The organism is Homoserinimonas flava, from assembly GCF_054969005.1.
This window is the reverse complement of the sequence record NZ_JBUEQS010000004.1, coordinates 56,148-113,006: the sequence shown is the minus strand read 5'-3', so window position 1 is coordinate 113,006 and position 56,859 is coordinate 56,148. Positions and strand designations below refer to the sequence as shown.

The 56,859-nt window shown below is 65.1% G+C and carries 56 protein-coding genes, 1 tRNA gene and 1 riboswitch (2 of these 58 running past the window's edge); of the genes, 28 read left to right on the top strand and 29 right to left on the bottom strand.

Features of this window, described 5'->3' with window-relative positions; translation table 11 throughout:
- From ygfZ to ACY48M_RS12660, 10 genes are all read right to left on the bottom strand, one after another.
- On the bottom strand, nt 1–239 hold the start of the coding sequence (ygfZ, locus tag ACY48M_RS12705; protein WP_462820662.1) for a CAF17-like 4Fe-4S cluster assembly/insertion protein YgfZ. It extends 889 nt beyond the left edge of the window; 239 of the gene's 1,128 nt are visible here — the first part of the coding sequence; the start codon lies at nt 237–239; its stop codon lies beyond the left edge, outside the window.
- The gene (locus ACY48M_RS12700; protein ID WP_462820661.1) at nt 229–837 is read right to left on the bottom strand and encodes a nitrobindin family protein; all 609 of its coding nucleotides are present in this window, start codon (nt 835–837) and stop codon (nt 229–231) included. Before ACY48M_RS12700 ends, ygfZ begins: the two co-directional genes overlap by 11 nt.
- Before the next feature lie 159 nt (nt 838–996).
- Nucleotides 997–1,299, bottom strand: coding sequence for a hypothetical protein (locus tag ACY48M_RS12695; protein WP_462820660.1), 303 nt, complete (start codon nt 1,297–1,299; stop codon nt 997–999).
- Between the two features lie 128 nt (nt 1,300–1,427).
- Nucleotides 1,428–2,045 (bottom strand): NADPH-dependent FMN reductase, encoded by a 618-nt coding sequence (locus tag ACY48M_RS12690; protein ID WP_462820659.1) that lies wholly within the window; start codon nt 2,043–2,045, stop codon nt 1,428–1,430.
- A complete protein-coding gene (locus ACY48M_RS12685) occupies nt 2,038–2,568 on the bottom strand; it encodes a nuclear transport factor 2 family protein (RefSeq protein WP_462820658.1) in 531 nt (176 codons plus the stop codon). The genes ACY48M_RS12690 and ACY48M_RS12685 overlap by 8 nt, the downstream gene beginning before the upstream one ends.
- Nucleotides 2,565–3,887 (bottom strand): acyl-CoA dehydrogenase family protein, encoded by a 1,323-nt coding sequence (locus ACY48M_RS12680; RefSeq protein WP_462820657.1) that lies wholly within the window; start codon nt 3,885–3,887, stop codon nt 2,565–2,567. The genes ACY48M_RS12685 and ACY48M_RS12680 overlap by 4 nt, the downstream gene beginning before the upstream one ends.
- A gap of 105 nt (nt 3,888–3,992) precedes the next feature.
- The gene (locus ACY48M_RS12675; protein WP_462820656.1) at nt 3,993–5,204 is read right to left on the bottom strand and encodes a flavin reductase; all 1,212 of its coding nucleotides are present in this window, start codon (nt 5,202–5,204) and stop codon (nt 3,993–3,995) included.
- A gap of 184 nt (nt 5,205–5,388) precedes the next feature.
- Nucleotides 5,389–6,870 carry an MFS transporter gene (locus ACY48M_RS12670; protein ID WP_462820655.1) on the bottom strand — a complete coding sequence of 494 codons (1,482 nt, stop codon included), beginning with the start codon at nt 6,868–6,870 and terminating at the stop codon, nt 5,389–5,391.
- A gap of 105 nt (nt 6,871–6,975) precedes the next feature.
- On the bottom strand, nt 6,976–8,361 hold the full coding sequence (locus ACY48M_RS12665; RefSeq protein ID WP_462820654.1) for an acyl-CoA dehydrogenase family protein: 1,386 nt from the start codon (nt 8,359–8,361) through the stop codon (nt 6,976–6,978).
- Nucleotides 8,362–8,597: 236 nt separating this feature from the next.
- Nucleotides 8,598–9,233, bottom strand: a complete 636-nt coding sequence (locus ACY48M_RS12660) for a TetR/AcrR family transcriptional regulator (protein ID WP_462820653.1) — start codon at nt 9,231–9,233, stop codon at nt 8,598–8,600.
- 148 nt (nt 9,234–9,381) lie between these two features.
- Here ACY48M_RS12660 and ACY48M_RS12655 point away from each other — a divergent pair, with 148 nt between their 5' ends.
- From ACY48M_RS12655 to ACY48M_RS12610, 10 genes are all read left to right on the top strand, one after another.
- On the top strand, nt 9,382–10,056 hold the full coding sequence (locus ACY48M_RS12655) for a winged helix-turn-helix transcriptional regulator (RefSeq protein ID WP_462820652.1): 675 nt from the start codon (nt 9,382–9,384) through the stop codon (nt 10,054–10,056).
- On the top strand, nt 10,010–10,882 hold the full coding sequence (gene mshD / locus ACY48M_RS12650) for a mycothiol synthase (RefSeq protein WP_462820651.1): 873 nt from the start codon (nt 10,010–10,012) through the stop codon (nt 10,880–10,882). The genes ACY48M_RS12655 and mshD overlap by 47 nt, the downstream gene beginning before the upstream one ends.
- A gap of 80 nt (nt 10,883–10,962) precedes the next feature.
- On the top strand, nt 10,963–12,486 hold the full coding sequence (locus ACY48M_RS12645; protein WP_462820650.1) for an ABC transporter substrate-binding protein: 1,524 nt from the start codon (nt 10,963–10,965) through the stop codon (nt 12,484–12,486).
- A gap of 55 nt (nt 12,487–12,541) precedes the next feature.
- Nucleotides 12,542–14,722: an RNA degradosome polyphosphate kinase gene (locus ACY48M_RS12640; RefSeq protein ID WP_462820649.1), complete on the top strand. Its 2,181-nt coding sequence runs from the start codon at nt 12,542–12,544 to the stop codon at nt 14,720–14,722.
- Nucleotides 14,719–15,666 (top strand): NUDIX hydrolase, encoded by a 948-nt coding sequence (locus ACY48M_RS12635; RefSeq protein ID WP_462820648.1) that lies wholly within the window; start codon nt 14,719–14,721, stop codon nt 15,664–15,666. Before ACY48M_RS12640 ends, ACY48M_RS12635 begins: the two co-directional genes overlap by 4 nt.
- Before the next feature lie 96 nt (nt 15,667–15,762).
- The gene (locus ACY48M_RS12630; RefSeq protein WP_462820647.1) at nt 15,763–16,845 is read left to right on the top strand and encodes a phosphate ABC transporter substrate-binding protein PstS; all 1,083 of its coding nucleotides are present in this window, start codon (nt 15,763–15,765) and stop codon (nt 16,843–16,845) included.
- 14 nt (nt 16,846–16,859) lie between these two features.
- On the top strand, nt 16,860–17,807 hold the full coding sequence (gene pstC / locus ACY48M_RS12625) for a phosphate ABC transporter permease subunit PstC (protein ID WP_462820646.1): 948 nt from the start codon (nt 16,860–16,862) through the stop codon (nt 17,805–17,807).
- Nucleotides 17,807–18,877, top strand: a complete 1,071-nt coding sequence (gene pstA, locus ACY48M_RS12620; RefSeq protein ID WP_462820645.1) for a phosphate ABC transporter permease PstA — start codon at nt 17,807–17,809, stop codon at nt 18,875–18,877. Before pstC ends, pstA begins: the two co-directional genes overlap by 1 nt.
- A gap of 10 nt (nt 18,878–18,887) precedes the next feature.
- Nucleotides 18,888–19,667: a phosphate ABC transporter ATP-binding protein PstB gene (gene pstB, locus ACY48M_RS12615; protein WP_462820644.1), complete on the top strand. Its 780-nt coding sequence runs from the start codon at nt 18,888–18,890 to the stop codon at nt 19,665–19,667.
- A gap of 13 nt (nt 19,668–19,680) precedes the next feature.
- Complete coding sequence (locus tag ACY48M_RS12610; RefSeq protein WP_462820643.1) at nt 19,681–20,298, top strand: GyrI-like domain-containing protein; 618 nt, start codon at nt 19,681–19,683, stop codon at nt 20,296–20,298.
- Nucleotides 20,299–20,375: 77 nt separating this feature from the next.
- Here the strand turns inward: ACY48M_RS12610 and ACY48M_RS12605 are convergent, their stop codons facing one another.
- From ACY48M_RS12605 to ACY48M_RS12590, 4 genes are all read right to left on the bottom strand, one after another.
- On the bottom strand, nt 20,376–21,176 hold the full coding sequence (locus tag ACY48M_RS12605; protein WP_462820642.1) for an anti-sigma factor: 801 nt from the start codon (nt 21,174–21,176) through the stop codon (nt 20,376–20,378).
- Complete coding sequence (gene sigK / locus ACY48M_RS12600) at nt 21,173–21,766, bottom strand: ECF RNA polymerase sigma factor SigK (RefSeq protein ID WP_462820641.1); 594 nt, start codon at nt 21,764–21,766, stop codon at nt 21,173–21,175. Before sigK ends, ACY48M_RS12605 begins: the two co-directional genes overlap by 4 nt.
- Before the next feature lie 389 nt (nt 21,767–22,155).
- Nucleotides 22,156–22,785, bottom strand: coding sequence for a DNA-directed RNA polymerase subunit beta (locus ACY48M_RS12595; protein WP_462820640.1), 630 nt, complete (start codon nt 22,783–22,785; stop codon nt 22,156–22,158).
- A 45-nt stretch (nt 22,786–22,830) separates the two neighbouring features.
- Nucleotides 22,831–24,531, bottom strand: coding sequence for a cytochrome c biogenesis protein DipZ (locus ACY48M_RS12590; protein WP_462820639.1), 1,701 nt, complete (start codon nt 24,529–24,531; stop codon nt 22,831–22,833).
- Nucleotides 24,532–24,721: 190 nt separating this feature from the next.
- Between ACY48M_RS12590 and ACY48M_RS12585 the strand changes: the two genes are divergently transcribed.
- The 4 genes from ACY48M_RS12585 (at nt 24,722) to ACY48M_RS12570 (ending at nt 28,139) form a co-directional block, all read left to right on the top strand.
- Nucleotides 24,722–25,375 (top strand): fasciclin domain-containing protein, encoded by a 654-nt coding sequence (locus ACY48M_RS12585; RefSeq protein ID WP_462820638.1) that lies wholly within the window; start codon nt 24,722–24,724, stop codon nt 25,373–25,375.
- Nucleotides 25,376–25,553: 178 nt separating this feature from the next.
- Nucleotides 25,554–25,626: transfer RNA gene (locus ACY48M_RS12580), tRNA-Lys, on the top strand.
- 163 nt (nt 25,627–25,789) lie between these two features.
- Nucleotides 25,790–27,670, top strand: coding sequence for an HsdM family class I SAM-dependent methyltransferase (locus ACY48M_RS12575; protein ID WP_462820637.1), 1,881 nt, complete (start codon nt 25,790–25,792; stop codon nt 27,668–27,670).
- On the top strand, nt 27,663–28,139 hold the full coding sequence (locus tag ACY48M_RS12570) for a hypothetical protein (protein ID WP_462820636.1): 477 nt from the start codon (nt 27,663–27,665) through the stop codon (nt 28,137–28,139). Before ACY48M_RS12575 ends, ACY48M_RS12570 begins: the two co-directional genes overlap by 8 nt.
- Before the next feature lie 48 nt (nt 28,140–28,187).
- Here ACY48M_RS12570 and ACY48M_RS12565 read toward each other — a convergent pair whose 3' ends face one another.
- Nucleotides 28,188–28,577, bottom strand: a complete 390-nt coding sequence (locus ACY48M_RS12565) for a hypothetical protein (RefSeq protein WP_462820635.1) — start codon at nt 28,575–28,577, stop codon at nt 28,188–28,190.
- 82 nt (nt 28,578–28,659) lie between these two features.
- The gene (locus ACY48M_RS12560) at nt 28,660–29,196 is read right to left on the bottom strand and encodes a MarR family winged helix-turn-helix transcriptional regulator (RefSeq protein ID WP_462820634.1); all 537 of its coding nucleotides are present in this window, start codon (nt 29,194–29,196) and stop codon (nt 28,660–28,662) included.
- Between ACY48M_RS12560 and ACY48M_RS12555 the strand changes: the two genes are divergently transcribed.
- Nucleotides 29,195–30,106 carry an EamA family transporter gene (locus tag ACY48M_RS12555; RefSeq protein ID WP_462820633.1) on the top strand — a complete coding sequence of 304 codons (912 nt, stop codon included), beginning with the start codon at nt 29,195–29,197 and terminating at the stop codon, nt 30,104–30,106. The two genes, ACY48M_RS12560 and ACY48M_RS12555, sit on opposite strands and share 2 nt — an antisense overlap.
- Here ACY48M_RS12555 and ACY48M_RS12550 read toward each other — a convergent pair.
- Entirely contained in the window at nt 30,063–31,175 is a 1,113-nt protein-coding gene (locus ACY48M_RS12550) for a VIT1/CCC1 transporter family protein (RefSeq protein WP_462820632.1), read from the bottom strand. The genes ACY48M_RS12555 and ACY48M_RS12550 overlap by 44 nt on opposite strands.
- Complete coding sequence (locus ACY48M_RS12545; RefSeq protein ID WP_462820631.1) at nt 31,165–32,088, bottom strand: aldose 1-epimerase family protein; 924 nt, start codon at nt 32,086–32,088, stop codon at nt 31,165–31,167. The genes ACY48M_RS12550 and ACY48M_RS12545 overlap by 11 nt, the downstream gene beginning before the upstream one ends.
- A gap of 28 nt (nt 32,089–32,116) precedes the next feature.
- Here ACY48M_RS12545 and galT point away from each other — a divergent pair, with 28 nt between their 5' ends.
- The 3 genes from galT to ACY48M_RS12530 are packed head-to-tail and all read left to right on the top strand — an operon-like array spanning nt 32,117 to nt 35,012.
- Nucleotides 32,117–33,220 (top strand): galactose-1-phosphate uridylyltransferase, encoded by a 1,104-nt coding sequence (gene galT, locus ACY48M_RS12540; protein WP_462820630.1) that lies wholly within the window; start codon nt 32,117–32,119, stop codon nt 33,218–33,220.
- A gap of 30 nt (nt 33,221–33,250) precedes the next feature.
- On the top strand, nt 33,251–34,408 hold the full coding sequence (galK, locus tag ACY48M_RS12535; protein ID WP_462820629.1) for a galactokinase: 1,158 nt from the start codon (nt 33,251–33,253) through the stop codon (nt 34,406–34,408).
- Between the two features lie 4 nt (nt 34,409–34,412).
- Nucleotides 34,413–35,012, top strand: a complete 600-nt coding sequence (locus ACY48M_RS12530) for a phosphoribosylanthranilate isomerase (protein ID WP_462820628.1) — start codon at nt 34,413–34,415, stop codon at nt 35,010–35,012.
- 78 nt (nt 35,013–35,090) lie between these two features.
- Here ACY48M_RS12530 and ACY48M_RS12525 read toward each other — a convergent pair whose 3' ends face one another.
- The gene (locus tag ACY48M_RS12525) at nt 35,091–36,047 is read right to left on the bottom strand and encodes an ABC transporter substrate-binding protein (RefSeq protein ID WP_462820627.1); all 957 of its coding nucleotides are present in this window, start codon (nt 36,045–36,047) and stop codon (nt 35,091–35,093) included.
- Nucleotides 36,048–36,167: 120 nt separating this feature from the next.
- Nucleotides 36,168–37,121 carry an ABC transporter substrate-binding protein gene (locus ACY48M_RS12520; protein WP_462820626.1) on the bottom strand — a complete coding sequence of 318 codons (954 nt, stop codon included), beginning with the start codon at nt 37,119–37,121 and terminating at the stop codon, nt 36,168–36,170.
- Between the two features lie 201 nt (nt 37,122–37,322).
- On the opposite strand from ACY48M_RS12520, the gene ACY48M_RS12515 reads away from it, so the two are divergent.
- Complete coding sequence (locus ACY48M_RS12515; protein ID WP_462820625.1) at nt 37,323–38,540, top strand: NADP-dependent isocitrate dehydrogenase; 1,218 nt, start codon at nt 37,323–37,325, stop codon at nt 38,538–38,540.
- Nucleotides 38,541–38,740: 200 nt separating this feature from the next.
- Here ACY48M_RS12515 and ACY48M_RS12510 read toward each other — a convergent pair whose 3' ends face one another.
- From ACY48M_RS12510 to ACY48M_RS12500, 3 genes are all read right to left on the bottom strand, one after another.
- Nucleotides 38,741–39,802: a hypothetical protein gene (locus ACY48M_RS12510; protein WP_462820624.1), complete on the bottom strand. Its 1,062-nt coding sequence runs from the start codon at nt 39,800–39,802 to the stop codon at nt 38,741–38,743.
- On the bottom strand, nt 39,799–40,191 hold the full coding sequence (locus ACY48M_RS12505; protein ID WP_462820623.1) for a PadR family transcriptional regulator: 393 nt from the start codon (nt 40,189–40,191) through the stop codon (nt 39,799–39,801). The genes ACY48M_RS12510 and ACY48M_RS12505 overlap by 4 nt, the downstream gene beginning before the upstream one ends.
- Before the next feature lie 154 nt (nt 40,192–40,345).
- Nucleotides 40,346–40,774, bottom strand: coding sequence for an Hsp20/alpha crystallin family protein (locus ACY48M_RS12500; protein ID WP_462820622.1), 429 nt, complete (start codon nt 40,772–40,774; stop codon nt 40,346–40,348).
- 135 nt (nt 40,775–40,909) lie between these two features.
- Here ACY48M_RS12500 and ACY48M_RS12495 point away from each other — a divergent pair, with 135 nt between their 5' ends.
- Complete coding sequence (locus ACY48M_RS12495) at nt 40,910–41,545, top strand: LysE family translocator (RefSeq protein WP_462820621.1); 636 nt, start codon at nt 40,910–40,912, stop codon at nt 41,543–41,545.
- Between the two features lie 189 nt (nt 41,546–41,734).
- Here the strand turns inward: ACY48M_RS12495 and nagA are convergent, their stop codons facing one another.
- On the bottom strand, nt 41,735–42,874 hold the full coding sequence (gene nagA, locus ACY48M_RS12490; RefSeq protein ID WP_462820620.1) for an N-acetylglucosamine-6-phosphate deacetylase: 1,140 nt from the start codon (nt 42,872–42,874) through the stop codon (nt 41,735–41,737).
- 49 nt (nt 42,875–42,923) lie between these two features.
- Complete coding sequence (purU, locus tag ACY48M_RS12485) at nt 42,924–43,799, bottom strand: formyltetrahydrofolate deformylase (RefSeq protein WP_462820619.1); 876 nt, start codon at nt 43,797–43,799, stop codon at nt 42,924–42,926.
- 110 nt (nt 43,800–43,909) lie between these two features.
- Here purU and ACY48M_RS12480 point away from each other — a divergent pair, with 110 nt between their 5' ends.
- From ACY48M_RS12480 to ACY48M_RS12445, 8 genes are all read left to right on the top strand, one after another.
- On the top strand, nt 43,910–45,175 hold the full coding sequence (locus tag ACY48M_RS12480) for an MFS transporter (RefSeq protein WP_462820618.1): 1,266 nt from the start codon (nt 43,910–43,912) through the stop codon (nt 45,173–45,175).
- A gap of 60 nt (nt 45,176–45,235) precedes the next feature.
- Nucleotides 45,236–45,318, top strand: a riboswitch (ZMP/ZTP riboswitch).
- 53 nt (nt 45,319–45,371) lie between these two features.
- Entirely contained in the window at nt 45,372–46,670 is a 1,299-nt protein-coding gene (glyA, locus tag ACY48M_RS12475; RefSeq protein ID WP_462820617.1) for a serine hydroxymethyltransferase, read from the top strand.
- Between the two features lie 4 nt (nt 46,671–46,674).
- Complete coding sequence (locus ACY48M_RS12470) at nt 46,675–47,556, top strand: bifunctional methylenetetrahydrofolate dehydrogenase/methenyltetrahydrofolate cyclohydrolase (protein ID WP_462820616.1); 882 nt, start codon at nt 46,675–46,677, stop codon at nt 47,554–47,556.
- Between the two features lie 63 nt (nt 47,557–47,619).
- Complete coding sequence (locus tag ACY48M_RS12465; RefSeq protein WP_462820615.1) at nt 47,620–47,820, top strand: hypothetical protein; 201 nt, start codon at nt 47,620–47,622, stop codon at nt 47,818–47,820.
- A 63-nt stretch (nt 47,821–47,883) separates the two neighbouring features.
- Entirely contained in the window at nt 47,884–48,852 is a 969-nt protein-coding gene (locus ACY48M_RS12460) for a DUF368 domain-containing protein (protein WP_462820614.1), read from the top strand.
- Between the two features lie 88 nt (nt 48,853–48,940).
- Nucleotides 48,941–49,396, top strand: a complete 456-nt coding sequence (locus ACY48M_RS12455; RefSeq protein WP_462820613.1) for a GNAT family N-acetyltransferase — start codon at nt 48,941–48,943, stop codon at nt 49,394–49,396.
- The gene (locus tag ACY48M_RS12450; RefSeq protein ID WP_462820612.1) at nt 49,396–49,737 is read left to right on the top strand and encodes an MGMT family protein; all 342 of its coding nucleotides are present in this window, start codon (nt 49,396–49,398) and stop codon (nt 49,735–49,737) included. Before ACY48M_RS12455 ends, ACY48M_RS12450 begins: the two co-directional genes overlap by 1 nt.
- Nucleotides 49,738–49,879: 142 nt before the next feature.
- Complete coding sequence (locus ACY48M_RS12445) at nt 49,880–50,839, top strand: ABC transporter substrate-binding protein (RefSeq protein WP_462820611.1); 960 nt, start codon at nt 49,880–49,882, stop codon at nt 50,837–50,839.
- A gap of 7 nt (nt 50,840–50,846) precedes the next feature.
- Here ACY48M_RS12445 and ddaH read toward each other — a convergent pair whose 3' ends face one another.
- The 4 genes from ddaH to purH form a co-directional block, all read right to left on the bottom strand.
- A complete protein-coding gene (gene ddaH / locus ACY48M_RS12440; RefSeq protein WP_462820610.1) occupies nt 50,847–52,067 on the bottom strand; it encodes a dimethylargininase in 1,221 nt (406 codons plus the stop codon).
- Nucleotides 52,068–52,098: 31 nt separating this feature from the next.
- Complete coding sequence (locus ACY48M_RS12435; RefSeq protein WP_462820609.1) at nt 52,099–53,901, bottom strand: ABC transporter ATP-binding protein; 1,803 nt, start codon at nt 53,899–53,901, stop codon at nt 52,099–52,101.
- On the bottom strand, nt 53,898–55,760 hold the full coding sequence (locus ACY48M_RS12430; protein WP_462820608.1) for an ABC transporter ATP-binding protein: 1,863 nt from the start codon (nt 55,758–55,760) through the stop codon (nt 53,898–53,900). Before ACY48M_RS12430 ends, ACY48M_RS12435 begins: the two co-directional genes overlap by 4 nt.
- A gap of 416 nt (nt 55,761–56,176) precedes the next feature.
- A protein-coding gene (purH, locus tag ACY48M_RS12425) for a bifunctional phosphoribosylaminoimidazolecarboxamide formyltransferase/IMP cyclohydrolase (protein WP_462820607.1) crosses the window boundary here: on the bottom strand, nt 56,177–56,859 show its 3' end. The gene runs 967 nt beyond the window's last position; the window shows 683 of its 1,650 coding nt (coding positions 968–1,650); its start codon lies beyond the right edge, outside the window; it ends in the stop codon at nt 56,177–56,179.

Below are 56,859 nucleotides of genomic sequence, written 5' to 3'. Positions count from 1 at the left end.
CCCGGCTGCATGCCCGAAATCGCCTGGCTGCTGATCGAATCAAGCCACGAGAGGCGGTCGGGACCGGTAAGGGCGAGGACTCCGCGGTTCGAAAGATCGACGATCGCGCGACCAGCCTCGAGTTGCCGCTGCTCTCGATTCGGGTCGCCGTAGTGCGAGGCGACACCGGCATCCGGCCCGTCGGCGGCGACAGCGCCGTGGCGACCAAGCCACGGGGATTGCACGGTGTCACTCAGCACGAGCGAGCCTGCCCGACGCGTGCGAGGTGAGCTGCTGGCCGAGCGCGGCAATATCCCACGCCCACAGCAAATGATTGTCGACGAGCCCATACAACCGCGTCGACGCCGCATGGTCGCGAGCATTCGCCGAGCGCATCACAGCGTCAGTGCCGAGATCGATGCGAGGGCCCTTCACCTGCCCCAGATAAAGCTCACTGACGCCCCCAGGATGAATGATCGACACTTCGAGGTCGAACCCACCATCAGCGTTGCGGAGCGTCTCGACCGCGTCCGCAGTCGTGAACGGGGCCGATCCGCTCCCCCGCAGCATGCCTGGGCCAGGGTCGCCGGGCGTGAGACGACGCGAAAGCCGCCAATAGCCGGTCTCTGCGGTGAGCGGCTCGGGGGCGGCATCCGGCTCATCGCTCAGCAGCCAACTGGAGGCGCTGTAGTTGAGGTGATTGGTGCCGTCGTGACTGAAGCTGACACGCTGTCCGAACTCGAACTCGTGAAGCTCACCGTCGATCGGGTACGAGACCACACCCGTGCCCTCCCACACACCTATGAGCCACGACAGCGGCACAAGCTCAGAGGGAACGGAAGCGTCGATCTCGATCATGCGGACGACCCCCAGCAGCGGTCTGGGCCAGCGGTGCGGCTAGCGCTGGCCGCGAAAAAGGTTATAGACCACGACGGCCGAAACGCCACCGATGGCCAGGATGGCGAGAACCAGAAGTCCGACGAAGAAGAGTTCAAGTGCGAGCAGCATGCTGCAATTCTACCCTCCCGCTGGGGCGATCAGCGCGACGACGCCACTCGCCGCCGCAAGGATCACCACCGACCCTGTGACGGTGGCCGCAAGCCGGTTCACGAAGCCTGTCTTGCTGTCAAGTGCGAGCTGCAGGCAGAACGCGAGGATGGTCGCCCCGGCGAGCAACATCGGGAACCACTGCAATGCCTCACTGCGATCAACGATCAGCGGCGCAGCAGCCGCACCGGCGAGCACGAGCGCCCAGACGACGCCGACGCTCATCCAGGCGCTCCGCCGCGAAGGTGCGGGGCTCTCTTCGATGACGACCATGGTTCAATCCTGCCTCATCGTGCCTGGGTGAGGCAGAGTCCGGCCCTCCCCAGGGATTTCAGCCCAATGAAAAACGCCGGCCAGTGGGTTCTTCACCCACTGGCCGGCGTAATCCGACTATTTCGCTCTTACGGGCGAGGTCCTCCCGGCGGCGGTCCCGGCGGAAGCATCGCGGCGGGCGGGCCAGCAGCGCGCAGCGGCTGGAGTGCACCAGCCCAGCGCTCCAGCTCTGTCAGCATCGGCCCGAACGCGGGCTCCGCGGAGGCGGGCGGCACGAACTCACCGGTCTGGAGGTGCTGGAACACCAGCGGCAGCACGACTCCGTCAGGAATCGGCGCCATGCGAAGGGTCGTGACGATCTGCTTCATCACCTGAACGCCTCGCAGGCCTCCCGCGATGCCGCCGTAGCTGACGAACGCGACAGGCGCGTATGCCCACTCGCGGCCGAGGTAGTCGACCGCATTGAGCAGCGCGATCGACGGGCCGTAGTTGTATTCGGGTGCGACGAAAATGAACGCATCCGCTTCGCGGATCTTCGCAGCCCAGCGCTGAGTGTGCTCGTTCTCGTACTTGCCCATGACCGGGTGGTTGCGCTCATCCAGCACCGGCAAGTTGTAGTCAGCAATGTCGACAAGCTCGACCTCGAAGCGCCCATCGGCGACGGCGCGCTCATACACCCAGTCGGAAATCGGCTTTGCGATACGGCCCGGGCGAGTGCTGCCGACGATAATCTGAAGTTTAGTCAAGGTCTGGTCCCATCGGGTTTTTTCCTGGCATTGTCTTGCGGAAGGTGCTCCAGTGCTCGGCAAGCTTGCCGTCGCGCACACGGAACACCGTAAGAATGTTCCATTCGTACGTGCCACCGGGCACGACTGGATCTGGTGCGAGCTCGCGCATCATCAGGCAGGCGACGTCACCGTCGAGGAGCACGCCAACCACGGGCGGCGGGGTTTGACCCACGATGGGCACGCGACGGAAGTTCTCGATCAGTGCGTCCCGGCCATTGCCGGGAGTGTTCGGATCGCGCTGAATGTAGTCATCGGCGATGTACTTCGTCATCACCTCCACAACGTCCTCCTGCACTCTGTTGTCGCGAACCATGCGCGAGAGCTCGGCTTCGAACTCGATGAGGAGACGCTTCTTCGCAGTGCGTTCCGGAGTGTCGGAGGCAGCAACTGCCGCCTTGAACTCTTCGTTGTCGAGCCAGTTCTCGTAGATGGCGGGGTCGCTGATCTCAGCGATCCCGTTAACTATGGTGAAACCACTCATGCGTGGGATCCTTCCTTTTTGGAGTCTGAACGACGCTCAGGTACGGCGCCGGCGAACATGGGGAACGGGGCAATTCCGAGCACCCTGCGGCCGTTCTGCTCCGCCTGCGGGTCGACGCGAATTGCCCCGTGTGAGGTCAAGACCCGGACATCGCGCACGAAACGCTGGATCGGGTTGCTCAGCGCCACAGTGGATGAGCCGAGGGTCTTTTGCAGGAGGTTGATGGCCTCTTCGCAGAGGTTGGCGACGTACGCGATGTTGAGGCTGATCTCGCTCTCCTCTTCACGCGTGAAGTCGAGACCTGCTGCCGTTCGCGCGTCGACCTGATCGGCGATGCCCTCGATCGTTGCGGCGGAGACGTTGATCATTGCAAGCGCCTTGCCCGCGGCAACCTGTGCGCTCGCCATGTCAGCGATCGTAGGGTACGGAAGGCTAAACGGTGCACGCTTCGCGGCCTGCTCGGCAAAACACGACAACGCACCGCGCGCCATTCCCAGCGCGATTGCAACGTCGGCGACGGCCACCGTAACGAGCAAGGCGGTTCCGCCCTGCTGGTACGCGGGGCCGCTGTAGCGTGTGTTCAGCTCAGCGAACCGCATCGGGTATTCGGCGAGATCGATGAAGCGATGCTCGGGCACGAAAGTCTCGTTCGCAATGCGAATCGAGTTGCTGGAAGACCCGGAGAGTCCCATGACGTTCCAGTCTTCGAGGATTTCGTAGTCGGACTGCGGAACAGCGACGACACCTCGGCCAGAACCAGGGTGGGTCGTCGGGTCGTACTCGACACCGACCATTGCCCAGCGTGCGTGCTTGCAGCCACTGCCGAATGCCCAGCGACCTTCGACCATCCAGCCGCCATCGACGCGACGGCCCCGGCCGACATTGGTAGCGAACACTGAGGCGCCGACAACGGCCAGGCCGGTCCACCCTTCAGCGTCAACGCGAACCTCTTCGACGACCTCTGGATCGAATGCGAGCAGGTTCTTGATGCCTGTGCCGACGAACCCAGACCATCCGGCAGAGCCATCCGCCTCGCCAAGCACACTAATGATTTCGAGCAGGTCACGGGTGCCGAGCGCATACCCGCCCCACTCCTCGGGCATCGTCATTTTGTAAATGCCTGCGTCTGCAAGCGCCTCGAGCACTCGCGGAGTCAACGCAGCAATCCGCTCGCCTTCTTGAGCGTCTTCGCGGATGAGCGGCAGAAGGTCGCGAACCTTGTCGCGGATCTCCCGGCCCTTGTCGGAGAACCAGGGAGACTCGATGGCCCCGGTCGGGACGGGCGGGGGAAACGGCGGCGGGCCAGCCGGCTGGGTCATCGTTGAACTCCTCAAGTTATCGAAACGACAGCGTTTCGTTTTGATAGAAGACTAGCGGTCCGTATCGGGACCAGCAAGTCTGGCGAGTGAACGGAAGCCCACTGCCTAGGTTCTCAAAGCCGGAGCGATCGCCGCTGAGACGAGGCTGGCGGCCTCAACGAGTTGCGCAGCAAATTCGTCAAGTTCTGCAGCCTCATCAAATGGACCAACGACGCTCACGGTAAGGCCGAGAACAACCATGCCCTCGGCATCGAACACCGGCACCTGGATGGCGGCGATGTCGCCCAAGGGAAGGTCGGCGCTGACGCTCGCAATCGTCTGCGACGCATACTCGCTCCACACCCGCGCATACGACTCCTTCTCGGCGTTGGGGTCGGTGGCGTGAGTCATGAACCGGAAGGTGAGGTCTCGATCGATCGACACGCCATAGCCGCGTTCGCGCATCGCCGCGAGCTGCGCCTCAACGCGACGGCGATCGACGGCACCGAACAAGTGGCGCGCGCGCTCGATCCAGAACGACCGAACGCGATCTGGTGCCCATGCTGCGAATAGCGGCTCGACGGGGGCAGCAAAGGGCAGCGAAAGCCCAATCGCGCGCACCGGAGTCGGCGCCTGAGGACTCGGACTCGGTGCGTGCTCGCCCGTCTGCGATGGCGGCACCACCGCCAGCACAACTACTGACTCGCCCGCGAGGGTCGTGATCGCAATGTCGCGGCCGATGCGATCGGCGACCGCGCGCAACACTTCGGTCGCAGATTGGGCTGCACTAAGACGCTCACCGATCAATCGTGCATCGACGGTGTCTGACGGTATAGCGAATGAACCGAACCCTCCCCGTCGATAGAGGAGCGGTGACCCCGCCTCATCTGAGCCGACACCAAAGTGGTCGACGGCACCGACGACGAGCTGGTGGTCACCGTAGCGCTGGATCGAATCCGTGCGGGCCTCGAACCATGCAACAGCGTCGCCGAGCCGCAGGAGACCGTTCGGCGTTGTGACGAGCTCGGCCCGCTCGTACCGGTTGTCGTCTTTGCGAATGAAGGCGCGGAGAAGATCGTCGTGCTCTTCGCCGAGAACGCTTACGGCAAATCTCTCGGCAATAAGAAACGATGGAAATGTCGTCGACACGTCGTCGCCGAAGTACCCGATAAGCGGCGGATCTTGACTCACTGCCACAAAACTGCCGACGATCATGCCGATCGGCTCGCCACTTGCGAGCTTCATGGTGACGAGCGACACCCCGGTCGGGTACTCATTGAGCACCGCCCGCCACCATTCGGTGCGGGCCACCTCAGGTTGAGTGCTGGTGTCACTCACTGGGGTGCAGCAACTCTGGGAGAGATGGGACAGCCTGATCTCGCCGGATACATGAACTGCACTGCGATCACCAGCTTTCGAGTGGACGTCATAGCTGAACTGTACAGTCCACTACTGAACAGTCCCTGGTGCACGCACCGCGCCGGCCGATGCCCCCCCTGGCAATCGACCGGCGCGGCACCGCTTACTCGGACTTCGCCTGGACGGGCTCGCCCTTTGTCTCCTTGGGCGCCAGCTCCATGGACCACGGCTTCGGGTACTTCGGAAGCAGCGCAGCGAACACGGCCGCGAGCGCAGTAATCGCAGTCACTGTCAGGAACGGAATGGTGTAGCTGCCGGTGTTGGCCTGGATGGCACTCACGACGTACGGGGCCAGTGCGAGGGCCGCACCCGAGACTGCGAGCACCAAGCCCTGCAGCGCTGCCAGCGACTTCAATCCGAAGTACCTCACGAGCAGCGACGGCCCGAAGGCAGCCTCTGCGCCGGTCGCGAAACCGAGGCACGCCATCGAGAGGTACATAAGCGGAACTGAACCGGTGTTCATGAGCGCGAGGGCCAGACCGATCGGCACAGCCGCAACGAGCACCGCGACAACCCACGGGTGACGTGCCCGGTCGAGCACGGCGCCGCCAACGAACAGTCCGATCACAGACGTGGTGAAGAGCAACGAGAGCCCGAACGATACCTCGGAGGCGCCGATGCCAGTCGAGCCGTAGAAGTCCACTGCGTTTTGACGCATAGCGACCGGTCCGGTGGCAGCGAGCGTGAGGACCAGCAGGATGAAGATCCAGGCGCGCGTGGGAACAGCCTTCCAGAAGGGCACGCCCGGAAGCATCGAATCCACGACCTTCGGCCCGCCGTCGACGACGGTAACGATCTTCGGTTCGGAGATGAGCCAGAGCACAGTGGGGATACCGATCACGGCAATGGCGATAGCGATGATGTAGTACACGCCATCCCAGCCGACACCCATGAACACGCTTGGGTCAACTGGAGCTGCCGTCATTCCCTCTGGCGGCGGTCCCGACGGCATCTCTTCGCCAGCAGGCGGCGCTTCTGCCGCCGGAGCGTTGCCGTTGATCAGCCATTGGAACACCGGCGAGAGGATCGCGGCGGCGACGCTGGCCATAACACCCACGAGTCCGAACCCGATACCGCGGTGCTGGGGGAACCAGGAACCGATGATCTTGAAGACAACTCCGAGGCTTGAGGCAAAACCAAAGACCGCGGAGATGATGAGGGTGATGGCCAGCACGGGAGTCGAAGACTGGCCCGCCAGCGGAATGAACGCCGTGACGATCGCGTAGAAAATCACCGCGATGAGCGCAAAGCGCTTCGCGCCATGCCGGTCTACCCAGCGTCCGGCGAACGGCAGGAAGAGCGGGCCCATGATGATCGGCAGCGTGACAAACAGCAGAATCGCGTCTGGCGCTGCCATGCCGGTGTCCATCGCGAACGCTGGCACCACGAACGGGGTAAGCGCGGAGAACGCAGAAGGGCTGAGGGATACGAGGAGCAGGCTACCGATGAGCGCGGCCTTCGCCTTCGCCGGGGCCTTGACGAAAGCTCCGACGTATTCCTTCCAGCTGAGCTTCTGCGGCGTGCCGTCAGGGGCGAGGTCTGGTGACTTCGCCCCCGACTTCACAGAGGGATTGGTGCTAGACATTGAGACTCCTTCGACTCGGTCCGAGCGGACGTCGGCTGTGACGCTCGCCATACTGCGTGAATGATGATGCGGGTGGTTCGGTAACGCTGTGCTGCGGGTGGTGAACTAGGGGCGGGGCGGCATCCCAGCGGGCGGTGCTCCGGGAGGCGGGGTTGCCCCAGGCGGCGGGAACCCGGCAGGCGGGCCTCCCGCAGGCGGACCACCGGCAGGCGGGGCGCCCTTGGGCGGTGGTGAGTCGAGCGCAACCATCATGGGGAACGGCTCGAGGCCGAACAGGGCCCGTCCGTTGATCTCGGCCATGGGGTCGACGCGGAACGCGCCGTGCGTCGCGACAACGTGGATGTCGCGCACCGCACGCTGGATCGGGTTCGACAGCGACACCGCCGACGAACCAAGCGCGAGCAAGAAGCTGTCTACGATACGGAGGCACTCGTGAATCTGGTGCACCAGGTCCATGGTGATCTCGGGCTCATCCCAGGGAGCGAACCCCTCGCCGGCGGTCGCGCGGCGGTCGATCTCATCTGCGTGACGCCACAGCACCGCGTTGGCGGCATTGATCGCGGCGCGGGCTTTGCCAGCAACGATCTGGATGGACGCCATCTCTGACATCGTCTTGTACGGAAGATTGAACGGCGGACGCTTGGCCGCCTGCTCGAGGAAGGCGTCAAGGGCACCCTCCGCGATGCCGACCGCGAGCGCGGTGAAAGCGCAGGTGGTAGCGACCATGCCACCGATTGGGCTGTGCTGGAAGGCGAGACCGGAGTACTTGCCTTCGATCGCTTCGTTCCGCTGTCGAAGCTCGTTCGTATGGACGACGCGATAGTCGGGCACGAAGACCTCTTCATCGGCGCGCACGCTGTTCGAGTTCGTCGCCTGAAGTCCCATGACATGCCAGTCATCGACAATCGAATACTGATCACGAGAGAGGATGCCCATGCCGCGACGACGCTCGCCACTCTGCGGGTCGTCGTATTCGAACCCGACCGTGCCCCAGGCAGCATGCTTGCTGCCGCTACCGAACGACCACTTGCCCTTCACCATGTAGCCGCCGTCGACCTTGCGGCCGTCGCCGACCTTTGGGGCGAAGACGGTTGCGCCGAACATGATCGGCCCGACCCAATCTTCGATACCGGCGAAGACCTCGTCGCGGGCCTTCTCATCGAACCCAAGCGTGTTCTTCGCAGCGCTCGAGACGATCACGAGCCAGCCGGCCGATGCATCGCCCTGCCCGAGCGCTTTGACCACCTCAGCTGTGTCGCGAGCGCCGAGCGCTGAACCGCCGAGTTCAAGCGGGATGGTGACCTTGAACGCACCGACACGGTGCACGGCTTCGAGCGTTGCCGGCGCGAGCTCTCCGAGCGCCTCGCCCTCTGCCGCGTGTTCACGCAGCAGTGGAACTAGTTCGAGAATCTCGTCGCGCATCCGCCGGCCAACCTCGGTGAGGTGCGGCGACTCGGCAAACTTGGGTCCAGAAACTGGAGGCGCTCCCATGGGGGGCATTCCTGGCGGGGGTCCGTCGGTCGTCGGTCTGGCCGGTAACGTCATTGTTCATTCCAGTTCGTTCGTGGTGATCAAGCGCAGCTCGTGTCAGCAGACCGTTGGGTGCGCAGAGCAGGCCTGACGTAGTCAGGATTTGGAAGCAGATCGACGTTCTTATCGAAACGAACTGCTTCGTTTAGCTCACCGCGACAGTAATGCCCTGCTCCGCGAATTGCAAGCGGCGCGCGTTAGCCGCGAGCGCTAGCACCCGAGAGTTGCCGCGCGAATCGTGACTGCTCAAGCACGGGGAGGAGGATTGTGTCGATGAATCCGACGAGATATTCGGCATCGGGACGGCTGCCGTCGGCGAGATGCCTCGCAAGGGGGAGAGACAGCGCGATGTGATGGCAATAGCGCCGGGTCGTGTCGCTGATCTCGATCTCTCCGCGCGCAACGGCGCGATCGATCACGAGATTGAGCGACGAGCGAGCCGGCACAGAAAGCTCGCCGCGCAGCCTCTCCGCGAGCACCTCATCGCCAGTCGCCGCATGCAAGAGTGCGGCCAAGATTGTCATCTCAGAGTCAGTAACCTGCACGAGATCGTCCATGAGGGCCAGAAGGTCTCCCCGGAGGGTGCCAGTGTCGACATCGCCAGGCGGATTCTCCGGCCGATGCCACCGGAGGGCCGTGAGCACGAGTCCGGGCTTGCCCTCCCACTGGCGATACAACGTCGCCGTACTGCACTTGGCCCGCCTCGCGACCGCCGGCATCGTCAAACCCTGGTAACCGACCTCCTCGATCAGCTCCAGCGTGGCGGCAAAAATCTCACCCTGACGGCCCGGAGCGAGCCTGGTCCGATTTGTGCGATCCGTCAGCTCCGACATCACGTTCCCTCGTCTCGAGAAAGCTATAGAGACTCGACAATACCTCTCCGATCGGGACCAGGGCAGTGGCGCAACGGCAGAGACAGCATCGGTGCACGCGACACCCGCGGCGACTGGTTAGACTGACGTCAGAATTTTGGAGGCCCCGTTGGCGCAGTTGTTAGTACTGACATCAGCGGTCGACAGCGAGGTGCTACCTGCGTTGGGCCTGCTGAGCCATCGGGTGAAGCAGCTACCGGCTACCCCGGCCCAACTCGTGAACACGCCGAGTTGCGACCTCATGATGGTCGACGCGCGCAAAGACCTCGCCGCAGCCAAAGCTCTCTGCAAGATTCTCAGCAACACCGGGATCACTGTTCCGCTCATCCTCATCGTCACCGAAGGGGGTCTCGCCGCCGTCACCTCGGAGTGGGGGATCGACGATGTCCTACTCGTCGATGCAGGCCCGGCCGAAGTCGACACGCGCATTCGTCTCGCCATGGGGCGAAAGACCGGCGATCAAACGAGCTCAAAGATCCAGGCATCCGGTGTCGTCATCGATGAGGCAAGCTACTCGGCAAAGGTGCAGGGCAAGCCGCTCGATCTCACATTCAAAGAATTCGAGCTGCTGCGGTTCCTCGCGAGCCATCCCTCCCGCGTCTTCACCCGCGAACAGCTGCTGAGCGAGGTCTGGGGATACGACTACTTCGGCGGCACGCGCACCGTCGATGTGCACGTGCGACGACTGCGCGCAAAGCTCGGCGACCTTGAGTCGCTCATCGGCACCGTGCGCAACGTTGGCTACCGCTTCACCGGCCACGACGATGACGATCAAGGCTCATGACCCCGCCGTCCCTGACTGGCTCGCTGGGCTAATCACCCGCGCGACCAGAGTCGACGGCCAACCTCCCTTCTCCGATCAGACACTGGTCGAGCTGCGTGCCGGGCGACGCACACTCCTCACGATCGGTGAGGATGCTGCGGCCATCGTGCTGCACGGCGCCCCGGGCGAAGCCGAACTCGTCGTCGACCCCGAGGCCCGTCGGCAAGGCTACGGTGCAGCCCTGCTCGAGCTCGTGCTCGCCGAGTGCTCCAACGTGCTGGTGTGGGCGCACGGTGACTCCCCTGGTGCTCGCGCCCTCGCAGCCCGCATGGGCTTCGCCCCTGTGCGTCGCCTGCTGCAGCTCCGTGCTCCCATCGATCTCACCGCGCCGGTCGACGCCGCCGCGCTCGATAGTTTCAGCGCCTTCCGCCCCGGAATCGACGATGCTGACTGGCTCGCACTCAACTCTGCGGCGTTCTCAGCCCACCCAGAACAGGGGGCACTCACCCAGGCCGACCTCGATGCGAGAATGGCCGAGCCGTGGTTTGATCCAGACGACCTTTTGCTGCTGCGGGGGGCTGGCGGCACCCTCGACGCGTTCTGCTGGCTCAAGGTCGAAGGCGGCGTCGGCGAGTTCTACGTTGTCGCAGTAAGCCCGAAACAGCAGGGATCGGGGCTCGGACGGCTGCTTGTGCGGGCCGGGCTCGCGAGGCTCGCGAGCTGCGGCATCCGCACATCATCGCTATATGTCGATGATGACAACAAAGCCGCCGTGCGCCTTTACCGCGCGTTCCACTTTGGCGATTACGCCGTCGACGTGCAGTACCGGCACGAAAAAGAAGTCTGATTCGAGCGACCGCGCGCTGCTAACGTTCACCTGTCTCGGCCCTTGCCCGAGAGTTTTGCTCATGCCAGGAAGGACGTGCAATGTCGCACATCACCACAGCCCGACGTATCGCCGCAATCGGCGTCATTGGCGCACTCGCCCTCACCGGCTGTGCCGCAGAAGCCGCCGCAAAGGACACGACACTCGACCTCGGGGTCTTTGTTCCGATGACATCCTTCGCCTCGTGGGACGCCGCTTGGGATACCCAGTCACCCTATTATCAGGCAGTCTACGACACCCTTTTGCGGGCAGACAACCAGGGTGTGGTCACCCCCGGACTCGCGACGGAATGGGAGTACGACGAGACCCGCACCATCGCGACCTTCACGCTGCGCGAAGATGTCACGTTCAGCGATGGCACAGCATTCGATGCCGAAGTTGCCGCCGAGAACCTTGAGCGCTTTCGCGACGGCGCATCCGAGAACGCCGCGTTCCTCATGGGAATGACGTCGGCCGAGGCCATCGACACGTACACACTTCAGGTCACGCTCTCAGAGCCCGACCCGGCGTTCTTCACGCACCTTTCGCAAAATGCAGGCCTCCAAAGCGCACCCGCAATGTGGGATGCCGCCGACGCCGCAACCAACCCCATCGGCTCTGGCCCATACCTGCTCAACACGCAAGAAAGCGTGCCGGGCGCCAGCTGGGTGTTTGAGCGCCGCGACGACCACTGGGACGCCGGCAGCTTCGCCTACGAAGAGATCATCATCACCTTCTATGCCGACCCGCCCGCGATGCTGGAAGCCATTCAAAGCGGTGCCGTCGATGCGACGCCACTGCAGAGCGCCACGCAGCTCGTCGATGCAGAGGCCGCCGGATACAGCGCCCACATCTCAGAATTCGACTGGGCCGGCATCGTGCTGGCCGACCGCGCAGGCACCATCAACCCCGCGCTCGGCGATGTGCGCGTGCGTCAAGCCATCAACCACGCGCTCGACCGCGAACTACTCGCTGAAGAACTCGCCGCAGGCTGGGGAACCCCCACCACGCAAGTCTTTGGCAAGACCTCGGCGGCCTTCGACCCAGAGCTCGACGACCGCTACCCCTACGACGTTGAGAAGGCGCGCGAACTGCTCGCGGAAGCAGGGTACGCGGACGGCCTCACCCTTGTGATGCCCACCAGTAGCTATGCGCCAGAAACCGAGAGAGCCCTCTATGTGGAGCAGTTCGCCGCAGTCGGCATCACCCTGGAATGGGAGATGACGGGCGACGAACTCTTCGGACGCATGCTCGGCGGCTCATGGTCTGCCTTCACCATGCAGCTCCAAGCTGAAGCGACAGCGTGGGAAGCGCTGCAGCTCTCACTGATGCCGTTCTCCGCCTGGAACCCCTTCAGGATCGAAGACCCCACAGTGATGGAACTGGCGCAGACCATCCGAATGGGCGATGAGAGCGAGCCAGAGCAGGCCGCGGCAGCAGCGGAGCTCGGAGAGTACGTCGTCGAACAGGCGTGGTTCGCACCGACATTCCGTATTCAGTCGGCCTACATCACCAACAGCCACACGCTCGTCGCCCGACAGGCCGACAACGCGGTGCCGTACCTCTGGAACATCAAGCCGCGCTAGTCATGCCACCACGCGTGTTTACCAATTGGCAAGGTGGGGGTGCCAAGATTGGCCGATGGACAGCGACACCTTCATTGATGACACCGGCCTGGCTACCGACAGCCTCGACGATGACGACTACGACTCGGCGTGGGTTGACGACGGAACGCTGCCCGCCGAGCGGTACCTTGACCGCGAACTGAGCTGGCTCGCGTTCAACACGCGAGTGTTGGAGTTGGCCGAGGATGCCACGCTCCCCCTGCTCGAACGCGTGAACTTTCTCGCCATCTTTGCGAGCAACCTCGACGAGTTCTTCATGGTGCGTGTCGCCGGCCTCAAGCGCCGCATCGCCACCGGCATCGCGGTGCCGACAAACATCGGCCGGGCGCCCGCCGACGTGCTCGCCAGCATCAGCCTGCGGGCCCACGAGTTGCAGGAGCGCCATTCGATTGCCTTCAAAGAGATCGTCAAGCCCGCCCTCGATGAAGCCGGCATCCATATCGAGTCGTGGACCGACCTCGACCAGGAGGATCGCGATCGGGTCGCCGAGATCTTCTCCGCGCAGATCTTTCCGGTGCTCATGCCGCTCGCGGTCGACCCCGCGCATCCGTTCCCATACATTTCTGGCCTCTCGCTGAACCTTTCGGTGCGCGTGCGGCACCCCAAGAGCGGCAAAGAGCAGTTCGCCCGCATCAAGGTGCCGACGATCCTGCCGCGCTTCGTGCGACTGCCGGATGATGAGCGAGGGTTGCTGCGGTTTATTCCGCTCGAAGACCTCATCTCAAACCACCTCGGCGACCTGTTCCCCGGCATGGAGATTCTCGACCACCACGAGTTCCGCGTCACCCGCAACGAAGACGTCGAGGTTGAGGAAGACGAGTCAGAGAACCTGATTCAGAGCCTCGAGCGCGAGCTGTTGCGCCGCCGTTTCGGCCCGCCCATCCGGCTTGAGATCAGCGACGACATGGATGAGCGCACCCTCGAGCTGCTCGTGCGCGAACTCGGTGTTACGCAGCAAGAGGTGTACCGCCTGCCGGCACCACTCGACCTCGGCGGCCTGTTCGAAGTGTTCAAGATCGACCGTCCGACGCTCAAATACCGCAAGCATGTGCCGACCACGAGCACGGCCCTCATGCCGTCCGAGCCCGGCGCCGAGCCAGACATCTTCGCTTCAATCGCGCGTCGCGATGTGCTCGTGCACCACCCCTACGAATCGTTCGGCACGAGCGTGCAGGCGTTTTTGGAGCAGGCCGCAGCGGATCCCGCCGTGCTCGCCATCAAGCAGACCCTCTATCGCACGAGCGGTGACAGCCCCATCGTCGAAGCGCTCATCGACGCGGCCGAAGCCGGCAAGGCGGTGCTTGCGCTCGTCGAAATCAAGGCGCGCTTCGATGAGCAGGCAAACATCTCGTGGGCACGCAAGCTCGAAAAGGCCGGTGTCCACGTCGTCTACGGTCTCGTCGGCCTCAAGACGCACTGCAAGCTCGCCCTTGTCGTGCGGCAAGAACAAGACGGGACCCTCCGCAACTACAGCCACGTCGGCACGGGCAACTACAACCCCAAGACAAGCCGCGTCTATGAAGACCTCGGGCTCTTTACCGCCGACCCGGTCGTCGGCAAAGACCTCACCCGCCTCTTCAACGAGCTCTCCGGCTACGCCATCGAGAAGAAGTTCAAGCGCCTGCTCGTCGCCCCCCTCCACCTCCGCAAAGGCCTGCTCAAGCGCATCGAAGCCGAGCGAGCCAATGCGGTCGCAGGCAAGCGCAGCGGCATCCGCATCAAGCTCAACTCAATCGTCGACGAGCAAATCATCGACGCCCTCTACCGTGCGAGCCAGGCGGGCGTGCCCGTCGACCTCGTCGTGCGCGGCATCTGCGGGCTCCGGCCCGGGGTCGAGGGGCTCAGCGAAACGATCCGCGTGCGCTCTGTGCTCGGGCGGTACCTCGAGCATTCACGCATTTTCTGGTTCGAGAACGACGGCGACCCGCAGGTCTTCATCGGGAGCGCCGACATGATGCACCGCAACTTGGACCGCCGCATCGAAGCCCTCGTGCGCCTCGTCGACCCGGAGCACCTCGACCGCGTGAGCGGACTCCTCGACCTCGCGATGTCGACCGAAACCTCATCGTGGTATCTCGAGAGCGACGGCGAATGGGTGCGTCAACACCTTGATGCCGAAGGTGCGCCGCTCAGCGACATGCAGAATGTCGTCATGACGTCTGTGACCTCCCGCCGACGCCCGAGCGGCCCCCGGTGACGCCCGAGTCGGCACCGCCCCCCGTCATCGCCGCCGGCGCCCTGTGCTGGCGCATCATCGACGGCAGAATTCGTGTGCTGCTCGTGCACCGTGATCGCCACGGCGATGTCTCCCTGCCAAAAGGCAAGGTCGACGCCGGCGAGAGCCTGCAGGAGACGGCGGTGCGAGAGATCGCCGAGGAGACCGGCCTCGCCATCGCACTCGGTGCACCACTCGGCACGACCGAGTACAAGCTGCCGGGCGGACGCGAAAAGATCGTGCACTACTGGACGGCCGAAGTCGATGACAGCACACACGCTGCATCGACATTTGCACCGAACGACGAGATAGCCAGGCTCGAGTGGCTCACGCTCAAGAAGGCGCACAAGGCGCTGACCTACCCGCACGATCGTGCCGTGCTCGAGCGCTTTCAGGCTCGCGTCGGCAACGACACACTCCGAACGTTTGCGATCATCGCACTCCGACACGGCAAGGCCATGCCCCCGCACACCTTCCCCGGCGTTGATGCCGAACGACCGCTCCAGCCCGCCGGCGTGGAGCAGGCCAAGCAGGCGGCGAAAGCGATCGCCGCCTACCGCCCGAAGAAGCTCCTCTCGAGCAGTGCTGTGCGCTGTGTCTCGACAATCAAACCGATCGCAACCCTCACCGGCCTCTCGATCAAGTCGACGCACAAGATCAGTCAAGACGCGTGGGAGCAGGGCGGTGGGGATGTCGCGGCCATCGTCACAAAGCGGCTCGCGAAGCGCGTCACCGCGGTGCTGTGCAGTCACGGCCCCGTGCTTCCCGAGATCGTGGCCGAGGTGGCGAGGCAGAGCAATACGCAGGCCGATCGATCCGTCAGGGCCTCCGGAATGCTCGAGACGGGAGCGTTCACCGTGCTGCACCTTGCGGCCGAGCGACCCGACGCCGGAATCGTCGCGATCGAGATGCACGGGCCGGCCTAGCGGCGCTCTGACACTGACGCCGTCGCATGGGCGGGCATCGCGCGGGTCCACGCAAAAAAGTCGTTAGCCTGTACAGGTGATTCTTGAGGGCACCCGGTGACACGAGTTCGACGTCGCATAGCGGCACTGTCGGCCATCGTCGCAGCATTGGCACTGACATCGTGCGCGGTGAATGAGGCGTTCCCCGGCACCGCCACCGGAGTCTCCGGCATCGTGATCGGCGGAGGCTCGAGCGCACAACAGTCTGCACAAGAAGCCTGGATCGTGGGGTTCCAGACCATCAATCAGGGGGCGACGGTCGAATATGACCCGGCCGGATCGGGTGCCGGTCGTGAAATGTTCATCGCTGGCGGCACCGCGTTTGCCGCGTCGGATCGGGCCTACACGCTAGAAGAGCTCGAGGAGTCGCCGTTCGAGGCGTGCACTCCTGGGAGCGACATCGTCGAAATCCCCGCGTACATCTCCCCCATCGCGATCGCCTTCAGCCTCGATGGGATCGACGAACTCAACATGGATGCAGCGACGATCGCTGGCATCTTCGCTGGGGACATCACCCGGTGGAACGATGACGCGATCGTTGCGCTGAACCCTGAGGTCGACCTTCCCGACCAGGTGATCACCCCCGTGCATCGCAGCGATGACTCCGGCGTCACCGAGAACTTCACGTCGTATCTCCACGCAACAGCACCCGAGGTGTGGCCCTATGAAGAAGACGGCGTGTGGCCCTTCGAAGGAGGCGAGGCCGCACAGGGCAACTCTGGCGTGGTCGACACCGTGAGCAACGGCTCTGGCACGATCGCCTATATCGACGCCTCCCGCGTCGGTGAGCTCGGTGTCGTTTCGGTGAAGGTGGGAGACGAATTCGTGCCCTACTCTTCGGAGGCCGCTGCCGCAATCGTGGATGTCTCGCCGATCGGCGAAGGTCGCGCAGACAGCGACCTCGCCGTCGAAATCGACCGAACTTCGACCGAAGCGGGGGTCTACCCGATCGTGCTGCTGAGCTACCTCATCGGATGCATCGACTACGTCGACAAAGACGATGCCGAGCTGGTGAAGGCCTACTTCGAATACGTCATCAGCGACGAAGGGCAACTCGCCGCGGCAGACCACGCCGGTTCGGCCCCCATCTCGGAGCGGCTCTTCGAACGGGCATCCGCCGCCGTCGAGCGCATCGGCTGACGGGGGATATTTAGATGACCACACAGTCGACTTACCCGAAAATCAAGGCCAAGCTTCGGCTCGGCGACCGCATCTTCTCCACCACCGCGCTCACCGCCGGTGCTCTCATTCTCGCAATCCTCGCGCTCGTCGCCGCCTTCCTCATCATCGAGAGCGTGCCGGCGCTGACGAGCGACCCCGACGACGTCCAGATCCTCGAGGGCGAAGCATTCGGAAGCTACGTGCTCCCCCTCGTCTTCGGCACCCTCTGGTCGTCGGCCCTCGCCCTCACCATGGCCGTGCCAGTGGCGATCGGCATCGCGCTCTTCATCTCGCACTACGCGCCGCGGAGGCTCGCCGCCGGGCTCGGCTACATCATCGACCTGCTCGCGGCAGTGCCATCCGTCGTGTTCGGGCTGTGGGGGGCGAACGTGCTCGCGCCCGCCGTGCAACCCTTCTACACGTGGCTCACCGAGAATCTCGGTTGGATTCCCCTGTTCGCGCCGCCGGCATCCGGCACCGGTCGCACGATCCTCACGGCGTCGATCGTGCTCGCCGTCATGATCCTCCCGATCATCACCGCCCTCACCCGCGAGGTGTTTCTGCAGACCCCCGTGCTGCATGAAGAAGCGGCGCTCGCCCTCGGCGCCACGCGCTGGGAGATGATCCGCACTGCCGTGCTCCCCTTCGGCAGGCCCGGCATCATCAGCGCCTCCATGCTCGGGCTCGGCCGTGCACTGGGTGAAACGATGGCCGTCGCGATGGTGCTGTCTGCCTCTGGTGGCATCACCCTCGCCGTGCTGACCTCATCGAACCCCGGCACGATCGCTGCAAACATTGCCCTCAGCTTTCCCGAAGCGTTCGGGCTCAACATCAACCTCCTCATCGCAACCGGCCTCATCCTCTTCGCCATCACCCTTGTCGTGAACATGATCGCCCGATGGATCATCAATCGCCGCAAAGAGTTCTCGGGAGCCAACTGATGACGAACTCCACTCTGGCCGCAAACCCTTACGCCTCCGGCATCCTCGGCAAATACACCCCCTGGTTCGTGCTCGCCGGCGCCCTCGTGATCTCCGTCGTCAGCTTCTGGCTCATCGGCCAGGCCGACGATGGCTCATTCAACATCGTGGGTGCCATCCTCGTGTCGGCGCTGCTCTACATGGCCGGCATCTACACGATCTCCCTCCTCATCGAGGGGGCTCGCAAAGCCAAAGATCGGCTCGTTACGGCGCTCGTCGTCAGCGCGTTCGTGGTCGCCCTCCTCCCCCTCATCTCGCTCCTCTACACGGTCGTCGCCAATGGCACGGCCCGGTTCGACCTCGAGTTCTTCACATACTCGATGCGCAATATCCTGGGCTCCGGCGGCGGTATCGTGCACGCCATCGTCGGCACCCTCCTCATGACCCTCACCGCCGCTGTGATCTCGGTGCCGATCGGCCTGCTCGCCTCGATCTACCTCGTCGAGTACGGGCGCGGTCCGCTCGCACGCGCCATCACCTTCTTCGTCGATGTCATGACCGGCATCCCCTCGATCGTTGCCGGGCTCTTTGCCTACTCGGTCTTCGCGATCTTCTTCGGGCCCGGCATCAAACTCGGCATTGCCGGCGCCGTCGCACTCGCCGTGCTCATGATTCCCATCGTCGTGCGCTCGTGCGAAGACATGCTCAAGCTCGTGCCCAACGAACTTCGCGAAGCGGCCTACGCGCTCGGCGTGCCGAAATGGCTCACCGTGATGAAGGTTGTGCTGCCGACATCCATCGCCGGAATCATGACCGGTGTGACGCTCGCCATCGCCCGTGTGATCGGCGAAACCGCACCGCTACTCATCGCCGCCGGCTTCACCAACAACCTCAACTACAACCTCACCGAAGGTCGCATGCAGAGCCTGCCGGTGCTCGTCTACAACCAGTACGTGAGCCAGGGCACGGTGCCGCAAGACTCAATCGACCGGGCCTGGGCCGGAGCGCTCACCCTCATCCTCATCGTCATGGCACTCAACCTCATCGCCCGCCTCATCGCCCGCTATTTCGCCCCCAAGACCGGCCGCTAGAAGGAACACAGTGTCAAAACGCATCGAAGTACGCGACCTCGACGTCTACTACAGCAAGTTCAAGGCCGTCGAAGGCATCACGCTCAACATCGAGCCGCGCAGCGTCACCGCATTCATCGGCCCGTCCGGTTGCGGCAAATCGACCTTTCTCCGCACGCTCAACCGCATGCACGAGGTCATTCCAGGCGCCTACGTCGACGGTGAAGTGCTCATCGACGGCAGCAACCTCTACGGTGCCGGAGTCGACCCCGTGCTCGTGCGCCGCCAGGTCGGCATGGTGTTTCAGCGCCCCAACCCGTTCCCGACCATGTCGATCAAAGAGAACGTGCTCGCGGGGGTCAAGCTCAACAACCGCAGCATCTCCAAGTCGGATGCTGACGACCTCACCGAGCGGTCACTCCGCGGCGCCAACTTGTGGAACGAGGTCAAAGACCGCCTCGATCGCCCGGGATCGGGGCTCTCGGGAGGTCAGCAGCAGCGGCTCTGCATCGCCCGCGCCATCGCCGTCTCCCCCGACGTGCTGCTCATGGACGAACCATGCTCCGCGCTCGACCCGATCTCGACGCTCGCGATCGAAGACCTCATCGAAGAGCTGAAGACCGAATACACGATCGTGATCGTGACGCACAACATGCAGCAGGCCTCGCGCGTCTCCGACCGCACGGCGTTCTTCAACATCGCCGGCACCGGACACCCCGGCAAGCTCATCGAATACGACGACACCGACACGATCTTCTCGAAGCCGTCCGTGCAGGCGACAGAAGACTACGTCTCCGGCAAATTCGGCTGATATCCTCGCCCGCGTGAGCGGCAAAGTCGACTTCAAGAAGACCCTCGACTCGTACCGAGCCAAGCTCGGCGAGATCAGAGTCATCGATGTGCCGCCCATGCAGTACCTCATGATCGACGGTCACGGCGACCCGAACACCTCACCCGAGTTCGCCGAAGCGATCGAGACGCTCTACCCGGTCGCCTACGCCCTGAAGTTCGCCAGCAAGCGCGAGCTCGACCAGGATTACGTGGTGAGCCCACTCGAAGGACTCTGGTGGGCGGACGACATGGCGTCGTTCACCGCGGCCCGCGACAAGTCGCAGTGGGACTGGACCCTCCTGCTGATGGTGCCCGACTGGATCGACCGCGCGATGTTCGACGCGGCGATCGAGCGGGTACAGGAGAAGAATCTGCCGCGACTTGGGCAGCTTCGCCTCGAAACCCTGGCGGAGGGGCGCTGCGTACAGACCCTGCACGTCGGCGCGTTCGATGACGAAACCACGCTGCTCGAAACACTTCACAACGAATTTATCCCGCACCACGGCCTGCGCATGACCGGCGAGCACCATGAGATCTATCTCAGCGACACCCGAAAGGTTGCACCGGAGAAGCAGCGGACCATTCTGCGGCAGCCGGTTGTCGCTGGGTAAGCCCGCTGGGGAAGTATCAAAACCGGGGAATCGTGGGGGTTTCGATACGCTCGCTGGCGCTCGCTACTCAACCGGCGTTAGGCGCTCTCGATGATCACGATGGGTTCGGTCGTCGGCTGCTCGGAACCACCCTCCGGCTCCACCGTGATGCCGACCGCGTCACCGCCCGTCATGAGGCCGTCGAGCACACGCCACGTCTTGCCATCCTGCGCGGGCTCAAACGTGCCATCCGGAATCGCGCCGCCGTCGCCGATGTACCAAAGCTGGTAGGTCTGGCCGGCGGGCAACTCGGGCAAGTCGTCGATCAGCACCGCCGAACGTCGCTGCTCGAGCGACCAGATGAGCGTCGCCGTGCTGCCATCCGACAGCTGCGCGACCGCCTCCTGCGCATCAGACGCAGACTGGATCTCGGCGAGTGCCGTCGCCTGCGAAACCTCGAAGTTGTTCTGCGAAATCATGCTGCCGACCACACCGCCGCCAACGAAAAGCAAGACAGCTGCGGCCACAGCGACGAGAAGCGTGGCCGGGCTGCGCGTCCACCGCGCGCGGGCGCGCTGCTCGGCAGGGCCGGCGACTGGGCCTGCGTCAGCCGCCGAGACAGGCTCGGCAGTCGGGGCTGCATCGGCAACCGGCTCGAGAGGCGCCTGCTGCGGGGTCACCGCGACCTGTGCAAGCAGGCGGGACCGCAAATCCGCACTCGGTTGGGCAGGCTCAGTGGCCGCTCCGAGCGCCGCACTGACCTCAGCGAACGCGGATGCATCGGCCGCAGCATCCGGGTTCGCCGAAAGCCAGGCCTCATATTCGGCGCGCTCGTCGTCGTTCAGGGCGCCGAGGGCGTAGGCGGCGGCGAGCTCGTCGGGATTGCGGTGTTCACTCATGACGCCACCCCCAGTTCTGTGCGCAATCGGAGCATCCCATCACGGATGCGGGTCTTGACGGTGCCGAGCGGCACACTGAGCGCCTCGGCGACCTCGGTCTGCGTGAGCCCACCGTAGTAGGCGAGGCTCACGGCCTCGCGCTGCAGGTCGGAAAGCTGCGCCATGGCAACCCTCACCCGCTCATGCTCGACCGACGTTTCAACCGTCTCGGCGACCTCGTCGTAGGGCGTGCCGAGATCACGGATGCCGATGACCAGGTCGCGGTCACGGCCCGACTGGGACGAACGGATGCGGTCGATCGCGCGACGGTGCGCCATGGTCATAATCCAGGTCATGGCAGCTCCCTTCGTCGAATCGAACCTCGGGGCCGTCTGCCAGATCTCGAGGAACACCTCCTGTGCAACCTCTTCAGACTGCGCATGGTCGACCAGAACCCGGCGGATCAAGCCGAGCACACGCGCCGCGGTGAGGTCATAGAGCTCTGCGAAAGCGCTCTGGTCGCCACCGGCAACGCGCCGGAGGATCGCCGAAACGAGTTCCGACTGCTGCGCAGCGGCCCTCTCGATATCGGCGGTCACAACCCCCAGCATGCCAAACTTCCGGAGCCGCGGCGTTCACCCCACCGCACACCCGCGGTGGTAGGTCGGCGAACAGACCTTCGGCCCGGTCCTCGAGCGAGTCGGATTCCGGTCACATCATTGGTTCGGAGCGGACACCGCAACGGATTGGTCAGCGCGGATGCATCGGCGCGAGTTGGGCAACACGAAACCGGGCGACGGGGGATGCGCGGCCGCTGAGAATGCCAGGCCGCAGAAACGCCTCTCGGCGCGAGGCCGCTCGGAGCGGCAAATATTGGAGCCCGGGGTTACTGCGGCCCGGCTCGAACGAGTGTAGCCGCCACCCGCTGGGCACCCAAGCTGAGGCCGCACGCTCTCGGCGAACGGGGCACCGAAGCATCCGGTCACGACCCACGGGGGCGTTAGTCGAGGGCACCCCCGCGCCACAGCTTGGCGCAGGTCGCCAGCTCGGCGGCCATGTGCGCCAGGCGCGACGCCTTCGTCGTGAGCGCGGTCGCCCGCTCGGGCGACGGCACCTCCTGGTCGTCGGCGATGCTCGTCGCGCCAAGCGAAATGATGCGGCAGAACGCGGCTGCCCGCTCAAGGGCCACCGCGAAATCGCCCTCAAAAAGTCCGCGAAGAATCTGGTCGGCGAGCGCCGTGATCTCCGCCGGCCCGGTCGGGGCGGTCGCGCCCGCCACAACGGGGTCGATCGTCACGGCAATCTCGCTGCCGCGGCGGTAGAGCAGTGCCGACTCCTCCGCATCCTGCCGTGTGAGCGCCCTGAGCAGGTAGATCGCCCACAGTGCGCCGGGCAGGCTGCGGGGGCTCGCCCGCGACCACAGCTCCGCGATCGCGTCGATGCCGTGGTCGTCGGTGTAGGCGACCAACCGGTCGACGATGTCGGTCTCCGGGGCATCACGCACCCGGCTGAGCAGCGCGCCAGCGGTTTCGTGGGCGATGCGACTCACCTGGGCGGGGTCGTCCCCGCCCAGGAATTCGTCGAATCGCGACCCAGAGAAAAGGGTCGGCTTGTGAAAGTCCTCAGCCACCCGACAAGCCTACGCTGACGCGCCTCCTCAACCGGCGTCAGCCGATCATCCGAAGGTGAACGAGTACGCCTGCACTCCGGCGCCAAACTCGACCTCAAGCGTGCCCTCCTCGAGGTCGCCCGGATCGATGATCGGATACGAGTTCGGTGTGCCGCTCACCTCGAATTCGCGCTCTTCGCCGTCGACCGTCACCGTCACCGTGCCTTCGCCCGCGAGCACCATGCGGATCTCCGCTGCCGTGTAGCTGAGGCGGATGCTGCCGCGCTCCTCCGGCTCGATGAACTGTGTCGTGAGCGTCCAGTCGCCGTCGAGAGCAAACGAGTCCTTGTCGAGGTCGTCGGGGAACTCGAACGATGTCGTCTGCGACGAATAGCGCTCCTCACCCCCAAAGTTCACCACCTTCGTCGGCGACAGGTACGTCTCCGGCGTGGTGCGCTCGGTGGGGGTTTCGTCGGCGACATCCGTGGCGGGCGGCAACTCGACATCCGGGTTTGCCTGCACCAGCAGTTCGCGGATGTGCGCCTCGGTGGTGGCATAGCCGCCCTCACCAAACTTGATGTGCCGCACAGTGCCTTCGGCGTCGATCACGTAGTGCGCGGGCCAGTACCGGTTGCGGTAGTTGGTCCAGGTGGAGAGCGAATTGTCGAGGGCGACCGCGTATTCGATGCCGAAGTTCTCTGCACCAGCCTTCACGTTGCGGGGCTCCTTCTCGAACGCGTACTCCGGCGAGTGCACGCCGATGACCTCAAGACCGAGATCCTTATACGAGTCGTACCAGGCGACCGTGTGCGGGATAGACCGCTGGCAGTTGATGCACGAGTAGGCCCAGAAATCGACGAGTACGACCTTGCCGCGGAGCTCCTCCAGCTCGATCGCCTCATTGCCGGGTGTGTTGAACCACTCTGTGATGCCCTGAATGTCGGGGGCGGTGCCACACGACTCCAACTCGGTCGCGCCGTTTGTGCACTGATCGAGATCCTTGTTCTGCTCGTTCACAAGCCCACCAAGATCGAGCTGCTCGGTCACCTGCTCGTTGTTGCCCACCGCATCCTGCAGCACACTCGTGTAGTCCGGGATGATGCGCTGCAGCGCCTGCGGCAGGTTGAAGACAAGACCGATCGCGAGGGCGATCATGACGACACCACCGGTGACGCGGATGGCGCGCTGGTGCTTGCGGAACGACTTCACACGCTGCGCAACCCGACGACCGGCAAGCGCGAAGATGAGGAGCGGCAGTGCCGCGCCAATCGCGAACGTCGCCGTGAGCACCACCGTGTCGATGCCGATCTCACCGGTCGAACCGGCGACCGTGATCGCGGCGAGCACCGGGCCAGCACACGGCACGTACACGGCACCCAGCGCAATACCGAGCACGAAGCCACCACGTTCGGTGCCGACGTCCTTCTTGGGAATCCAGGAGAACGGCTTCTCGAGGATCGACTCGAACCTCGGCACGATGAGACCGATGCCGATGAGCACGAGCACGACGAGGCCTGCCCAACGGAGTGTGTCCTGCGGCAGGTTGAGGAGCGCAAGGAGGATCGAGCCGAGGAGAGTGAAGGTCGCGAAGCTCGTGACGAGCCCGGCAATGACAAGGTATGGCCGCCAGCGCGAAGCACGCGGCTCCTCGCCGTTGGCCCCCTGCACGCCGCCGCTGAGAAAGATGACCGGGAGCACGGGGAGGATGCACGGCGAAATGCCGGTGATGAGCCCCCCAACGAGTCCTATCAGGGCGAGTGTCAGCATCGTGTCCTCCTGGGTCTGCGGCGCGATCGGCCTACATACCCTTCGGCGCGGAGGGGTGATCGGGATTGGTGGAAAAAAATTATGCAAACGCACCAATCCATTTCGCGGAGGGTGCCGAACGCCACTGTGAAGGCCCACAGCACAGTGGCCTCGGGTCGGGCTTCCGGCATCCCCAACGAAGGAGAAGATCATGCGAATCATGAACCGCACCCCCATGGCCGCTGTGGCGCTCGCCGCCGTCGCCATGTTCGGCCTGTCCGCCTGCACCATGGACACCGCCTCGGACGACACCGCAGAGATGGAAGAGATGGAGACTGAAGAGTCGCCCTCGACAGACGAAGACCTCACCGCAAACCTCGTCGGCTCCGGCTGCCAGGATTACGCCACCGCCGTTCCGGATGGCGACGGCTCGATCGTCGGCATGTCGATGGACCCCGTCGCGGTCGCCGCCTCAAACAACCCGCTGCTCACGACGCTCGTCGCCGCAGTCTCGGGTGAACTCAACCCCGACGTGAACCTCGTCGACACCCTCAACGGTGACGAGTTCACCGTCTTCGCCCCCGTCGATGACGCCTTCGCGGCACTCGACGCGGCCACCGTCGAGTCGCTCGCACTGCCGGAGAACGCGCAGATGCTCACCGACATCCTCACCTACCACGTTGTTCCCGGCCAGATCGCGCCTGACGCGATCACCGGAATGCAGACCACCGTCCAGGGTGGAATGGTCGAGGTGACCGGCGAAGGTGACGACCTCATGGTCAACGGCGCCACCGTGATCTGTGGTGGAGTGCAGACGGCGAACGCCACCGTGTACCTCATCGACGCAGTGCTCATGCCTTCCTAAGCACCACCGCACAGCCGACCGGCCCGTCATCGCCCCCAGAGCGATGGCGGGCCGGTCTTGTGTGTGCGCGTGGCGTGAGTGTCGAGTAGTTCACCTTCCCGCGATCCCGGAGGGTGAACTACTCGGCACTCACGAGCGTGCGCGGCGGATGTCTCGGGGCTGTAGATTTGACGGGTACGGGCCTGTAGCTCAGTTGGTAGAGCATCGGACTTTTAATCCGCGGGTCGCGAGTTCGAGCCTCGCCGGGCCCACTACTGACTGCGCGGAACACGGGAGGTTCGTGAGTGATCGCCCTTGTCGCACCTCCATCTCAGACCTCTCCTTGTGCGCGATTGGGGCAACCATGGGCGAGCCTGCTGGGACAAGGTCGGCGGGCCGAGATACTGTCAGGCCTACAAGCATTTAGGAGAGGTATTGGCTGCGCAAACAACCTCGGAGTATCGGGCATACCCGTGGATTAAGGGCCAACTGGTAGCTTCCGGTTGGAATGACGCGAATCCGAACACTGACCCCCGAGGCCAGATCTGGGAACAGAACGAATGTCTCGCCAACGCGGAAATCCGGAAGGGTCTTGGTCTGCAAAAGCCCGAGTTTGTCCTGCGAATTACCGACAATCAGTACTGGGTAGTGGAAGCGAAGGCATCGCATCGTCAGTTTGGAAAGTCGCTCTCTGAAGCTCAGAGCTACGCGGACGCAATAAACGCGGCTTCCAACCTCGTGACGGTGCGATTTGCGACAGGGGTTGCTGGAACTGCGACAAGCGGGTTCAAGGTCGCCACGTCCTTCTTGGCTGAGGATGGCACCTGGGAAATGGTGACTCAGGCAGGAACGAACTTCGACGGGTTTCTAACGATGCAGGAAACGCTTCGCATCCTATCCGCCGAGAACGCAGACCTAAGCGCCGTACCAATGACGATCGCGGAGGTAATCGAGGTTGGGAAGTACATCAACAAGAAACTGCACTCCGCCAAAGTGCCGAAGGAACGTCGCGCGTTGCTCGTTGCAGTCCTTCTGCTCGCTCTCGAACGCGACCCAAACATCAGCATGTCCGGTGAGCCGAAGGTCTTCCTCGCCGACGTTAGCACTCGCGCCCGTATCGTCTTCGAGAACGCGAACCGAGTGCCTCTGTGGGAATCGTTGCAGATTCTTCCGGAGAACGACAACGTTGCCGCACTCGCCAACGCGCTCAGCGATGTACTGAAGAAGCTGAAGGAACACGACCTCCTGAACACAGCTCGAAGCGCCGACGTATTGGGTGCGTTCTTTGAAAGCTTCCTCAAGTACGGCAATTCAAGTAAGGACCTGGGGATCGTCCTAACTCCCAGGCACATCTGTTGGCTCGCAGCAGAGGCCATGGCGATCACGCGGGATGACGTGGTGTATGACCCCACCGTCGGCACGGCTGGGTTCCTGGTCGCCGCTTTCAACCGCGTGCTGCGCTCAGCTACCGCTAAAGAAGCCGAAGCGTTCGCAATCTCTAACCTCTACGGGATCGAGCACTCGGGCGAAATCGCCGCGCTCGCCTTCATCAACATGTACTTCCGGGGCGACGGCAAACACAATCTGAAGATTGACTCATCGCTCCCCTATCGATTAATTCTCGAGGAGGAGGACGACTCAGCCCTCCGCTTTAAGCGCGGACTAGACGTCCCGAAGAGTGAAACTCTCGCCGTGACTCGCGTCATGATGAATCCGCCGTTTGCACTCCCCGACCTCGAAGAAGCCGAAACTCGCTTCGTGGATCATGGTCTTCGCCAGCTCGTACCTAACGGGTTGCTATTCGCAATTCTTCCCTCGTCGATTCTGTATGACGCGGATTATTCCGACTGGCGCAAAGAATTACTGGAACACAACACGCTGCTTAGCGTTATGGCTCTTCCGACCGACGTGTTCTACCCAGTTTCAGCGGAAACTGTTGGTGTGTTTCTTCGAAAGGGCACGAAACACGAAGAGGAGTCAAGTGTTGCCTGGGTCCGTCTAACGGACGACGGGTTCACAAAGCGCAAGGGATTCCGTGTGGAGCGACGAGGCGTTCAATTCAAGGAGTTCCTTCGTCCGACCGTGAATGCGCTTCGCACATGGTTTTTGTCAGGCGTCGAGAGCGCAGCCGTGCCTGGCCAGCTCGAGTTCAGCCCACTCAACAGCAGCGAGTGGCTGCCACAGGTCCATCTGGGGGTTGCTTCGTTGGACGCTGTTTCGTACCAGGACTACGTGCGTGAAACTTATCGCCAGATTCTCATTCAGAAATTGCGCGCACCGCAATTAGCCAAAGACGAGGAAGCCCTAAGTGCCTGACAAGTTAGTCGCGATGGAGGATCTCTTTACGTTCGAAGCTGCGCGGTCGAGCGGCATCAACGACTACGAACCCGGCCCGACGCCCTTCGTCACGAGCACGATGCTCAACAATGGAGTCGTCGGCTACGTCACAGCCAAGGTAGGCGACAAAGTGTTCGACGGGCCCGCCCTATCTATCTCGGGCCTGGGAGACGCGACGGTCCAGTTAGAGCGCTTCCTCCCAAAAGGGAACGGGGGAGATTCGCTGACCATCTGCACGCCGAAATTGGAACTCAGTTCACACCAGCTTGTGGGTATTGCATCTGCTTTCAACATGCTGCACGCGTGGAGATTCAGCTTCGGGCGCAAGACGTCACTTCGGCGGATCGCAAGACTGAAGCTCCCCGCAGACTTGCCTCCCACTGAAGACATCTGGACTGCGGAGTCCGATGCCGTTGCAAGCTTGAATCTGACGCTTCGCAATCTGTAGGAAACAACCCTCTGCAACAAAGGCATCGAACCCCACGACGTTCTCGGTTTAGTTGCCTGAGCCCCACCGGTCCCACTTCATCACCGCGTTCGGCGACGGACTGTTCCGTTCCTTGCGCCCCACCCCATTCACCGAGCCGGGCTGCCCGTGCGCCCGCACGAACGCGAGGTGCGCCGCCGCGCACGCCCCCCGCAGCGTGCGGTAGTAGCCGATGAGGTGCCGGTCGGTCTCCTCGCCCGTGACGGCGCGGTAGCCGCGCTCCCCGGCACACTCGAGCAGCCGCACGATGGCGTAGCGGCGACCGTACTGGTCGAGCATCCACCACTCCCCCGGATGCTGCTCGACGGCGGCGAGGATCGGATGCCAGTTGGGGCTGTAGGTGCTGCGGGCGCGGGCCGAAGCATCCACGCCGTCTTGCACGCTGTGCCGTAGTGCCATGTCGCTCTCCTGATGGTGCTGGAGCAGCCGGCCTCTGCGAGAGCTCGATCATACGCGTGACGGATGACACGGGTGCGAGGCACTATTCGAACTCGGCGAGCCACTTCGTGAGGAGGGCCTCGAGTTGCGCGCGTTCGTCTGCCGTGAGCACCGCGAGCAGGCGGTGCTCGTTCGCGATGTGCTCCGTGAAGGCCCGGTCGATGAGGTCGCGGCCGGCGGAGGTGAGGGCGATGACGCGACCACGACCATCCGTGTCGCTCGCGCGACGGCTGACGAGTCCCGCGCGTTCGAGGCGGTCGACGCGTTTTGTCATGGCGCCGGAGGTCACCATGGTGTGGTCGGCGAGTGCGCTCGGCGTGCGCTCGAAGGGCTCGCCCGCGCGACGCAGCGTCGCGAGCACATCGAAGTCGCCTTCGCCGAGCCCGTGCCGCGCATACACCTGGGTGAGCTCGGCAGAGACATGCTGCGTGAGCCGGCTGAGTCGCCCGAAGACCCCCTGGGGTGTCACGTCGAGGTCTGGGCGTTCCACTCTCCAGGCGTCGCGAATGCGTGCGACCCGATCGGATGCTTCCACCATGCCCTCCACAATAGCTTCCCAGTAAGCTACTATTGCTTCCATGGAAACTACTTTGCGGTGGGGGCTCGTCACCGCGATCGCCCCGATCGCCTGGGGGACCACCTACTTCGTCACCCAGGAGTGGCTCCCGGCAGAGACCCCGCTCTGGGGCGCCGCAATTCGCGCCCTCCCGGCGGGGCTCATCCTCCTCGCGATCAGCCGGCGCCGCCCGCGCGGCTCGTGGTGGTGGCGCTCGTTCGTGCTCGGCACCCTCAACATGGGTGCCTTCTTCGCGCTCATCTACGTCGCCGCCCAACTGCTGCCGAGCAGCATCGCCACCACCGTCATGGCGACCGCACCGATGGCGATGATGCTGCTCGCGTGGCCGATCATCCGCGAACGTCCGCGGGGGCTGCAACTCGCCGGCGCCGGGTTGGGCATCGCGGGGGTGTTCCTCATGGTGTTTGCCGGGGCATCCGGCATCAACCCGCTCGGGGTCGCCGCCTCGCTCGCCGCCATCATGCTCGCCTCGGTCGGCTACATCCTCGCCAAACAGTGGAACACCACGCAGAATCTCGTCGCGACGACCGCGTGGCAGCTGCTCGCCGGCGGTCTCGTGCTCGTGCCCATCGCGGTGGTCGTCGAAGGCACTCCGCCGAGTCTCGACGGCGCCGCCATCGCAGCATTCGCCTACATCACCGTCGTCGCGACCGCGCTCGCCTACGTCGCCTGGTTCAGCGGATTGCGCCACCTCAGCGCCGGCACGGTGGGCCTCATCGGCCTGCTTAACCCGGTCGTCGGCGTGCTGCTCGGCACAATGATTGCGTCAGAAACCCTCGAGCTGCGCCAGATCATCGGCCTGGTACTGGTGCTCTGCGGCATCGTGCTCGGGCAACCGGTCATCGCGCGGCTCACCGGCAGGGATCGCCCTACGCGACAGACGTCCCGAACAACAGCCCCAGCAGATACGTGACAGTCGCCGCGCCGTAGCCAATCGCGAGCTGTCGAAGCGCCCGCTGCAGCGGCGGCCCGCCCGACAGCACCCCGACAACGCCGCCCGTGAGCAGCAACGCAACGCCCACAATCGCGGCCGAAGCGACGACCGCGACGGCACCCTCCAGGCCGAGCAGGTATGGCAGCACCGGCAGCAGCGCCCCCGAAGCGAAGAAACAGAAACTCGAGAAGGCTGCGCCCGTGGCAGAGCCCACCTCCTCATAGGAGCGCGGCACCGGCACATCACCGGTGGCGTCGGTCCGCAAGTTCGCGATCACCCTCCCGGCCTTCTCGTCCGCCTCCTCGGGCGACATGCCTCTCGCCCGATAGACGAGCGAAAGCTCGTTCGCGTCAACGTCAAGGTGGGGCAACGCGTGGTCCGCCTGCGGATCCGGGTCGGATGCTTCAAGCAGTTCACGCTGCGACCGCACCGACACATACTCCCCCGCCGCCATCGACAGGGCCCCCGCGAGGAGCCCCGCGATGCCGGTCGCGAGGATGATGCCGGGGGCAACCCCCGTCGCCCCGATGCCCATGACGAGGGCGAGGTTGCTCACGAGCCCGTCATTGGCCCCGAAGACGGCGGCGCGGAACGACCCGGAGAGCCGCGCCCGGCCACGGGCGGCGAGACCCCGCACCACCTCGCCATGGATGCGCTCGTCGGCGGCCATCGCGGCGGTCGCGTCAGCATCCGCCTCATATGGTGACCGCGACTCGGCGCGCTGCGCCAGCGCCAGCACGAACACTGAGCCAAACCGGCGTGCGAGCCACCCGAGCGCCCTGGTGCGGAGGGCGCCGTCTCGATACGGCCCGGCGTCGTCGCCGAGGAGGTCGAGCCAGTGCTGCTCGTGGCGCGCTTCAGCCTCGGCGAGCGCGAGAAGGATAGCGCGCTCCTCACCCTGTCTGCGGGCCGCGAGGTCGCGATAGACGGCGCCTTCGGCACGCTCATCCGCGAGGTAGCGGCGCCAGCGTCGAATCTGCGCTCGAGTGGCGGGTGTTCGGTGGGCGGATTCCGGCGCTGTCGTCGAGTGCTCGCCGTCAGCCGGCATAGTTGACGCCCCACGAGGCGGTCATCGTCTCGTCGGTCTCGAGCCACCGCAGGCCGGTGCCGCTGTTGAACGCGTCTGGCGGCGCCGTCATCGGCTCGATCGCGACCGCGAGCCCCGGCCCATCGGCCTTCGGGAACTCGCGGGTCGTGAACACCTGCACCCACCCCCACTGCGATTCCTGCCACACGCTCACCGTGCGACCATCCGGCGCCGCGAGCGTGTGCGTGATGATGCCATCCCGTTCCGTCAACCCACCGAAGGCGTCATCGAGCGCGAGCACCCCGACGGGCAGGCCGTCGCTGAGATCGAAGTCGGTGCCCGGCACGGCGACTTCGCCCACCAGGTTGAGACGATCATCCGTCTCATAGCGGGTTTCGGCGGCAATCGTCAGCACGAGCTCCTCGACCGGCACGTCGCCGAGCCGGAAGAACGGATGCACCCCGAACGCGACCGGGGCCGCAGCATCCGAGCGGTTGGTCGCCGTGTGGGTGACACGCAGCCCGCCCTCGACGAGCTCGTACCGCACGGTCGTGTCGACGCTGAACGGGTAGCCGTGCTGCGGGAACACCGTCGCGGCGAGAGTGATCGCCGCATCCGATCGCTCGGCGACCGTGTACGGGGTGTTGCGGAGGAGCCCGTGGATCGCGTTGTGGCGTGCCGGTTCGGTGAGGTCGAGCTGCTGGGTCTCACCGTCGAGCGTCCACACGCCGTCGCGAACACGATTGGGCCACGGGGCAAGCACGATGCCGCAGCCAAAGGGGGGCAGCGAGGTTTCGGCGAACGGCTCGGTGATCGCGACGCCGTCGATCTCCAACCCCCGGAGGGCCGCAGCAAGCTCAGTTATGATGGCCCTGGCGCTGTGGTCGCCCCACGACCCCGACAATTCGAACTGTGTTCCTGTGGGCGCTCGCATGGTTCCAGACTAGAGCGAAACGGACGCAATGGCAGCGATCACCAAGACCGTCACAACACTCGCCGATGGTCGCGATCTCATCTACTTCGACGACGTTGACACGACGCTCGGGCCAGACCGAGCGGTCGACGCGCGTGTGCTCGACGCCAGGCCGCCGACCGCGACCATGCGACAGGATGTGCTCACGGGAGAGTGGATCTCCATCGCGGCGGCCCGTCAGAATCGCGTCTTCCTTCCCCCGGCGCACCAAGACCCGCTCGCCCCCGCGACGCCCGAGAACCCGAGCGAGATCCCCTCGAACTACGACGTCGCGGTGTTCGAGAACCGCTCGCCCTCCTTCGGGCCTGAGCTGGGCGAGGCGGCGATTGCCAGAATCGGCCTCGAACGCACGGCACCGTCGTTCGGCCGCTGCGAGGTCGTGTGCTTCAGCCCAGAACACGAAGGCTCATTCGGCACGCAGACCCGATCGCGCGCCCGCACCGTCATCGAAGCCTGGGCCGACCGCACTGCGGAGATCTCCGCCATGCCAGGCATCGCCCAAGTGTTCCCGTTTGAGAACCGGGGTCAAGAGATCGGCGTGACCCTGCCGCATCCGCACGGGCAGATCTACGCCTACCCCTACATCACGCCGCGAACGCAGCGAGTCATCGCAGCGGTCGACGAAGTCGGCCCCGACCTGTTCGAGCGGCTGCTCGACCGCGAACGCGCCTCAGAGCGCGTGCTCATCAGCGGCGAGCACTGGACGGCCTTCGTGCCCTTCGCCGCCCGCTGGCCCATCGAAGTGCACCTGCTGCCACACCGCCACGTGCCCGACTTCGCAGCAACAGGCGAAGCAGAACGCGACGAGCTCGCCCACCTCTACCTCGAACTGCTCCGAGGCATCGACGCCATCTACGACACCCCAACCCCCTACATCGCCGCGTGGCATCAGGCACCGGTCGCAGTCAAACGCGACGAGATTCGGATGTCACTGCAGCTCACCTCGCCGCGGCGGGCTGCCGACAAACTCAAGTACCTGGCCGGGTCTGAGGCGGCGATGGGGGCGTGGATCGGCGATGTTGCCCCCGAGCAGAGCGCCGCACTCATTCGGGACGGCATCGAGCGGGCGCGCGTGGCCGCGCCCGTTGAGTGAAGTGCGAACCATACGAAAGAAGAGCACCACATGAGCGACATCAGGGACGACGCCAGGGCGGCATTCACCGCGACGTTCGGCGGCGAGGCATCCGGCGTCTGGTCTGCTCCCGGCCGGGTCAACCTGATCGGCGAACACACCGACTACAACGACGGCTTCGTGCTGCCGTTTGCGATCAACCGCCGCACGGTCGTTGCGCTCGGCCTGCGAGACGACCGCGTCATTCGGGTTGCGAGCGCCTTCGCTGACGAGGTCGCCGAGATCGCCCTCGCCGACCTCGAACCGTCGCGCCTCAGCGGCTGGGCCGCCTACCCGCTCGGGGTTGCGTGGGCGCTCGGTGAACACGGCGCCGACCTTGGGGCCGTGCCCGGCGTTGACCTCTACATCGACTCCGACGTGCCGGTGGGCGCCGGCCTGTCGTCGTCGGCCGCGATCGAGAGTGCCGTCGCGCTCGCCCTCAACGACGTGTGGCGCCTCGAGCTCGACCGCCGCACGCTCGCCCGCGTCGGCCAGCTCGCCGAGAACAAAGCCGTCGGCGCCCCTACCGGCATCATGGATCAGTCGGCATCGCTCCTCGGCGAGACGGATTCCGCCGTCTTTCTCGACTGCCGCACTCTCGACGCCGAGGTCATCGATCTCGGGTTCGAGCGCGCCGGCCTCGCCCTCGTCATCATCGACACGGGCGTCAGCCACTCGCACGCGACCGGTGGCTACGCCGAACGCCGCGAATCCTGCGAAACGGGCGCGCGGATGCTCGGAGTCGAGTCGCTCCGTGACCTCAGCGTCGACGACCTCGCCCGTGCCCGCGAGCTGCTCGACGAGGTGACCTTTCGCCGCGTGCGGCACGTCATCACCGAAAACGAGCGGGTGATCGACACCGTGCGGGCGCTGCGCGAGCACGGCCCGGCGGCAATCGGCGCCCTGCTCGATGCCTCACACGCTTCGATGCGCGACGACTTCGAGATCTCGGTTCCCGAGCTCGACCTCGCGGTGGAAACGGCGAACGCGAATGGCGCGATCGGGGCTCGGATGACCGGTGGGGGGTTCGGCGGCGCCGCGATCGCCCTCACGCCGATCGATGCGATCTCCCGCATCCAGGTGGCGATCGACGGCGCGTTCGCCGAGCACAGTTTCGGGCAGCCGACCATGTTTGTTGTGAACGCCTCACATGGAGCGGTGAGAGAGTAGCCACATGTTCGTCAAGATCTGCGGCCTCCGCGAGCCCGAGCACGTCCTCGACGCAATCGACGCCGGCGCGGATGCCGTTGGGTTCGTGCTCACCCCGAGCCCGCGATTCGTGACCGCCCAGGCGGCACGGGAGCTCGTCGCGGTCGCCGACGACCGCGCGCTGACGGTGGGCGTGTTCCGGGATGAGAGCGTCGACGACATCATTCGTCTCGCCTTGGCATCCGATGTCAGCGCCGTGCAGGTGCACGGCAGGCGCAGCCGGGCCGAGATCGCGAAACTCACAACGCTCGGGCGGGCACTCATCAGGGCCGTGCCCTTCGACGACCCAACGCTTGAAGAGAACTTCGGCGAGAACATGCTGCTTGTTGACGCCCCGAAGCCGGGCTCTGGCACCTCGTGGGATTACGCGTCGATGACAGAGCTCACGCTGTCGGATGTCGGTGGCCGCTGGATTCTCGCCGGTGGCCTCACTCCCGCCACCGTCGCCGGGGCGATCGCCGCTGCGACCCCGTGGGGTGTGGATGTCTCAAGCGGCGTCGAAACGGCCCCCGGTGTGAAGTCGAGCGAACTCATCCGCGAGTTCATCGCGGCCGCGAAAGCCTGACGTTACGGGAGCAACTCGGCGTTACGGGAGCAACTCGGCGTTACGGGAGCAACTCGGCGTTACGGGAGCAACTCGGCGTTACGGGAGCAACTCGGCGAGGTCGGGTGCGCCGCCGAGAAGTCCGTACCCGAGCGCCGCGTCAGCGAGTGCTTGTGCCGACTCTTGGTCGATCTCTGTGGAGAAGACCGGGAGGGTGAGCCTGGTCCGGACTCGCGCATCCGAGCTCAGATAGGTGCTGATGTTGGTGCGCACCGCGGGCTCATCAGCATTCGCCTGCTCGATTGCCGCGGTGAGTGCAGCAGTGAAGGAGTCCATGAGCCCCGACTCGCTGTCGATTGTCGCCGTCGATGAGAAATACCCGGAGACGGTCAAGTTCTCGTCGAACTCGGCGTAGGGATACGAAATCACCTTGAGGCCGTCGAGCCGCGCTGCCGTGAGGTACGGCTCGACGAGGAGGGCCGCGTCGACAATGCCGCCGGCGAGCGAGCGTCGCGCATTGATGAAGGGCACTTCCTCGATCGTGACGGTGGAGGAGTCGGCACCGGCGGCGTCAATCGCGGCCCGAGCCACCGTTTCGTTCGTGGTGCCAAGCGCGTCAATGGCAAGTCTCCGCCCCGCGAGGTCGGAGACGTCGTTGATGTCGGAGAGGTGGGTGACGATCCCTGCATAGTCGGCGCGAGTGTTGCCCGAGGTGGCTGCTGCGCCGCTGAGAATTTGCAGCTCGGAGCCGCTCTCCCGGGCCGCGAAAATCGAAATGGTGTCGGCATAGCCGATGTCGTAGCGGCCGTCGGCGACGGCCGTGACGATGTCCGAGCTGGTCGCGGCGAACGAGTCGATCGTGAGATCGATACCGTGCTCTATGAAGATGCCCTCGTTGAGGCCCACGTAGAGGGGCGCAACGTCGGCACCGGCGATCACTCCGACCGTGAGCGGGGTGAGGCTTCCGCCCGCTGCGGCCTCGACGGAGCACCCGCTGAGGAAGAGCGTGGAGATCGCGGCGACGGCGATGGCCGTACGTTGAGCTGGTCGTCGCATTGCTTCTCCTGAGTTCGACTCGTCGGGTGCAGGAGCGCCAGCGATCCAGATCACATCATCACACGCGGCTCAGCTCGGCGGGTTCCCCAATCAGGGGGACATACCTGGAGCGAACATACGTCAGGGCAGGGCCTCATCGAGGTTCGGTGCCGCGGCGAGCAAGCCGAGCTCGACCGCCGTATCCGCAAGCTTCTGTGTGGAGTCGACGTCGATCTCCCTCGTGAACTTGGGAAGCGCGAGGAGCGAAATCACCTTGGTGTCGGAGGTGGCGATGTAGGTGCTGATATTGACGCGCACAGCCTGCACATCAGACTTCGCGTGCGCGAGCGAGGCGTCGAGGGCGGCGAGGAATCGCTCGACGAGTTCCGGATTCTCGGCCTTGAGCTCGTCCGACACGACATAGCCAGACACCGTGAGGTCCTGGTCGAACTCGGCATACGGGTAGGAGATCACACGGAAGCCATTGAGGCGCGCCTCGGTGACGAACGGCTCGACCACAAATGCCGCGTCGATGACTCCTACATTGAGCTGCTCTGTCGCATCGACAAATGGGATCTCGTGCCAGATGACGCTTTCCGGGTCGGCACCGGATGCCTGGACAGCGCTGCGGGCGACGAGGTCGTTGATCGTGCCCGTCGCATCGACGCTCATGTGGAGGTATCGGAGGTCGTCGAGCGAATCAATCGCTGAGTCTGCGCGCACAATCACCGCCGCATAGTCGTGAAGCACGTCGCCCGACGTGGCTGCGGCGCCGCTGACAAGGCTCACCCCGAGTCCCTCCTCCTGCGCCGCGAGAATCGAGACGATATCGGCGTAGCCGAAATCGAACTTTTCTTCTGACACTGCAGTGAGCACCGATGCACTCGATGATGCGAGCGAGTTGATGGTGAGGTTGATGCCTTCTGCCGCGAAGAACCCTTCCTCGACGCCGAGGTAAAGGGGCGTGAGATCAGCGCCGGGGAGGACCCCGATCGTGATGGCATCCTGGGATGCGCCGGCACTCTGCGGCGCACAGCCAGCAAGAAGCGCAGGCACGGTGATCGCCGCGGTCAGGATGGCGAGCGTCTTCTTCATTGGGGACTTTCGGGTCGCAGTCTCTAATCGCAGTGAGGTCGGCGATCAAGCGGTCGCCATCGAACCCGGTAAGTGTGGCACAGTTCACGCGCAGAGCGGCGGCACCAAAGCGGGGGACAAACGGCAAGATATCTCGATGTCGAGACACTTTGACACGAGCAGGTAAGATTGATGCGGCCCTACGAGAGGAAGCACACCACTGTGGCAAAGATCAAGGTTGAAGGAACCGTCGTCGAGCTCGACGGCGATGAGATGACCCGCATCATCTGGCAGAAGATCAAGGACACACTGATCCACCCCTACCTCGACGTCACCCTCGAGTACTACGACCTCGGCATCGAGAAGCGTGACGAGACCGACGATCAGATCACGATCGACGCGGCCCACGCCATTCAGAAGCACGGTGTCGGCGTCAAGTGCGCGACCATCACACCCGACGAGGCACGCGTCGAAGAGTTCGGCCTCAAGAAGATGTGGCGCAGCCCCAACGGCACCATCCGCAACATCCTCGGTGGCGTCATCTTCCGGGAGCCCATCATCATCTCGAACATCCCGCGCCTTGTGCCCGGCTGGAACAAGCCGATCATCATCGGCCGTCACGCCTTCGGTGACCAGTACCGCGCCACCGACTTTTTGTTCAAGGGCGAAGGCACCCTCACGGTCGAGTTCACCCCCAAAGACGGTGGCGAGGCCCAGAAGTTCGAGGTCTTCCAGTCGCCAGGTGACGGCATCGCCCAGGTGCAGTACAACCTGGATGCTTCGATCGTCGACTTCGCACGCGCCTCACTGAACTACGGCCTGAGCCGCAACTACCCCGTGTACCTCTCAACGAAGAACACGATCCTGAAGGCCTACGACGGTCGCTTCAAGGACATCTTCGAAGAGGTCTACGAGAACGAGTTCAAGGCCGCCTTCGAAGCTGCCGGCCTCACCTACGAGCACCGCCTCATCGACGACATGGTCGCTTCGGCCATGAAGTGGGAGGGCGGCTACGTCTGGGCCTGCAAGAACTACGACGGCGACGTGCAGTCCGACACTGTGGCTCAGGGCTTCGGCTCGCTCGGCCTCATGACCTCGGTGCTCAGCACGCCGGATGGCAAGGTCGTCGAGGCGGAGGCCGCCCACGGCACCGTCACGCGCCACTACCGCCAGCACCAGGCCGGGAAGCCGACGTCGACGAACCCGATCGCCTCGATCTACGCCTGGACGCGCGGCCTCGCGCACCGCGGCAAGCTCGACGACAACCAGGAGCTCATCGACTTCAGCCTCACGCTCGAAGACGTCGTCATCAAGACGGTCGAGTCGGGCAAGATGACGAAGGACCTCGCACTCCTCGTCGGCCCAGACCAGCCGTACCAGACGACCGAGGAGTTCCTCGCGACGCTCGACGAAAACCTCAAGGCGCGCATGGCGGCATAACGCCATTCGCTCCACAACTGAGCGCCGTGCCCCAGTCCGGGGCGCGGCGCTCTGTCTTTTTGCGGCCGTTGCGCTTCGCTATGTGTTCGGCGCCGTGAGCAGATGGGTGATGTCGACGGAGACCGTGTGCGGCAGGGTCAGAGCGTCGGGCCTGACGGTGGATGCCGAGTCCGCCGCAGCTCCCAGCCCGGGATCGCCGGTCATGGGGTCGGTGCGGCCTCAGGGCTGGCACTCGGCGCAGCCTCGCCATCCTCGCCTGCCGGCTCATCGACAGATGGTTCGGCCTCCCCAGTGGAGGCAAGTGGTCGTGTTCGCTCGAACGGAGGCTCCGCCGCGACAGCATCCTCTGAATCGAACAGGTACGATCCATCGTCGGAATAGCTGATGTCTTCGCCGCTGACTTGTTTGAGCGGGTACACGCCCCAGCCCCCATTGCCCGCGCGTTCGTTTGGAACCAGCCAGAACTCGCCGTTCTCGGTGACCTGGTACCACTCCCACGTGCTCGTCGGGTCGTGCGCGGTGATGAGTGGATCGCCACTCTGAGTGAAGAGCTGCACATCACTCAGGGGGTTCCCCTCGGCGTCGTAGACGAAGATGTTGCGGACCTCCTCGCCGTTCATGGTCAGACCGCTCGGTACCCAAGACTGTTCATTCTCCGCGTAGGAGGCGTTGGCCGACGCGTTCGCGACGGCCGCCAGCTGAAAGGGGATGGTGATGACGGCGAGCACACTCACCACGACCTTGGCGACGCGGAGCCACCGTTGCGGCATCCAGCTGCCTCGGCCCCACTGCACACTCAGCACGAGCGCTGCAATGAGCACCAGCCAGGCGTAGGGCGATGGTGGCAGAAGGAACCACGAGGTGCCCAGAAGTGGCGCAGCGACCACGCTGTAGAGCAGCCACCCTCGCAACAACCACCAGGCAGGTCTGATCGCGAGGGCGAAGTCGAGTGCCGCGTTGCCCCCTTTCGCCGAACGCAGATAGGCGGCGGCGTCCGAGCGGATGCTGCGCACATCTGCCAGTCGCGGGATTCTGCGTCGACCGGCACGAGCAGCGATGCCGGCCGACGTGCGCAGCTCTTCGGCATAGGCGACGGGATCGCCGAGCTCGACGTGCCCTGCATCGTGCGCCTGCTCTTCGAGATCGGCCTCAAGGCCCTCTGTGAGGTCATCTACTTCTTCGGGACTCAGGTCGTTCAGCTCTGCGCGGACGGCCGCGGCAAACGTCCGAATCGCTGGGCTCACCGCTGATGTTGCGCTCATTTCGTCTCTCCCGTGAACGTGGTGGTGGTGTCATCAGCGGTCAACGCCGATCCGGTACCGTCGACCCGGCCTGCCGTGCCGAGCACTCTCGACAGGGTCCCCGAGAACGTGTCCCAGTCGGCGCGCTGCCGCTGAAGCATCACGCGGCCCTGCGGCGTCATCGAGTAGTACTTTCTGTGCGGGCCGCCATCGGATGGCACGACATAGGTGGAGAGGGCCCCTCCGCTGTAGAGGCGCCGTAGCGTGCCGTACACCGACGCGTCGCCGATCTCGTCGATACCAGCGGCACGAAGCCGTCGCACGACGTCGTAGCCGTAGCCGTCTTCGTGCTCGATCACCGCGAGGACCGCTGCATCAAGCACGCCCTTCAACAACTGTGTGGTGTCCATTCGCTCTCCTTATGCTGCGAATCACACTACTACGTACTCCACACTACTGCGCAAGACGCGAGGGGCGGTGTGGCGTGTGCACGAGAGCGCACTCGTCTCCACCACACGACAGAAGGCCCCCGCTCCATGAGCGGGGGCCTTCGTTGTGGTGTTGCTACGCGCTGACCTGCGCCTGGTCGCGCCGCACTCCGGAGCGCACCTCAACCTTGCGCGGCTTTGCCCGCTCGCTGATTGGGATCATGACGCTGAGTACGCCGTTGTCGTAGTGAGCGCTGATCTGTTCGGTGTCGAGACCGTCGCCGAGGTTAAGCTGCCGCAAGAAGCCTCCGGTGGGGCGCTCGTGGGCGAGCCAGCTGATCCCCTCGTCACTGCGGGGGGTGCGCTGAGCCCGAATGGTGAGCACCTGTCCGTCGACGTCAACATCGATCGAACCCGGGTCGACGCCAGGAAGGTCCGCGCTCAGCACGTAGTGGTCGCCTTCTTTGTGAAGGTCGATCGGCATGAGGCGTGGGCCGCGCTGGGCATCGAGCAGGTTCGCGGCGACGCGGTCCAGCTCACGGAACGGGTCGAATGTCATGGCCATTATCGTCAACTCCTTCGCGTTGGCCGCTTTCGCGGTGTACCTAAGTTGAGTCGCTTCGACTCAATGCAAGATTAGCACTCTCGCCCCGTGAGTGCCAGAATCTGCTGGCGCGTGAAAGGCCGCTAGTGTCGCCTCATGATCCCAGTGGAAAACCTCGTGGCGTTCGTGGTCGCCTCGTTGCTCCTCATCGTCATTCCCGGCCCCAGCGTGCTCTTTGTGGTCGGTCGCTCGATCGCGCTCGGACGCAGCGCCGGCGTCGTCAGTGTCATCGGGAACTCGCTCGGCACGATCCCTGCGGTGCTCGCCGTGGCATTCGGGGTCGGCGCCATCGTCGCGTCGTCAGTCGTGGCCTTCACAATCATAAAGTTTGTCGGCGCCGCGTACCTCATTTGGCTCGGCATCCAGGCCATCCGCCACCGAAACACCCGCATCGAGGTCGATGGAGCGGGAGCGCCGAGCACCCGCCGGTTGCTGTGGCAGGGCATCATTGTGGGGTTGACGAACCCCAAGACGATCGCGTTCTTCGTTGCGGTGCTCCCCCAGTTCGTCGACCGCACGGCCGGCCCGCTTTGGCTGCAGCTTCTCGTGCTCGGGCTCATTTTTCAGGTGCTCGCGGTCACGTGTGACAGCGTGTGGGCACTCGCGGCGGGCACGGCGCGGCTATGGCTCGGCCGGTCCCCTCGACGACTCGCGACCCTCTCCGGCACCGGCGGAGTAATGATGATCGGCCTCGGCGGGGCACTCGCCTTCACCGGTGCGAAGGAAGCCTGACGCGCACCGGAACAGCACCGCCGACGTGAGTCCCGACGCACACCGCCCTCCCGCCCCTCACGGAAATTCAGGAGATTCGAGGTGGCGCGCCCGCTCGCGCACGGCAGCGCAGGGCGCACCGATGGTGCTCGGTCAGATCTCCTGAATTTCCGCGGCGGGCGCGGGTGCACCGGGGCCGGGGGCGGCGGCTCAGGTGAGGCGTCGGCCCGCCGCCCACACGTGCTCGACCTGCCAGTCGGCGTCAAACACGACGATGTCGGCGGCGAAACCGGGTGCCAGTCGACCGAATCGTTCGTCGAGGCCGAGCGCCCGGGCGGGCGTCGCGCTGAGGGCCGTCACCGCGACGACCGGGTCGAGGCCCATCGTGGTGACTGCGCAGCGCAGCGCAGCATCCTGGGTCAGCGTCGAACCGGCAATGGTGGTAGTGCCGCTGAGCAGAGCACGACCCTCGCGCACCGAAACGTTGAGCGAGCCAAGGCGGTAGTCGCCGTCACTCGACCCGGCCGCCGCCATCGCGTCGGTGACGAGCGCGATGCGGCCTGGCGCCGACGCGAAGGCGGAGTGGGCGACCTCCGGATGCACGTGCACTCCGTCGAGGATGAGCTCGATGGTCACACGGTCGTCGGCGAATGCCGCGGTGATGGGCCCAGGTGCCCGATGGTGGATGCCCGGCATCGCGTTGAAGGCGTGCGTCAGCACACGCGCGCCACGGTCGAACGCGGCCCGCGTTGTGTCGTAGTCAGCCTCGGTGTGACCGATGGCGACGGTGATGCCGACATCGACGAGGTGGTCGATCGCTTCCATCGCCCCCGGACGCTCCGGCGCGATCGTGATCTGCCGGATGCTGCCTCGCGCCGAGTCGAGCAGGGTCTCGAGTTCGAGGGCGTCGGCGTCGCGCAAGTGTTCGGGGTTGTGCGCGCCACGTCGAGCCACGGCAAGGAACGGGCCTTCAAGGTGCGCGCCGAGCACGAGCGGGTCTTCTTCGACGAGGTCGGCGATTGTCTCAAGGCTGTTGCGCAGCATGGCGATGGGGTTCGAGACGAGGGTGATGAGGGACCTCGTCGTGCCGTGCGCCCGGTGGGTGGCGAGGGCCCCTTCGATCGCCTCGTCGCCGTCATCGAACGCGAAGCCGCCTCCGCCGTGGCAGTGGAGGTCGATGAACCCGGGCGTGACGGTTCGGCCCGCGAGGTCGATCACGGTGCCGGCGTCAGGTGCTCTGCCGGTGCCGGTCGCGGTGATGGTGTCGCCCTCCGCGAGCATCCAGAAATCGTCGGCGGCGCCGGCGGCGTCTATCTTGCGCGCCCCTGTGAACACAGTCATCTCAGGCATGCGCAAAGCCTACGGCGAGCGGTCCTCGTGTTGTCGGAGGCGGGCGGTGTTAGCGGAAGATGATGGTGCGCTGCCCGTCGAGCAGCACCCGATTCTCGGCGAACCATTTCACGGCCTGCGTGAGGGTGCGGCTCTCCTCGTCTTGACCGATCGCCATGAGCTCCTCCGGCGAGCGCGAATGGTCAACCCGCACGATGTTCTGCTCGATGATCGGGCCCTCGTCGAGGTCACTTGTCACAAAATGGGCGGTCGCCCCAATGATCTTCACGCCGCGGGCATGCGCCTGACGGTAGGGGCTGGCACCCTTGAACCCCGGCAGAAACGAGTGGTGGATGTTGATGGCCCGGCCCGCGAGAAACTCGCACAGTTCGGGCGACAGAATCTGCATGTAGCGCGCGAGCACGACGAGCTCGATGTCGTGCTGCTCAACCTCGGCCCGGATGCGCGCCTCAAACTCGGCCTTCTCTGCGACGCTGCCCACGGGCATCCGCTCGAATGGCACACCGTAGAACTCTGCGAGGCCTCGCAGTTCGTCATGGTTGCTGAGCACGAGGGGCACGTGCACCGGCAGCTGGCCGGCCCGCTCGCGGAACAGCAGATCGTTGAGGCAGTGCGCCGCCTTGGAGACAAGCACGAGGGTGCGCAGCGGGCGACCAACCACATCGAGCTGCCACTGCATGTCGTAGCGCTCGACGACGGGGGCGAGCGCACCCTCGAACTCCTCGCGCGTCGCGGTCGACTCAACCTGCAAGCGCATGAAGAAGTGGTCGGTGTCGAGGCTCGAGAACTGCTGCGATTCGGTGATGTTGCCCTTCGCCTCGACGATTGCCCCGCTCAGGGCATGCACGATGCCGGGGCGGTCGTTGCACACAATCGTGAGCACCCAGTGGGTCGAGTCGAGTTCGGAGGGGGGCAGCGAGTTCACCTGTACAGAGTAGGGCGAAACCGGATGCTCGATAGAATGGGGCGTCGTCGCGCGGTCTGCGACGGCCCGTTGGCGGCGTCACGCCAAGCATCGAACGGATGTCGTCGCTCATGACTTCGCCATTTTCAACCTCTGCTCGTTCCTTCCCCTATCTCGCGCTGTTCGTCGTCGCGCTTGCCGTGTTTCTCAGTGTCACGATCGAGATGCTGCCGACCGGCCTGCTCTCGCTTATGGGCGACGAGCTCGGCGTGCCGAACTCGTACATCGGTCTCACGGTGAGTGTGTTTGCGTTCACGGTCGTGCTCTCGAGTGCGCCCCTCGCGCACCTCACCCGCCGCGCGAATCGGCACACTCTCGTCATCGTGGTGTTGCTGGTGCTGTCGGTCGCGACGGCGCTCACCGCGATCGCGCCGAGCTATCCGGTGCTCATCGCGGCCCGCATCCTGGGTGGTCTTGCGCACGGCCTGTTCTGGGCGGTCGTCGGCGCCTACGCCGCCTACCTCGTGCCAAAGGAGCAGATTGGGCGGGCGGTGTCGATCACGCTGGGCGGCGGCTCGCTCGCCTTCGTGCTCGGGGTGCCGCTCGGCACGGCGCTCGGTCAGGCGGTCGGGTGGCGGTGGGCCTTCGGCATTCTGGCGCTGCTGACGCTCATCGGCACGGCCTTCGTCTTCAAGCTGCTGCCCCGTGTGGAGGCGGGTGCTGCCGCCCCCACCAACACGATTCCGACGGTGTCGTCCGCGACCGGCAGCATCACCGTGTTGACGGATGCCACGAGGGTGCCCCGCCCGCAACAGTCGGTGCTCGCGGTCGTGTTCGTGTGTCTCATCACGGCCGTGGTGATGATTGGCCAGTACAGCTTCTACACCTATGTGGAACCGTTCCTCACGGGGCCGATGGGGCTCGACGCGGTCGCCGTGAGCCCTGCGCTCTTCGCCTACGGCATCGCGGGGGTTGTGTCGCTCTTCATCGTCGCCGCGTGGCTGGGCAGTCGTCCGCGTCTGGGCCTCATGATGGCGCTCGCCTCGCTCTTCGGGGTGTCGCTCGTGCTCGTCTTCGTGCCGCACGTGCTTCCCATCTCGTTTGCTGCGTTCTTGCTGTGGGGGCTCGCCCTTGGCATGATTCCGCCGCTCCTGCAGACCCGCGTGCTGCACGCAGCACCAGCGAGGATGCGCGACACCGCGAGCGCGTACTACACGACCGCCTTCAACACGGGCATCGGCGGTGGGGCGCTCCTCGGGGCGGTCGCCCTCGAACAGTGGGGCATCGGCACCCTCCCTGCGATCGTCTCGGTGCTCGTCGTCGGAGCGATGCTGTTCGTCGTCGTGTCCGACGCGGTGCTTGCGCGGCAGCGCCCGCGGAGGGTGCTCGAGCACTGACCGCACCACAGCGAAGGATCGACTCGGAAGGATGCTTGGGCGTCGTCTCAGCGGCTAAGATCAGCATGTCGCGACTGGCGTTGAGATGGGCAACCATCGGGGAGCGACTGACATCGCAGCGGCCGTACGCCTGGGCCGCCCGAGAACCGCGACACCGTTGCGGGTAACTTGGTCATGTCAGCCCTAAGGAGCCAGTGTGAACGACAAACTTCCCTCCACCTTCACCGACCCGCTGTCGAGCGTCGACCCTGAGATCGCCGCCGTCCTCGGCCAAGAACTCGGCCGCCAGCGCGACACCCTCGAAATGATCGCGAGCGAGAACTTCGTCTCCCGCGCGGTGCTCGAGGCGCAGGGTTCGGTGCTCACCAACAAATACGCGGAGGGCTACCCCGGCCGCCGCTACTACGGCGGATGCGAATACGTCGACATCGCCGAGGACCTCGCCCGCGATCGCGCCAAGGCGCTGTTCGGTGCCGGCTATGCCAACGTGCAGCCTCACTCGGGTGCACAGGCAAACGCGGCGGTGCTGATGGCGCTTGCGAACCCGGGCGACAACATCCTGGGCCTCGAGCTTGCCCACGGCGGCCACCTCACCCACGGCATGAAGCTGAACTTCTCGGGCAAGCTCTACAACGCCAACTCCTACGGCGTCGACCCGACGACCGCCCGCGTCGACATGGACATCGTGCGCGAGCAGGCACTCGCCGTGCGCCCCACCGTCATCATCGCCGGCTGGTCGGCCTACCCGCGTCAGCTCGACTTCGCCGCGTTCCGCGCGATCGCCGACGAGGTTGGCGCCAAGCTCTGGGTCGACATGGCACATTTCGCCGGTCTCGTCGCCACGGGGCTGCACCCCTCCCCCGTGCCCTACGCCGACGTCGTGAGCTCGACCGCGCACAAGACCCTCGCGGGCCCGCGGTCTGGCTTCATCCTCACCAACGACCTTGAAATGCACAAGAAGATCAACTCGGCGGTCTTTCCCGGCCAGCAGGGCGGGCCGCTCATGCACGTCATCGCCGCCAAGGCGACCGCGTTCAAGCTCGCCGCCGAACCCGAGTTCAAAGACCGCCAGGAGCGCACCGTCAGCGGCGCGAAGATCCTCGCCGAACGCCTCATGGCCGACGACGCGAAGGCGGCCGGCATCGACCTCCTCACTGGTGGCACCGATGTGCACCTCGTGCTCGTCGACCTGCGCAACTCGGCCATTCACGGCAAAGACGCGGAGGACATCCTCCACGAGGTCGGCATCACCGTGAACCGCAACTCCGTGCCGAACGACCCCCGCCCGCCGCTCACCCCCTCCGGGGTGCGCATCGGCACGCCGGCCCTCGCAACGCGCGGCTTCGGCGATGCCGAGTTCAACGAGGTCGCCGACATCATCGCGACGGCCCTCATGCCGAACCCCGATGTCGAGGCACTCCGCGCCCGCGTCACACGGCTCGCCAGCGAGTTCCCGCTCTACCCTGGTCTGAACTCACCAGGCACCTGGGCCTAAAGGCATGACCGCCACCATCCTCGACGGCGTCGCGACGGCATCCGCCGTCAAAGGCGAACTCGCCCAACGCATCGCCGCCCTCAAAGCGAAGGGCGTGACGCCGGGCCTCGGCACCCTGCTCGTCGGCGACGACCCCGGCTCACGCTCCTACGTCGCAGGCAAGCACCGCGACTGCGCCGAGGTCGGCATCGAGTCGATTCGCGTCGACCTGCCGGCGACGGCGACGAATGCGGATGTCGCGGCGGCCATCCGTGACCTCAACACCGACCAGCGCGTCACCGGCTACATCGTGCAGCTCCCCCTGCCGAAGGGGCTCGATGAGCACGCGGCGCTCGAGCTCATTGACCCGGCGAAAGACGCCGACGGGTTGCATCCGACCAACCTGGGCCGACTCGTGCTCGGCATCGAGGGTGAGCTCGCCTCGCCCCTCCCGTGCACGCCGGCCGGCATCGTCGAAATGCTGCAGCGCTACGACGTGCCGATCAGCGGAAAGCACGTCACGGTGGTCGGCCGGGGCCTCACGGTCGGTCGCCCCCTCGGCCTGCTGTTCACCCGCAAAGGGCTGGATGCCACGGTCACCCTCACCCACTCGCGCACCAACGACCTTGCGGCCGAGGTGCAGCGTGCCGACATCGTCGTGGCTGCCGTGGGTGTGCCGCACCTCATCAAAGCGGAGTGGATCAAGCCGGGCGCTGCCGTGCTCGACGTTGGCATCACCCGCGTGCACGACGAGGAGACCGGCAAGGGCAAGCTCACGGGCGACGTGGACCCTGCTGTTGCCGACGTGGCTGGGTTTCTCTCGCCGAACCCCGGTGGGGTCGGCCCCATGACCAGGGCGATGCTGCTCGCGAACGTCGTGAAAGCGGCCGAGCGCGACCTGCGCTGACCTTCGGCTGGGAACCCTTCGCGAGGGGTGGTCGATCCAGCGGGGCCGACCTAGCGTGGGCGCATGACCGAGCAGAAGAACAACGACAGCCCTGATTCCGCGAGCCGCGACCTGGAGCACAGCGAAGCGCCCATCGATCAGGTGGGAGACCAGCGTAGCGGCGGCGAACAGCCAGACGGCGGCGAGCAGAATCCGCCACTGCCCGACGGCGGCCCGACCGACGGCGAGCACGGCACCGACAACGATCCGGCGCTCGAGGACTAGCGAGCCACAACCCGGAGCGCTCGAAGCCTCCGAGCTCACACGGCAGCCTCGTAGGATGTGGGGATGCCCTCAGCTCTCTCGCGCACGTTCGCCGCGCTGTTCAACGCCCTCCGCGGCGCCCTCATCGGCATTGCCGAGATCATTCCGGGGGTGAGCGGCGGCACGATTGCGCTCATCGTCGGGGTGTACCGCACGCTGATCGACTCGGCCGGGCACCTCGTGCGCGGCGTCGTCACCGTCGTCGTCGACGGCATCCGCCGCCGCGGGCAGGCGCGCAGCCGCGAGCATTTCACGCACGTGCAGTGGGCCGTTATTGTCCCAATTGTCATCGGCATGTTTGCCGCCGTATTTCTCGGTGCCGCCCTGCTGGCACCGCTCATCGAGGAACACCCTGAGCTCGCGCGAGCGCTCTTTGCCGGCCTCATCGCGACGTCACTCATCGTGCCGATCCGCATGGTGGGCGGGCGCTGGCGCCCGATCGAATGGCTCGGTGCAATCGCCGCGGCGGCGCTCGCGTTCGGTTTCTCGTCAATCCCGACCGCCGACCCCGCCAACCCGCCGCTCATTCTCGTCGCCGTCGCGGCGGCGTTTGCCGTGTGCGCCCTCGTGCTGCCCGGTGTCTCCGGCTCGTTCCTGCTACTCATCTTCGGCATGTACGCCCCCACACTCGAGGCCGTCAACGATCGAGACGTCGTCTATCTGGGCACCTTCGTCGTCGGCGCCATCATCGGTCTCAGCCTTTTCGTCAGTGGCCTCCAGTGGCTGCTCGATCACCGAGGACGCATCACCCTCGCGATCATGACGGGGCTCATGGTCGGCTCACTGCGGGCACTGTGGCCGTGGCAGTCGGAGAGCGGCACGGTAGAGGCCCCCGGCGATGTTGCTGCCGCCGTCATCGCCTTCATCATCGGTGTCGCCATCGTGGCGGTGCTGTTGCTCGTCGAGTCAATGCTCGTGCGGCGTCGCGCCGTCGAGGGCACGGATGTGCTCCATCCTTCGACCGGAGAGATCGAGACCGACGATCTCCGCTGAACAACCGGTACTCAATGATCGGCTGGCGATCGTTGCCGGTTGTTTCGTCGAGGCTGCGCCGGCCGGGCCGCTCGGGATATTCTGAAGTATGAGCGAACTCAGACTTGAAGAGCTGTCGGCGGCAAACGTGGTTGCGGCGAACGGACTCTCCCTCAAGCCGGGCCAGGAGCAGTTCATTGCCCCCGTCACCTACGCCATGGCCGACCCGTTTCTCGACCCGAGCACGACCTGGTCGCGGGTTGTCGTCGATGGATCCGATGAGGTGGTCGGGTTTCTTCTCGCGAACTTCGACCCCGATGCTGTCGAGGAGGAGTTCAAGAGCTGCATCTGGCGCATGAACGTCGCCGCGAAGGCGCAGCGCCTCGGCGTCGGGCGGTTCATTGTCGATGAGGCCGTGGCTGAGGCTCGGCGGCGCGGGTTCGCGAGGCTCACCGTGATGTGGGAGTCGGGCGATGACGGCCCTGAAGACTTCTTCCTCCGCGTCGGCTTCGCCGTGATCGGCGAGACCCAGTACGGCGAGAAGATCGGCGCCATCGAAACCTGATGCCGTCGCGCCAGGCACCCGAGCCGGAGCCGCTCGACCCAGAGCCGCTCGACTTTGCGACCGCCGTGCTCGAGGTGGTCGCATCCATTCCCCCGGGCCTCGTCATGACCTATGGCGATGTCGCGGCCGAGCTCGGGTCGCGTGCAGCGCGCAGGGTCGGCACCGTCATGGCGCAGTGCGGTGCGGATGCCCCGTGGTGGCGCGTCATCCGGGCAAATGGCCTGCCCCCCGCCGGTCACGCGGAGCGGGCCCTCGCACACTATCGGGACGAGGACACCCCGTTGCGGTGGTCTGATGATGGCTCGTACCGGGTAGACCTTCGCGTCGCCCGGCATTTCTGAGCTGCAGCGGGCCGAGACCGGCCCGCGATCCCTGACTCGCGTGGGAGCGCTCCCACCCCCGGATTGGAGGTAGTTGAGATTCCCCTCCATGTGCCACTCTGGCCGTGCGCTGAGCACCCGATCGCCACGCATGGAGAGTCCAATGAAGAATTCTGCAGCAGTCCTCGCCCTCGTCGTCATCCCCGTCGCGCTCACCGGCTGCAGCACGCCGGGCGCGGGCGCGAGCAGCGCGACCGACACGGCCGAGATCACCGTCGGAGTGCTTCCGAGCGCCGAGACCGCGCCGCTGTTCCTCGGCATCGACGAGGGCTACTTCGCCGCTGAGGGCATCACGGTGCGGGTGGCCTCCTTCGCGGCCGGCAGTGCAGCGCTCGTCGCCCCCGTCATCGCAGGCGACTACGACGTGGCGGTGAGCGACCTGCTCACCCTGATGGTCGCCCACGACATCGAGCAACCGGTGCACCTCATCGCCCCGGCCGGCTCGGCGACAGGCGATGCGGGGGCCGACTTCGGCGCGCTCGTCGTTCCCGAAGCATCGCCCATTCGCGAGCTCAGCGATCTCCAAGGCGCACTCGTCGGCTCGAACAGCCTGCGCGACACCAACCACATCGTGCTCCGCGCCACCATGGATGCAACCGTGAGCGCCTCGGCCACCATCGACTGGGCCGAAGTGCCCTTCCACGATGCGCAGGCGGCACTCAGCGACGGCACGGTGGATGCTGCGTTCCTGGTCGAGCCCTACCTGACACGGGCGATCAACGGCGGCAATCGCGTGCTGAGCTACTCGTACTCCGAGTTCGACCCCGCACTCGATGTCAACGCCTACTTCACCTCCACAGCCTTCGCAGAAGAGCAACCGGAGCTGCTGGAACGATTCACGGCGGCCTTGATGAAATCCATCGAGCACGCCGCAGCGTCACCAGCGGATGCGCGGTCAGCGATGAGCGCCTACACGCAGACGCAGTGGAACGAGCGCACGTCGGCCGTGCTGCCGAGGTACACAACGACGTTCGACACCGAGGCGGCACATCGCCTCGCCGACGCCGGCGTCAAGTACGCGCTGCTCAAGACCAACCCGAGCATCGACGAATTGCTGCCGTAGGCGGCGCTCAGCGCACCCGCACCGATAGGCAGGTGACGCAGCCTTCGAGCTTTTCGAACTCGCTCACATCAACGGCCACGACGGTGTATCCGAGGCGCTCAAGCAGCGCAGCGGTCTTTGGCGCAGCATCGGACAGCAGCACCGTCTCGCGATCGAGCACGACCACTGCGGCACCCTCGGCCTCGGGGACGGGCAAGAAGCGAGCGAAGAGCGACGGCTCATCGATGAGCGGGGCGAAGCCGATGATGGTGCCATCTGGCAGTGCTGTCATCGCAGACTTAAGGTGGAGTGCCTTGGTGACCGGCACCGCTACGACCTCGTAGCCGAGCGGTTGCACGATGCGGCGAAGCTGGCGAATCCCCTCGGCATTCGTGCGACTACTGCTGCCGACGTAGACGGTTGTGCCGACTTTGAGCACATCGCCGCCCTCCAGCGTTCCCGGGGCTTCGATGCGGGCAATCTTCAGCCTCAAGCCGCGCATGAGCGACTCGACTGCCTCAGACTCTCCCACCCGCGAGGCATGGCCCGCCGCACCGATGACGGCGGTATCGCCGAACATCACGACCGTGTCCTCGACGAACACCGAGTCGGCGAATCCTTCAGCGACCGGCACCTCGACAACCTCCCAGCCGTGGTTGTCGAGCGCCGCGACATAGCCCTCCCACTGCCGATCGGCGCGCTCAGAATCAACACCGCGCGGCTCGAGGTGCGTGAGCTGTCCCTCTGCGAGCGTGCTTGCTGGCAGGCGCACAAGCGCGATCCGTCGTTGCCCCTCTGGCCCTGTGGCACCCGCGATGACGTGCCAGAGCGCGACGCCGATGGTCGCAGCGAGAATCCCGCTCGCGACGATGAAGACCAGGTTCGGCCCGATGAGGGTCGACGCGAGATAGCTCGTCGTGGCGGCATCGAGCAGGGCTCCGTCGCCGAGCAGATCGAGCATGCTGCCGAAGTACGCGCTGATTGTCGCGACCGCGAGCGTGACGGGGAGCGCGATGTACCAGCGGCGGAAGGCCTCAAGCGCGGCAGCGAGACTCAACAGCACAAAGGCGAAGAGTGTGCCGTTCTGAGAGAACGCACCCACAGAGGTGAAGTTCGCCGGATCGGCGCCACCCGCGATGAAGAACGCAAACACGGTCGTGACGTGCGCGAGCAACGCCACCCCCGCACCGGTTGCGAGCGATCCGAGGATGCGCCGAAAAAGGGTGATGTGCGGTGAGGGATACGCCATCCCCCGAGCCTATTGCCCGGGGGAAGGCGCATCACACGAGCGAGTCGCGCCAGGCGGCGTGCATCTGTGAGAAGCGCCCGTCCCCCGCAATGAGCTCCTCTGGCACGCCGTCTTCGATGACCTCGCCGTGCTCCATCACGAGCACGCGGTCGGCGATTTCGATGGTCGAGAGGCGGTGCGCAATGATGACGGCGGTGCGGTCGGCGAGCAGGGTTTGCAGGCCGCGCTGCACGAGACGCTCGCTCGGGAGGTCAAGCGACGCGGTCGCCTCATCGAGGATGAGCACGGTCGGGTCGGCAAGGAATGCCCTCGCGAACGACAGCAACTGCCGCTGCCCCGCCGAAACTCGGCCGCCGCGCTTGTTCACATCGGTCGCATAGCCATCCGGCAGCGCACAGATGAACTCGTGCGCGCCGACAGCCTTCGCGGCATCCTGAATCTCGGCGAGAGTTGCCCCCGGTCTGCCGAGCGCAATATTGTCGGCCACCGTGCCGCTGAAGAGGTATGCCTCCTGCGTCACCATCACGATTGCGCGTCGCAGATCTTTTGGATGCAGCGTGCGCAGGTCGATGCCGTCGAGCGACACGCTCCCGGCCGAGGGGTCGTAGAAGCGTGCGATGAGTTTCGCGAGCGTCGACTTGCCAGCCCCGGTCGTGCCGACGAGCGCAATCGTCTGCCCGGCGGGGATTTCGAGCGTGAACGACGGCAGGATGACGCGCTCCGGCGTGTAGGCGAAGGTGACGTCATCGAACGCCACGGTGCCGTTCGCTTTGCGCAGGTCCACGGGCTTGACGGGGTCTGGCACGCTCGGCAACTCCTCGAGCACGCCCGAGATCTTTTCGAGCGCGGCCGCAGCCGACTGGTACGAGTTGTAGAACATCGCCATCTCCTCCGCCGGGGCGAAGAAGTTGCGCGTGTACAGCACCGCGGCGAGGAGCACGCCGATGGGCAGTGAGCCGTCGGCGACCCGGAGCCCGCCAACCAGAAGCACCACACCAAGCGTGACGTTGCCGATGAGCACAAGGATCGGCTCATAGGTGCCGAAGAGCTGGATGACCCGCGCATTCGCATCGCGGTTGTCTTCGACGAGGGCACCGAACTCCCGCTCATTGCGACGCTCCTTACGGAACGCCTGCACGGCACGAATACCCGTCATCGACTCGACGAACTGCACGATCATGCGGGCGGATGCAACGCGCGTGCGCCGGAACATCCGTTGCGAGTTCACCTGGAACCACCGCGTCAAGATTGCGAGCGGCACGAGCGACAGCAGCAGGATGACCCCGCTCACCCAGTCGATGACGAGCAGCGCAATCGCGATGAACACCATGTAGAGCCCACCCTGCACGAGCTGGTTGAGCCCGTTGCCGAGCAACTCCTTGATCGACTCGAGATCGCTTGTCTGGCGCGAAATAATGCGGCCGGACGTGTAGTTCTCGTGGAACTCGAGACTGAGTCGCTGGGTGTGCAAAAACACTCGCTTGCGCAGATCGAGCAGCATCGACTGGGCGAGCTTGGCGGTCAGCACCGTGTACCAGGCGACCAGCACCGCGCCGAGCACGCCGGTCGCAACATACGCGGCGACCGTGAGCGAGATCGGCATCCAGTCGCCGTCGATGGCGGCCGGGAGCCCCGAATCCACGCCGACGGCGATGAGCGCCGGTCCGGCGACCTGCGCCACCGTGCTCACCAGGATGACCGCTGCTGTGAGCGACACCGTCTTCGACAGCGGGCGCACGAGCGAACCCAGCAGGCGCACCGAACGGCCCTGCATGAGTTTGTTTTCTACCCGGGACAGGTCGTCCCGCTCTTCTTCTGTGCCGAGCGTGCTCACAGCGCGCCTCCCTTCTCCGTTGTGTCGCTTTCGTCAGTGTTGCCTGCGCTGCCAGTGCTGCCTGCGTCGCCTGCGTCAGGGCGGTCGCCCGCCTCGAACGAGGTGATGACGAAGCGGTAGTGCTCGCTCCGTGCGAGCAGTTCTGCGTGCGTGCCGACATCATCGATGCGGCCGTCGCGCATGAGCGCCACCCGGTCGGCGAGCTGCACCGTCGAAGGCCGGTGCGCCACGACGAGCGCCGTCGTGCTCGCAAGCACGCGGCGCAGCCCCGCCTCGACCGCCGCCTCGGTGTCGACATCGAGCGCCGAGAGCGGGTCGTCGAGCACGAGCACGCTCGGCTTTGCCGCAACCGCCCGCGCGAGCGCCAGCCGCTGCCGCTGCCCGCCAGACAGACTCATGCCCTCCTCGCCGACCCTCGTGTCGAGCCCATCGGGGAGCTCGTGGACAAAGTCGGCCTGCGCGATCTCGAGTGCCTCGGCAAGGTCGTCCTCTGAGGCATCCGGTCGACCGAGCAGCACGTTGTCGCGCACGCTCGACGAGAAGAGGATCGCCTCCTCGAATCCCATCGCGACCCGCTCACGCAACTGCTCCCGCGTGAGGTCACGGATGTCAACACCATCGAGCAGGATGCGACCACCAGTGAGGTCGTAGAGCCGCGTCGTGAGCGCCGTGAGCGTCGTCTTGCCGCACCCGGTGAGCCCGACGAGCGCCATGGTTTCGCCAGGAAGTAGCTCGAGATCGACCCCGTCGACGATGTCGCGCGCGTCGCCCGGAGCATCCTGATAGCGGAAGTGCACGTTCTCGAACACGAGCCTGCCCTCCCCTCGCGCCGAATCGGACGGGGTCGCGGGATCGGTGATCGGATTCGTTTCATCCATGACCTCGAAGAAACGGTCGACCGCGGTGCGGGTATCAAACGTCATCGAGAGCAAGAAGCCGATCGATTCGACCGGCCAGCGCAGCACCGACGCCGTCGCGAAGAAGGCGACGAGCCCTCCCAGCGTGATCGCGTCATTCGCGGCAAGCACCACCCCCGCGAACAGCGAGAGGGCGAACGTCACATCGGGCACGAGCAGCAACCACAACCAGATGCCCGCGACCGCGCGCGCCTTCTCGATTTCGGTTCCGCGGAGCTCCTCGGCCTGCTTCGTGAAGTTCTCGAGCGCGTGACGGCCACGACCAAACGCTTTGAGCACCCGGATGCCGTGCACCGACTCCTCGACGGTCGTCGCGAGATCGCCGGCTTGGTCTTGGCTCAGCCGCGCCACCCGGGAATACCGGTTCTCAAAGACGAAGGTGTAGATCCAGAGCGGGATCGAGCAAATCATGAAGAGCACGCCGAGCTGCCAGCTGAGGTTGAACAGAAACACGAAACCAATGACGACCGTCACGACGTTCACGACCAGCAGCACGATGCCAAACGACAACCACCGGCGGATGAGGCTCAGGTCGGTCGACATGCGTGACAGCAGCTGCCCGCTCGGCCAGCGATCGTGAAACGACACGGGCAGGTTCTGCAGGTGCGCATACAGCGCGTTGCGCATCCCCGCCTCGATTTGCGTGCCCGGCACGAGCACAAACCACCGGCGCAGCCAGATCATGGCCGCTTCGAGACCACCGAGCGCAAGCACGGCGCCCACAGCCCACCACAGACCGTTCAGATCACCGTCACTGAGCGGGCCATCCACGAGTGCACGAAGTACCTGTGGGATGACGAGCGCGACAACCGCGCCGATGAGCGCGGCAACCGCACCGAAGCTGATGCGCACCAACGCCGGGCGCGCAAACGGAAGGATGCGCAGGATCGCGCGGGCAGTCGAGAGGCGTCGCGGCGACGCCTCCGCCTTGGAGGAAAACACGGTGTTGCTCGTTTCTGTGGTGATGATTCGAGTGCGCAGAAGCGCGAATGCGAGCGGTCCCGGAGTGGAGGGACATCGCCGTCAGTCGATGGGTGCATCAACTGACGTGGCAGACGGTCATGACGGGGCGACGCGACGCTCGGACGCGCACCGAGCAGCTGCTCAGCGGGGCATCCGAGCCAACAGGCGAGATGCTAGGCGTCGCGGAGGAGTCCCAGTGGGCGCTTCACGCCACGGAACCGGCCCGCCGGAGCAGCAAACGCGAGGGCACCAGAGACCGTGAGTGTGACGGCGGTCGTGTGCATAGTGCCTCCTTGACATGCGTGGAACCTGCTCGCGCGTAGGCGCAGGCGGACATCCAGCGTACTCATGCTCGTCGCGGCATGGCAACCGCCGCGAGCGATTCCCGCCGAGAATCAGTGGAAGAAGTGGCGCTCACCCGTGAAATACATCGTCACGCCCGCCGCGGCCGCCGCCTCGATGACCTCGGCGTCGCGCACCGAACCACCCGGCTGGACGACCGCACGCACGCCGCCCTTGATGAGCACCTCAAGCCCGTCTGCAAATGGGAAGAAGGCATCGGATGCCGCGACACTCTCCGGCGCCCGGTCACCCGCCCGCGTCACCGCGAGATAGCACGAGTCCACCCGGTTGACCTGACCCATGCCAACACCGACCGAGGCGCCATCCTTCGCAAGGAGGATCGCATTCGACTTCACGGAGCGCACCGCGCGCCAAGCGAACGCGAGATCGGCGAGAGTCGCCGAATCTGCCGGCTCGCCGGTCGCAAGCTGCCAGGTGTCGGTCGAGAAATCCGCATAGGTGTCGGGCGACTGCACGAGCAGGCCGCCCGAGATCTGGCGAACCTCACGGTCGGCGCGGGCAAAATCGGCCGGCAGCTGCAGCAGCCGCAGGTTCTTCTTCGTCTGCAGCACCGCGAGCGCCTCAGGCTCGAATCCCGGCGCCACAATCACCTCGGTGAAGATGTCCTTGATCGACAGCGCCGCCGCCGCCGTCAGCGTGCGGTTCGCCGCGATGACGCCGCCGAACGCCGACACCGGGTCGCAGTTGTGGGCGCGCGAATGCGCCGACGCGATCG

Coding starts and splice junctions, on each gene's coding strand:
- pstC (WP_462820646.1), top strand. CDS start 16,860: ATGACCACACAGTCGACTTACCCGAAAATCAAGGCCAAGCTTCGGCTC.
- ACY48M_RS12645 (WP_462820650.1), top strand. CDS start 10,963: ATGTCGCACATCACCACAGCCCGACGTATCGCCGCAATCGGCGTCATT.
- ACY48M_RS12555 (WP_462820633.1), top strand. CDS start 29,195: ATGGAAACTACTTTGCGGTGGGGGCTCGTCACCGCGATCGCCCCGATC.
- ACY48M_RS12700 (WP_462820661.1), bottom strand. CDS start 837: ATGATCGAGATCGACGCTTCCGTTCCCTCTGAGCTTGTGCCGCTGTCG.
- ACY48M_RS12565 (WP_462820635.1), bottom strand. CDS start 28,577: ATGGCACTACGGCACAGCGTGCAAGACGGCGTGGATGCTTCGGCCCGC.
- ddaH (WP_462820610.1), bottom strand. CDS start 52,067: ATGGCGTATCCCTCACCGCACATCACCCTTTTTCGGCGCATCCTCGGA.
- ACY48M_RS12520 (WP_462820626.1), bottom strand. CDS start 37,121: ATGAAGAAGACGCTCGCCATCCTGACCGCGGCGATCACCGTGCCTGCG.
- ACY48M_RS12670 (WP_462820655.1), bottom strand. CDS start 6,870: ATGTCTAGCACCAATCCCTCTGTGAAGTCGGGGGCGAAGTCACCAGAC.
- ACY48M_RS12680 (WP_462820657.1), bottom strand. CDS start 3,887: ATGACCCAGCCGGCTGGCCCGCCGCCGTTTCCCCCGCCCGTCCCGACC.
- ACY48M_RS12590 (WP_462820639.1), bottom strand. CDS start 24,531: ATGCTGACACTCGCCCTGATAGGACTCGTTGGGGGGCTCATCACCGGC.
- galK (WP_462820629.1), top strand. CDS start 33,251: ATGAGCGACATCAGGGACGACGCCAGGGCGGCATTCACCGCGACGTTC.
- ACY48M_RS12550 (WP_462820632.1), bottom strand. CDS start 31,175: ATGCCGGCTGACGGCGAGCACTCGACGACAGCGCCGGAATCCGCCCAC.
- ACY48M_RS12685 (WP_462820658.1), bottom strand. CDS start 2,568: ATGAGTGGTTTCACCATAGTTAACGGGATCGCTGAGATCAGCGACCCC.
- ACY48M_RS12505 (WP_462820623.1), bottom strand. CDS start 40,191: ATGGACACCACACAGTTGTTGAAGGGCGTGCTTGATGCAGCGGTCCTC.
- galT (WP_462820630.1), top strand. CDS start 32,117: ATGGCAGCGATCACCAAGACCGTCACAACACTCGCCGATGGTCGCGAT.
- ACY48M_RS12445 (WP_462820611.1), top strand. CDS start 49,880: ATGAAGAATTCTGCAGCAGTCCTCGCCCTCGTCGTCATCCCCGTCGCG.
- ACY48M_RS12660 (WP_462820653.1), bottom strand. CDS start 9,233: ATGTCGGAGCTGACGGATCGCACAAATCGGACCAGGCTCGCTCCGGGC.
- ACY48M_RS12480 (WP_462820618.1), top strand. CDS start 43,910: ATGACTTCGCCATTTTCAACCTCTGCTCGTTCCTTCCCCTATCTCGCG.
- sigK (WP_462820641.1), bottom strand. CDS start 21,766: ATGCTGGGGGTTGTGACCGCCGATATCGAGAGGGCCGCTGCGCAGCAG.
- ACY48M_RS12560 (WP_462820634.1), bottom strand. CDS start 29,196: ATGGAAGCAATAGTAGCTTACTGGGAAGCTATTGTGGAGGGCATGGTG.
- nagA (WP_462820620.1), bottom strand. CDS start 42,874: ATGCCTGAGATGACTGTGTTCACAGGGGCGCGCAAGATAGACGCCGCC.
- ACY48M_RS12495 (WP_462820621.1), top strand. CDS start 40,910: ATGATCCCAGTGGAAAACCTCGTGGCGTTCGTGGTCGCCTCGTTGCTC.
- ACY48M_RS12545 (WP_462820631.1), bottom strand. CDS start 32,088: ATGCGAGCGCCCACAGGAACACAGTTCGAATTGTCGGGGTCGTGGGGC.
- ACY48M_RS12450 (WP_462820612.1), top strand. CDS start 49,396: ATGCCGTCGCGCCAGGCACCCGAGCCGGAGCCGCTCGACCCAGAGCCG.
- ACY48M_RS12605 (WP_462820642.1), bottom strand. CDS start 21,176: ATGAGTGAACACCGCAATCCCGACGAGCTCGCCGCCGCCTACGCCCTC.
- ACY48M_RS12455 (WP_462820613.1), top strand. CDS start 48,941: ATGAGCGAACTCAGACTTGAAGAGCTGTCGGCGGCAAACGTGGTTGCG.
- ACY48M_RS12640 (WP_462820649.1), top strand. CDS start 12,542: ATGGACAGCGACACCTTCATTGATGACACCGGCCTGGCTACCGACAGC.
- ACY48M_RS12530 (WP_462820628.1), top strand. CDS start 34,413: ATGTTCGTCAAGATCTGCGGCCTCCGCGAGCCCGAGCACGTCCTCGAC.
- ACY48M_RS12465 (WP_462820615.1), top strand. CDS start 47,620: ATGACCGAGCAGAAGAACAACGACAGCCCTGATTCCGCGAGCCGCGAC.
- ACY48M_RS12665 (WP_462820654.1), bottom strand. CDS start 8,361: ATGGGAGCGCCTCCAGTTTCTGGACCCAAGTTTGCCGAGTCGCCGCAC.
- ACY48M_RS12470 (WP_462820616.1), top strand. CDS start 46,675: ATGACCGCCACCATCCTCGACGGCGTCGCGACGGCATCCGCCGTCAAA.
- ACY48M_RS12585 (WP_462820638.1), top strand. CDS start 24,722: ATGCGAATCATGAACCGCACCCCCATGGCCGCTGTGGCGCTCGCCGCC.
- ACY48M_RS12510 (WP_462820624.1), bottom strand. CDS start 39,802: ATGAGCGCAACATCAGCGGTGAGCCCAGCGATTCGGACGTTTGCCGCG.
- ACY48M_RS12695 (WP_462820660.1), bottom strand. CDS start 1,299: ATGGTCGTCATCGAAGAGAGCCCCGCACCTTCGCGGCGGAGCGCCTGG.
- pstA (WP_462820645.1), top strand. CDS start 17,807: ATGACGAACTCCACTCTGGCCGCAAACCCTTACGCCTCCGGCATCCTC.
- ACY48M_RS12500 (WP_462820622.1), bottom strand. CDS start 40,774: ATGGCCATGACATTCGACCCGTTCCGTGAGCTGGACCGCGTCGCCGCG.
- ACY48M_RS12460 (WP_462820614.1), top strand. CDS start 47,884: ATGCCCTCAGCTCTCTCGCGCACGTTCGCCGCGCTGTTCAACGCCCTC.
- ACY48M_RS12525 (WP_462820627.1), bottom strand. CDS start 36,047: ATGCGACGACCAGCTCAACGTACGGCCATCGCCGTCGCCGCGATCTCC.